This is a genomic window from Desemzia sp. FAM 23988 (genome assembly GCF_045528365.1).
Classification (GTDB): Bacteria; Bacillota; Bacilli; order Lactobacillales; family Carnobacteriaceae; genus Desemzia.
Map to the genome: position 1 here is coordinate 1 of NZ_JBGQQS010000009.1, position 57,671 is coordinate 57,671.

59 protein-coding genes, 1 pseudogene and 1 other annotated feature (1 of these 61 running past the window's edge) are annotated in these 57,671 nt (G+C 34.7%); of the genes and pseudogenes, 25 read left to right on the forward strand and 35 right to left on the reverse strand.

What is annotated here, in order from left to right; translation table 11 throughout:
* Positions 1–284: 284 nt before the first annotated feature.
* On the reverse strand, positions 285–1,169 hold the full coding sequence (locus ACEN4L_RS06580; protein ID WP_407096901.1) for a fumarylacetoacetate hydrolase family protein: 885 nt from the start codon (positions 1,167–1,169) through the stop codon (positions 285–287).
* Positions 1,170–1,233: 64 nt separating this feature from the next.
* A complete protein-coding gene (locus ACEN4L_RS06585; protein WP_407096900.1) occupies positions 1,234–2,211 on the reverse strand; it encodes an acyltransferase family protein in 978 nt (325 codons plus the stop codon).
* A gap of 245 nt (positions 2,212–2,456) precedes the next feature.
* On the opposite strand from ACEN4L_RS06585, the gene ald reads away from it, so the two are divergent.
* The 9 genes from ald to ACEN4L_RS06630 all read left to right on the forward strand — a co-directional run bounded on the left by ald (position 2,457) and on the right by ACEN4L_RS06630 (position 10,350).
* Positions 2,457–3,572 carry an alanine dehydrogenase gene (gene ald, locus ACEN4L_RS06590; RefSeq protein ID WP_407096899.1) on the forward strand — a complete coding sequence of 372 codons (1,116 nt, stop codon included), beginning with the start codon at positions 2,457–2,459 and terminating at the stop codon, positions 3,570–3,572.
* A gap of 34 nt (positions 3,573–3,606) precedes the next feature.
* Complete coding sequence (locus ACEN4L_RS06595; protein ID WP_407096898.1) at positions 3,607–3,837, forward strand: DUF2969 family protein; 231 nt, start codon at positions 3,607–3,609, stop codon at positions 3,835–3,837.
* A gap of 83 nt (positions 3,838–3,920) precedes the next feature.
* Entirely contained in the window at positions 3,921–4,883 is a 963-nt protein-coding gene (locus ACEN4L_RS06600) for a YihY/virulence factor BrkB family protein (protein ID WP_407096897.1), read from the forward strand.
* Positions 4,884–5,344: 461 nt separating this feature from the next.
* Positions 5,345–6,520 (forward strand): FtsW/RodA/SpoVE family cell cycle protein, encoded by a 1,176-nt coding sequence (locus tag ACEN4L_RS06605; RefSeq protein WP_407096896.1) that lies wholly within the window; start codon positions 5,345–5,347, stop codon positions 6,518–6,520.
* Between the two features lie 67 nt (positions 6,521–6,587).
* Positions 6,588–6,971 carry an arsenate reductase family protein gene (locus tag ACEN4L_RS06610; protein WP_407096895.1) on the forward strand — a complete coding sequence of 128 codons (384 nt, stop codon included), beginning with the start codon at positions 6,588–6,590 and terminating at the stop codon, positions 6,969–6,971.
* Positions 6,961–7,317 carry a glycine cleavage system protein H gene (locus tag ACEN4L_RS06615; protein WP_407096894.1) on the forward strand — a complete coding sequence of 119 codons (357 nt, stop codon included), beginning with the start codon at positions 6,961–6,963 and terminating at the stop codon, positions 7,315–7,317. The genes ACEN4L_RS06610 and ACEN4L_RS06615 overlap by 11 nt, the downstream gene beginning before the upstream one ends.
* Before the next feature lie 63 nt (positions 7,318–7,380).
* Positions 7,381–7,639 (forward strand) — a binding site (T-box leader).
* A gap of 82 nt (positions 7,640–7,721) precedes the next feature.
* On the forward strand, positions 7,722–8,753 hold the full coding sequence (locus ACEN4L_RS06620; RefSeq protein WP_407096893.1) for a methionine ABC transporter ATP-binding protein: 1,032 nt from the start codon (positions 7,722–7,724) through the stop codon (positions 8,751–8,753).
* Positions 8,746–9,450: a methionine ABC transporter permease gene (locus tag ACEN4L_RS06625; RefSeq protein WP_407096892.1), complete on the forward strand. Its 705-nt coding sequence runs from the start codon at positions 8,746–8,748 to the stop codon at positions 9,448–9,450. Before ACEN4L_RS06620 ends, ACEN4L_RS06625 begins: the two co-directional genes overlap by 8 nt.
* A gap of 63 nt (positions 9,451–9,513) precedes the next feature.
* Positions 9,514–10,350, forward strand: a complete 837-nt coding sequence (locus ACEN4L_RS06630; RefSeq protein WP_407096891.1) for a MetQ/NlpA family ABC transporter substrate-binding protein — start codon at positions 9,514–9,516, stop codon at positions 10,348–10,350.
* Between the two features lie 384 nt (positions 10,351–10,734).
* Here ACEN4L_RS06630 and ACEN4L_RS06635 read toward each other — a convergent pair whose 3' ends face one another.
* The 7 genes from ACEN4L_RS06635 to ACEN4L_RS06665 all read right to left on the reverse strand — a co-directional run bounded on the left by ACEN4L_RS06635 (position 10,735) and on the right by ACEN4L_RS06665 (position 19,662).
* Positions 10,735–12,513: an ABC transporter ATP-binding protein gene (locus ACEN4L_RS06635; RefSeq protein ID WP_407096890.1), complete on the reverse strand. Its 1,779-nt coding sequence runs from the start codon at positions 12,511–12,513 to the stop codon at positions 10,735–10,737.
* Positions 12,510–14,240 (reverse strand): ABC transporter ATP-binding protein, encoded by a 1,731-nt coding sequence (locus ACEN4L_RS06640; protein WP_407096889.1) that lies wholly within the window; start codon positions 14,238–14,240, stop codon positions 12,510–12,512. Before ACEN4L_RS06640 ends, ACEN4L_RS06635 begins: the two co-directional genes overlap by 4 nt.
* 218 nt (positions 14,241–14,458) lie before the next feature.
* Entirely contained in the window at positions 14,459–15,421 is a 963-nt protein-coding gene (gene nrdF, locus ACEN4L_RS06645) for a class 1b ribonucleoside-diphosphate reductase subunit beta (RefSeq protein ID WP_407096888.1), read from the reverse strand.
* Positions 15,422–15,941: 520 nt separating this feature from the next.
* Entirely contained in the window at positions 15,942–18,119 is a 2,178-nt protein-coding gene (gene nrdE / locus ACEN4L_RS06650) for a class 1b ribonucleoside-diphosphate reductase subunit alpha (RefSeq protein ID WP_407096887.1), read from the reverse strand.
* Positions 18,106–18,477, reverse strand: coding sequence for a ribonucleotide reductase stimulatory protein (locus ACEN4L_RS06655; protein WP_407096886.1), 372 nt, complete (start codon positions 18,475–18,477; stop codon positions 18,106–18,108). Before ACEN4L_RS06655 ends, nrdE begins: the two co-directional genes overlap by 14 nt.
* Complete coding sequence (gene nrdH, locus ACEN4L_RS06660) at positions 18,474–18,707, reverse strand: glutaredoxin-like protein NrdH (RefSeq protein ID WP_407096885.1); 234 nt, start codon at positions 18,705–18,707, stop codon at positions 18,474–18,476. The genes ACEN4L_RS06655 and nrdH overlap by 4 nt, the downstream gene beginning before the upstream one ends.
* Before the next feature lie 211 nt (positions 18,708–18,918).
* Positions 18,919–19,662, reverse strand: a complete 744-nt coding sequence (locus tag ACEN4L_RS06665; RefSeq protein ID WP_407096884.1) for a gamma-glutamyl-gamma-aminobutyrate hydrolase family protein — start codon at positions 19,660–19,662, stop codon at positions 18,919–18,921.
* Positions 19,663–19,947: 285 nt separating this feature from the next.
* On the opposite strand from ACEN4L_RS06665, the gene sufC reads away from it, so the two are divergent.
* The 5 genes from sufC to sufB are packed head-to-tail and all read left to right on the forward strand — an operon-like array spanning position 19,948 to position 25,091.
* Complete coding sequence (gene sufC / locus ACEN4L_RS06670) at positions 19,948–20,721, forward strand: Fe-S cluster assembly ATPase SufC (RefSeq protein WP_407096883.1); 774 nt, start codon at positions 19,948–19,950, stop codon at positions 20,719–20,721.
* Positions 20,722–20,732: 11 nt separating this feature from the next.
* On the forward strand, positions 20,733–22,010 hold the full coding sequence (gene sufD, locus ACEN4L_RS06675) for a Fe-S cluster assembly protein SufD (protein ID WP_407096882.1): 1,278 nt from the start codon (positions 20,733–20,735) through the stop codon (positions 22,008–22,010).
* Positions 22,010–23,248: a cysteine desulfurase gene (locus ACEN4L_RS06680; protein WP_407096881.1), complete on the forward strand. Its 1,239-nt coding sequence runs from the start codon at positions 22,010–22,012 to the stop codon at positions 23,246–23,248. Before sufD ends, ACEN4L_RS06680 begins: the two co-directional genes overlap by 1 nt.
* Positions 23,235–23,681 carry a Fe-S cluster assembly sulfur transfer protein SufU gene (gene sufU, locus ACEN4L_RS06685; RefSeq protein WP_407096880.1) on the forward strand — a complete coding sequence of 149 codons (447 nt, stop codon included), beginning with the start codon at positions 23,235–23,237 and terminating at the stop codon, positions 23,679–23,681. Before ACEN4L_RS06680 ends, sufU begins: the two co-directional genes overlap by 14 nt.
* A 15-nt stretch (positions 23,682–23,696) precedes the next feature.
* Positions 23,697–25,091: a Fe-S cluster assembly protein SufB gene (gene sufB / locus ACEN4L_RS06690; RefSeq protein ID WP_407096879.1), complete on the forward strand. Its 1,395-nt coding sequence runs from the start codon at positions 23,697–23,699 to the stop codon at positions 25,089–25,091.
* Positions 25,092–25,188: 97 nt separating this feature from the next.
* Here the strand turns inward: sufB and ACEN4L_RS06695 are convergent, their stop codons facing one another.
* The 9 genes from ACEN4L_RS06695 to ACEN4L_RS06735 form a co-directional block, all read right to left on the reverse strand.
* Positions 25,189–26,379 (reverse strand): site-specific integrase, encoded by a 1,191-nt coding sequence (locus tag ACEN4L_RS06695; RefSeq protein WP_071869091.1) that lies wholly within the window; start codon positions 26,377–26,379, stop codon positions 25,189–25,191.
* 73 nt (positions 26,380–26,452) lie between these two features.
* Positions 26,453–26,659, reverse strand: coding sequence for a hypothetical protein (locus tag ACEN4L_RS06700; protein ID WP_071869090.1), 207 nt, complete (start codon positions 26,657–26,659; stop codon positions 26,453–26,455).
* Positions 26,660–27,276: 617 nt separating this feature from the next.
* Positions 27,277–27,465 carry a helix-turn-helix domain-containing protein gene (locus tag ACEN4L_RS06705; RefSeq protein WP_071869089.1) on the reverse strand — a complete coding sequence of 63 codons (189 nt, stop codon included), beginning with the start codon at positions 27,463–27,465 and terminating at the stop codon, positions 27,277–27,279.
* 70 nt (positions 27,466–27,535) lie between these two features.
* A complete protein-coding gene (locus ACEN4L_RS06710; protein ID WP_071869088.1) occupies positions 27,536–27,937 on the reverse strand; it encodes a hypothetical protein in 402 nt (133 codons plus the stop codon).
* 18 nt (positions 27,938–27,955) lie between these two features.
* The gene (locus ACEN4L_RS06715) at positions 27,956–28,414 is read right to left on the reverse strand and encodes a hypothetical protein (RefSeq protein WP_071869087.1); all 459 of its coding nucleotides are present in this window, start codon (positions 28,412–28,414) and stop codon (positions 27,956–27,958) included.
* Positions 28,415–28,870: 456 nt separating this feature from the next.
* Entirely contained in the window at positions 28,871–29,455 is a 585-nt protein-coding gene (locus ACEN4L_RS06720; protein ID WP_142968840.1) for an accessory gene regulator B family protein, read from the reverse strand.
* Positions 29,456–29,458: 3 nt separating this feature from the next.
* On the reverse strand, positions 29,459–29,593 hold the full coding sequence (locus ACEN4L_RS06725; RefSeq protein WP_083571978.1) for an AgrD family cyclic lactone autoinducer peptide: 135 nt from the start codon (positions 29,591–29,593) through the stop codon (positions 29,459–29,461).
* Between the two features lie 101 nt (positions 29,594–29,694).
* Positions 29,695–30,972 (reverse strand): GHKL domain-containing protein, encoded by a 1,278-nt coding sequence (locus ACEN4L_RS06730; protein WP_164913551.1) that lies wholly within the window; start codon positions 30,970–30,972, stop codon positions 29,695–29,697.
* Position 30,973: 1 nt separating this feature from the next.
* Positions 30,974–31,705, reverse strand: coding sequence for a LytTR family DNA-binding domain-containing protein (locus ACEN4L_RS06735; protein ID WP_071860825.1), 732 nt, complete (start codon positions 31,703–31,705; stop codon positions 30,974–30,976).
* A gap of 452 nt (positions 31,706–32,157) precedes the next feature.
* Between ACEN4L_RS06735 and ACEN4L_RS06740 the strand changes: the two genes are divergently transcribed.
* The 10 genes and pseudogenes from ACEN4L_RS06740 to tnpA all read left to right on the forward strand — a co-directional run.
* The gene (locus ACEN4L_RS06740) at positions 32,158–32,289 is read left to right on the forward strand and encodes a subtilosin A family bacteriocin (RefSeq protein WP_002336256.1); all 132 of its coding nucleotides are present in this window, start codon (positions 32,158–32,160) and stop codon (positions 32,287–32,289) included.
* A 34-nt stretch (positions 32,290–32,323) separates the two neighbouring features.
* Positions 32,324–32,455, forward strand: a complete 132-nt coding sequence (locus ACEN4L_RS06745; RefSeq protein WP_002336257.1) for a subtilosin A family bacteriocin — start codon at positions 32,324–32,326, stop codon at positions 32,453–32,455.
* Positions 32,456–32,590: 135 nt separating this feature from the next.
* The gene (locus tag ACEN4L_RS06750) at positions 32,591–33,946 is read left to right on the forward strand and encodes a radical SAM/SPASM domain-containing protein (RefSeq protein ID WP_071869194.1); all 1,356 of its coding nucleotides are present in this window, start codon (positions 32,591–32,593) and stop codon (positions 33,944–33,946) included.
* Positions 33,947–34,882: a hypothetical protein gene (locus ACEN4L_RS06755; RefSeq protein WP_071869193.1), complete on the forward strand. Its 936-nt coding sequence runs from the start codon at positions 33,947–33,949 to the stop codon at positions 34,880–34,882. It abuts the gene before it with no gap.
* A complete protein-coding gene (locus ACEN4L_RS06760) occupies positions 34,875–35,732 on the forward strand; it encodes a hypothetical protein (RefSeq protein ID WP_071860828.1) in 858 nt (285 codons plus the stop codon). The genes ACEN4L_RS06755 and ACEN4L_RS06760 overlap by 8 nt, the downstream gene beginning before the upstream one ends.
* Positions 35,711–36,406 carry a hypothetical protein gene (locus ACEN4L_RS06765; protein ID WP_071869192.1) on the forward strand — a complete coding sequence of 232 codons (696 nt, stop codon included), beginning with the start codon at positions 35,711–35,713 and terminating at the stop codon, positions 36,404–36,406. The genes ACEN4L_RS06760 and ACEN4L_RS06765 overlap by 22 nt, the downstream gene beginning before the upstream one ends.
* Positions 36,399–36,548, forward strand: coding sequence for a YrhK family protein (locus tag ACEN4L_RS06770; protein ID WP_071860830.1), 150 nt, complete (start codon positions 36,399–36,401; stop codon positions 36,546–36,548). The genes ACEN4L_RS06765 and ACEN4L_RS06770 overlap by 8 nt, the downstream gene beginning before the upstream one ends.
* Complete coding sequence (locus tag ACEN4L_RS06775; RefSeq protein ID WP_071860831.1) at positions 36,541–37,254, forward strand: ATP-binding cassette domain-containing protein; 714 nt, start codon at positions 36,541–36,543, stop codon at positions 37,252–37,254. The genes ACEN4L_RS06770 and ACEN4L_RS06775 overlap by 8 nt, the downstream gene beginning before the upstream one ends.
* A complete protein-coding gene (locus ACEN4L_RS06780) occupies positions 37,255–38,358 on the forward strand; it encodes a hypothetical protein (protein WP_071869190.1) in 1,104 nt (367 codons plus the stop codon).
* 200 nt (positions 38,359–38,558) lie between these two features.
* Positions 38,559–38,895 (forward strand): annotated as a pseudogene (gene tnpA / locus ACEN4L_RS06785) (IS200/IS605 family transposase); the annotation flags it as partial.
* 605 nt (positions 38,896–39,500) lie between these two features.
* Here tnpA and ACEN4L_RS06790 read toward each other — a convergent pair.
* From ACEN4L_RS06790 to ACEN4L_RS06860, 15 genes are all read right to left on the reverse strand, one after another.
* Positions 39,501–39,818: a hypothetical protein gene (locus tag ACEN4L_RS06790; protein WP_071869189.1), complete on the reverse strand. Its 318-nt coding sequence runs from the start codon at positions 39,816–39,818 to the stop codon at positions 39,501–39,503.
* The gene (locus ACEN4L_RS06795; protein WP_128701592.1) at positions 39,806–41,962 is read right to left on the reverse strand and encodes a hypothetical protein; all 2,157 of its coding nucleotides are present in this window, start codon (positions 41,960–41,962) and stop codon (positions 39,806–39,808) included. The genes ACEN4L_RS06790 and ACEN4L_RS06795 overlap by 13 nt, the downstream gene beginning before the upstream one ends.
* A gap of 828 nt (positions 41,963–42,790) precedes the next feature.
* Positions 42,791–43,816: a lysozyme family protein gene (locus ACEN4L_RS06800; protein WP_071869187.1), complete on the reverse strand. Its 1,026-nt coding sequence runs from the start codon at positions 43,814–43,816 to the stop codon at positions 42,791–42,793.
* Positions 43,803–45,572, reverse strand: a complete 1,770-nt coding sequence (locus tag ACEN4L_RS06805; protein ID WP_128701593.1) for a CD3337/EF1877 family mobilome membrane protein — start codon at positions 45,570–45,572, stop codon at positions 43,803–43,805. Before ACEN4L_RS06805 ends, ACEN4L_RS06800 begins: the two co-directional genes overlap by 14 nt.
* Positions 45,573–45,584: 12 nt before the next feature.
* The gene (locus ACEN4L_RS06810; protein WP_128701594.1) at positions 45,585–48,107 is read right to left on the reverse strand and encodes an ATP-binding protein; all 2,523 of its coding nucleotides are present in this window, start codon (positions 48,105–48,107) and stop codon (positions 45,585–45,587) included.
* A 14-nt stretch (positions 48,108–48,121) separates the two neighbouring features.
* Complete coding sequence (locus ACEN4L_RS06815) at positions 48,122–48,811, reverse strand: TcpE family conjugal transfer membrane protein (RefSeq protein WP_071869184.1); 690 nt, start codon at positions 48,809–48,811, stop codon at positions 48,122–48,124.
* A 2-nt stretch (positions 48,812–48,813) separates the two neighbouring features.
* The gene (locus ACEN4L_RS06820) at positions 48,814–49,152 is read right to left on the reverse strand and encodes a TcpD family membrane protein (RefSeq protein WP_071869183.1); all 339 of its coding nucleotides are present in this window, start codon (positions 49,150–49,152) and stop codon (positions 48,814–48,816) included.
* Positions 49,153–50,172 (reverse strand): conjugal transfer protein, encoded by a 1,020-nt coding sequence (locus ACEN4L_RS06825; RefSeq protein WP_142968856.1) that lies wholly within the window; start codon positions 50,170–50,172, stop codon positions 49,153–49,155.
* A gap of 4 nt (positions 50,173–50,176) precedes the next feature.
* A complete protein-coding gene (locus ACEN4L_RS06830; protein WP_142968857.1) occupies positions 50,177–50,554 on the reverse strand; it encodes a hypothetical protein in 378 nt (125 codons plus the stop codon).
* Positions 50,551–51,036 carry an antirestriction protein ArdA gene (locus ACEN4L_RS06835; RefSeq protein ID WP_142968858.1) on the reverse strand — a complete coding sequence of 162 codons (486 nt, stop codon included), beginning with the start codon at positions 51,034–51,036 and terminating at the stop codon, positions 50,551–50,553. Before ACEN4L_RS06835 ends, ACEN4L_RS06830 begins: the two co-directional genes overlap by 4 nt.
* Positions 51,037–51,048: 12 nt before the next feature.
* Positions 51,049–52,350, reverse strand: a complete 1,302-nt coding sequence (locus ACEN4L_RS06840) for a replication initiation factor domain-containing protein (protein WP_142968859.1) — start codon at positions 52,348–52,350, stop codon at positions 51,049–51,051.
* Positions 52,351–52,724: 374 nt separating this feature from the next.
* Positions 52,725–54,161 carry an FtsK/SpoIIIE domain-containing protein gene (locus tag ACEN4L_RS06845; protein ID WP_195640355.1) on the reverse strand — a complete coding sequence of 479 codons (1,437 nt, stop codon included), beginning with the start codon at positions 54,159–54,161 and terminating at the stop codon, positions 52,725–52,727.
* Between the two features lie 20 nt (positions 54,162–54,181).
* Positions 54,182–54,580, reverse strand: a complete 399-nt coding sequence (locus tag ACEN4L_RS06850) for a DUF961 family protein (protein WP_195640354.1) — start codon at positions 54,578–54,580, stop codon at positions 54,182–54,184.
* A 15-nt stretch (positions 54,581–54,595) separates the two neighbouring features.
* Positions 54,596–54,916 carry a hypothetical protein gene (locus tag ACEN4L_RS06855; protein WP_195640357.1) on the reverse strand — a complete coding sequence of 107 codons (321 nt, stop codon included), beginning with the start codon at positions 54,914–54,916 and terminating at the stop codon, positions 54,596–54,598.
* A 57-nt stretch (positions 54,917–54,973) separates the two neighbouring features.
* Positions 54,974–55,642 carry a collagen binding domain-containing protein gene (locus tag ACEN4L_RS06860; protein WP_407123594.1) on the reverse strand — a complete coding sequence of 223 codons (669 nt, stop codon included), beginning with the start codon at positions 55,640–55,642 and terminating at the stop codon, positions 54,974–54,976.
* 98 nt (positions 55,643–55,740) lie between these two features.
* Between ACEN4L_RS06860 and ACEN4L_RS06865 the strand changes: the two genes are divergently transcribed.
* A protein-coding gene (locus ACEN4L_RS06865) for an IS3 family transposase (protein WP_113624675.1) occupies positions 55,741–56,867 on the forward strand; the annotation gives its coding sequence in 2 pieces (ribosomal slippage) (positions 55,741–55,969 and positions 55,969–56,867; 1,128 coding nt in all).
* On the opposite strand, the gene ACEN4L_RS06870 is transcribed toward ACEN4L_RS06865, so the two are convergent.
* Both ACEN4L_RS06870 and ACEN4L_RS06875 read right to left on the reverse strand, forming a co-directional pair.
* Positions 56,828–57,160, reverse strand: a complete 333-nt coding sequence (locus tag ACEN4L_RS06870; RefSeq protein ID WP_407123595.1) for a hypothetical protein — start codon at positions 57,158–57,160, stop codon at positions 56,828–56,830. The two genes, ACEN4L_RS06865 and ACEN4L_RS06870, sit on opposite strands and share 40 nt — an antisense overlap.
* Positions 57,161–57,163: 3 nt before the next feature.
* Positions 57,164–57,671, reverse strand: partial view of a SpaA isopeptide-forming pilin-related protein gene (locus ACEN4L_RS06875; protein ID WP_407123596.1) — the final stretch only. The gene runs 1,247 nt beyond the window's last position; only the last 508 of its 1,755 coding nucleotides appear in the window; its start codon lies beyond the right edge, outside the window — the gene reads right to left on this strand; the stop codon is at positions 57,164–57,166.

Genomic DNA, 57,671 nt, shown 5'->3' on the forward strand with positions numbered 1-57,671 from the left:
ATTTGTTGCAATGAAACTGGTACTATATCTTGTCTTTTCATCATCATTCCTCCAACTTGTTTACTATGAAATCAAGTATAGAGCGGAAAAGAAGATATTTGAAGATACCGTTTCATTTTGCGCTTACGTTTGTTTCTCAACTGACTTTGACAATACCTCTCTTCAGCTAAAGTTATTTAGATGATGGATTAGCCCTAAAAAAGCTGTCTTTAGTTCATTTTAGCGTTAAAATCACAAAAAAACCATCCATTCTTAAATTGGACGGCTTTTTAAAATTGAGCCAACTAGAAGAAGCTGTTGGTCAACGTTCCTAAACCACTGATGAGCACCTTGATCGTATCTCCTGAAGAAATCCAATTAGATTCGGGTAAACGACTGTTCCCTTCCAGGACACCTTCAGGGGTTCCAGTAAAAATGAGGTCTCCTGGTAAAAGAGTCATATATTGAGAAAGCAGACTCACGATTTCAGCGCAACTGAACAGCATATTTCGAGTATTGTTGTGTTGATATAACTCTCCGTTCAGCGTTAAGGAAATGTCTAAGTCATCAGGATCTACCTCATCTTTTGTGACAAGATAAGGGCCAACAGGCGCAAAGTAATCCAGCATTTTTCCTACTGATTGAGATTGGGAAGATTCTTGTAAATCTCGTGCCGATAAGTCGTTTCCAATGGAATAGCCTATGATATGCTTCAGAGCTGTTTCTGAAGAAATCATTTTTGCTTTCTTTCCGATCACTATGACCAGTTCCGCTCCAAAATCGTACTTCTCAGCAAAAGTAGGCAGAGGAATATTTTGATTGTGTGCTGCTAAACTATTCTTAAATTTTCCACCAAATGAAAGTACGGTCGGGACCGATTCAATTTGCTCGGAAGCATGCAGTAAATAGTTGTAATTGACCGTAATGATTTTGCCTGGTTGGGTGAAGATAGGCAAGAAATAGATATCTTCTTCATTGATGTAAACATTAGAAAGTTGTTTTTCCGATACTTTTTGCAGTAAATGTTTTAGTTGTGCTAACCCATTTTGTGGATCATTAAAAAGTGCATCCATAGAATCAATAGAAGGCTCATTTAGGACTTTAGCAGCTCTACGAACATCTAAAATACCTTGATTCGTTTTGATGCCTATCTTTTCAATATTTTGTTTTTTAAAATGAACGATTTTCATCGGATCACCTTCCTATTAAAAGAAGTATAAAAGAATCTGAGTTGAAATTCAAAAAGACTGCTTTTCACAAATGGAAAAGCAGTCTGAATTTCCCGCTAACATATTTCTGCTCTATAATGTAAAGTACCGAGCCTAATGCGCACGAAACAAGAGTGTCTAACGGAAATAACGATTCCGGCCATTCAAAGTAAGCAGACAAAAGCCAAAAATACAACATTTGGACAATAAAGATAGCGTATGATCTTTTACCCAGAAAAATGATACCTTGTTTGATAACATGCATTTTAAAAGTTGAGAGATACTTCGAACCTAAGTGAAAAATGAATACAGTGTAGAAAAAGGACAACGGATTTTGCCCTCTCCAAGAGGTCTCGAACGAATAAAAAGGCACCGAAATGTCAAAATAATGAACTACCAAAAGATACCAAATACTAAATGCAGCTCCTATTTTCATTAGTTTGTCTGCATAGGAACGATGACCATCAAAGACGTACCACACGCCCAAAGCGAGTGCAAAAAGGTATCGGAACACTAATAATCGATACAAGAAACTAGGCATATCGAAAGAATAGGAAAAGTATTCATACCCCAAGTTTCCGATAAAACTAAATATCAGCATGGTCAGCGGGGTGGTTTTTTTTGCCAACATATAAAGCAAAGGCAATACAAGGATGGCTTGAATCATAATAGAGATGTAATAGCCTCCATAACCTCCGCGTCCGATCAAGTAAAAGAAAAAGGAGTGTTCTTCAGGGCCAAAAACAGCCTGTAAAGCGTAAATAATGAGAGCTATCGGAAAGAGCCGATACAATTTTTTCAAAAGAAAAATGGGGCGATAAAATTCTGATAAAGACGTTAGAGCATGTCGATTATAAGATTGAGTTTGATTGTAGCCTGAAATAATTAAAAACAAAGGGACTGCTTGCAGTAAATAAAAAGGGCCGCCGATTTTTTGTAACGTTTCATCGTTGAAACTGTGAATCAAGACAACAAAAATGATTGCTATACCTTTCATCACGTCAATATTCTTATTGTACTTCATTTCTAAATATGTGCCTCCTGAATGATTCTTTGTTTATCATAACCAATTCCATTCTTGAAGTAAATTTTTTTTCATAAAAGCACAGCAAATCAACCATAAAAAAGCTCATCTTTTGGCTTTTTTGCTTATGAGCGGTATAATAGAAGAGTAAAGAAATTATCATGGGTAAGATTCATACAAATGCAGAAAGTAAGTAAGGCATTCAATGAGTTGCGGTGATTCAAAAAATTAGGAGGCTTTTTTTTATGAATATTGGAATACCAACAGAAATCAAGAATAGTGAAAAACGAGTATCTGTTTCTCCATCTGGAGTAAAGAGTTTGATATCAGCTGGACATACTGTGATCGTGGAAAAAGGAGCAGGAGAAACTGCTGGTTTTTATGATGAACAATATGTAGAGTCGGGAGCTAAAATCGTTTCTACTGCTGAAGAAGTTTGGTCGTCTGATATGGTGATTAAAGTAAAAGAACCACTACCGGAAGAATACGGTTACTTCCGTGAGGATTTGATTATATTCACTTATTTACATTTGGCAGCAAATAAACCACTAACGGATGCTCTTAAGGAGAGCGGTGTAACGGCAATCGGTTATGAAACAATGGTCGGAGCAGACGGCTCATTGCCATTATTAACGCCTATGAGTCAAATTGCTGGTAGAATGTCTATTCAAATTGGAGCACATTTCTTAGAGAACAGTAATGGCGGAAAAGGAATATTATTAGGCGGTACTCCGGGAGTACGCTCCGGAAAAGTGGTTATTATCGGAGGCGGAGTCTCTGGAACAAACGCTGCTAAAATTGCTGTTGGAATGGGAGCAAACGTAGTCGTTTTAGACAACAATCCTAAACGTTTAAGTGAGCTGGGTGAAATATTCGGCAACGCAGTACAAACAATTATGTCGAATGAGTACAATATTGAAGAAGAACTTAAAACGGCAGACCTTGTTATCGGAGCTGTATTGATTCCAGGAGCGAAAGCCCCGCAATTAGTTTCTGAAAAAATGGTCAAACAAATGTCAGCTGGATCAGTAATTGTAGATATCAGTGTTGACCAAGGTGGTATCATCGAAACAGCGGATACTGTTACGACTTTAGATAATCCTGTTTATGTGAAACACGATGTTCTTCACTATGCAGTAGCGAATATTCCAGGAAGCGTAGCGAAAACAGCTACTCAAGCATTGACAAACGTAACGATTCCATATGCTGTAACTATCGCAAATAAAGGTTTGTTGGAAGCTGCTAAAAGCAATTCAACGATATACACGGGTATCAATGTGATGCAAAATCAAGTGACTCACAAAGAAGTTGCCCATTCATTAGAAACAGACTATGTGGAAGCTAGTAAATTATTTCATTAATCTCAATGAATAGAGATCGAAGCGAGGATTAAAAATGGCCAAAAGAAATAAAAAAAGTGAAGTTATCATTCAAGAGACTTCAAATAATACAGAGAATTTTACTGAATTAGAGCTGTTCATCCATAAAGATAAAATTGGGATGATTCAACAGCCAAAAGGTGAGTCTATCACTACTGTTAATAAAAATGGTAATGAAGCGAAAGCTAAAGATATTGATGAAGCCATCAATAATTTGATTATGGATTATAACTTGCATTATATGTAGAATAGGACGCTCGTTCTTCTGTGAGGAACGAGTGGTGTATTTAGAAAAGTATTGTAATTCAACTACAAGGATGTGAACTTGTAATGGAGACTGTTAAGCAACTTCCGTTTAAACAAAGAATGATTCGGCTTTTTAAGGTAAGTAAAGATAATTGGGCTCGAGCAGATGTTACTTCTCAAGCAGGAGAGCTGGCCTACTTCGTATTATTTTCTCTTTTTCCTATTTTATTAGTGATTGCCAATATCATTCCCTTGTTTCCAATAGACGTCAATGCAGTGTTGTCTTACATGGAAACAGCTGTTCCGCCTGATATTTATAGTGTGATTGAGCCTATATTGATTGGGTATTTAAACAGCTCGAGTGGAGGAGTTATCTCGATCGGGTTGATCACGGCCCTCTGGTCAGCCAGTAAAGCGTTTAATTCATTGCAAAATTTATTGAATGAAGTTTATGGGGTCGAATCTAGAAAGAACTTTATTTTGGTACGATTGGTCTCATTATTGATCCAATTGGCTATTGTGTCAATCGTAGGAGTCATCGTTTTTATCTTTGTTTTTGGAGAGTTTATCGTTTCCTTTATTGAAGATCTTTTAAGTATTGATTTGGGAATCATCATGCAAATACTGCAGTTGCGCTGGTTGATATTACTGATCGTATTGGTTTCCTTGTTTATGGCAATTTACTTCTTAGTGCCGAATCACCATTTAGGCATTAAATATGCTGTTCCCGGTGCCATCTTTGCGACTGTCGGCTGGTTAGTATTGTCTCAAGGTTTTTCAATCTACTTACAGTTTGCAGGTGGAGATGCTGCGGCTAATGCAACATTCGGGGTATTCATTGTTCTGATGTTGTGGCTGTACCTCGCTGCAACCATACTTTTATTAGGTGGCTTAATCAATACTATTTATTACGAATACAAAAATGGTCACACAATACAAGAAGCTATTGAAAAAGAAGACGAAGAGAAACCTGAAACCAATGAAAAGAAAAAATTGCCAAAACAACGTAAAAAATTGGTCAAAGTAAAAGAAGTCGAAAAACAATAGAGCATGGAATTAGTCATTTAGTTCTCCGGACAGTACCCAATCGGCAAATGTTAGGTGCTTTTCCTAAAAATTGCCGGGTGGTACTGAGAGTGAGAACTGACTAATGCAACGCGTTTGATAGAGCGTGGAGCCAGCTTGGTCTGCGCAACACGTTTAAAAAGATGAATCTTAGAAGCAGGAATCAGTAGACCTGGACTTCTAAGATTTATTTTTTTGGGCAATTAAGGGTCATGAAATCGACTATTTTCTTAAAATAAATTTGCTGTACTTTATTTGCTTTAGCAGTTGAAAAGCGGAATGATTGAATCTTTAGTGACCGCCTCTCGGAAGTTTATGTCATTTTTACTAAGAAATGAGAAGAGTCCTTTTTTTTACAGCCTTTTTCTTATATAATGATTGAAGCTAAATGAACTAACAAATGAATAATTTATTTGATGTGCAAGGAGATTATTGAAAAAAACATGAGTGAGAAAAAAGAATCTAGAATTGACTATGGAATAGTGCTCTCGTTGTTGTTACTTGCTATTATCAGTATCGCTACAATGTTTTCAACCATTTCGCTGATTGGCGGAGGGGGAATGAGGGCGACGATCATGCATATCGCCTGGTATATTGTCGGTGCTGTTGCTATTATTGTGATTATGCAGTTCGATTCTGAGCAGCTGTGGAAAATTACTCCCTATGCTTATGGTATAGGATTGTTCCTGTTGGTCTTGGTCCTCTTTTTATATGATGAGCCTACCTTCTTAAGGACAGGAGCTAAGAGTTGGTTTAAATTAGGACCGCTGACTTTTCAGCCTTCTGAGGTAATGAAAATTGCTTTTATCTTAATGTTGGCCAGAACAGTAACGAAACACAATGCTGCTTTTGTGAATCATAAGACAGAATCTGATTTTATGCTATTAGGAAAAATCGCTTTAGTTTCTGCACCTCCTATGTTAATGGTTTTGCTGCAAAATGACTTAGGAACGACATTAGTTTTTATTGCTATCGTTATTGGAGTCATTTTAATGTCAGGAGTATCATGGAAAATACTGATTCCTTTATTTGGATCCATAGCCATTATAGGAGCCACACTTCTGTTACTAGTAGTGTACAATCGAGAATTTTTATACAATTTAGGCTTTAAAGATTACCAATTTTCGCGAATCGACTCATGGTTGGATCCTTACCATGATACTCAAGGAGCGGCTTATCAATTGCTGCAAAGCATCAAAGCGATTGGTTCTGGTAAAGTATTTGGAAAAGGCTTTGGTATTTCAGAAGTTTATGTGCCCGTTAGAGAATCCGATATGATTTTCTCTACGATTGGTGAAAACTTTGGATTTATTGGCGGCGCAGTATTGATTTTGATTTATTTTATGCTGGTTTATCAAATGATTCGCGTCTGCCTAGACACAAAAAATATTTTCTATACGTATATCTCAACCGGTGTTATCATGATGATCGTGTTCCATGTATTTGAGAATGTAGGGATGAGTATTGGACTATTACCTTTAACGGGTATTCCTTTGCCATTTATTTCTCAAGGGGGGTCAGCTTTACTTGGGAACATGATGGGGATTGGTTTGATTATGTCTATGCGGTACCATTACAAGAGTTATATGTTTTCTGAAGATGATGAAGAATTCAGATAAAGGGACTTTTACTTTGAAAAAATTAGCGTTATACTAAATAAAGACAAATGTATTTGGAGGAGATGGTATGTTGCAGTTTTATTGTATTCCAACTTGTTCAACGTGTAAGGCAGCCAAGAAATGGTTGCAGCAACACCAGGTTGAATTGGAGGAAATCAATTTAAAAACCAATCCTCCTGATAAAGAAACCTGGATCAAGATTCTTCAACAGTCTGACTTGCCCTTAAAGCGGTTCTTCAACACAAGCGGTACGGTGTATAAAGAGCGGGGATTGAAAAAGGTCATTCCTGACTTGACGGAACAAGAAGCGGCAGAGCTGTTGGCGAGTGAAGGGATGTTGGTCAAACGACCTTTGATTCTGGCAGACGGCAACAATCTGATCGGGTTTAAAGAAGAAGTGTATGAAGCAATTTGGCAAAAAGAAAGGGAGTCTGTGGTAAATGGCAAATGAAATGAAGTATAGTTCAAATGGACTATGGATAGCTAAAAACGGTGACCATTATCGAGTAGGATTATCTGAAAAAGGACAAGATGATATCGGAGAAATCATGTTCGCAGATGTGCCTAAAGATATCAAAGCTTTGAAAGCCGGTGATTCTTTATTAGGCGTTGAGGGAGCAAAAGCTGTTACAGAATTAGAATCTCCATTAAGCGGAGATGTTGTACAATTCAACGAACGTTTGTTAAACGCTCCAGAAGAATTAAATAAGGAAGATCAAAAAAGCAATTGGATCGTTGAGCTGACAAATATAGATACAAGTGAACTTGCAAAGTTGGAAGACAGTCTACAACTATAAGAAAACAAAAAGTCGTTGACAGACTACGCGGTGACTGATAAACTAACTTCAAGATTAATGGAATAGATTGCTATGAGAAGAAGAGTAAGTTCTAATGGACATTTTTTAGAGAGCTCCGGTTGCTGAAAAGGAGTAGTGGAAATGGAACTGAAGATGGTCTTTGAGCAGAATGAGTGAATGCTTTGCACAAGCTTGTTCCGGGAGCTCCCGATACAGAGTCACAGTATACGAGTCGCAATAGTCTCCGTACTGGTTAAGGTTCATTCAGTGATGGATGAATAAATTAAGGTGGTAACACGAAATGACAGCTTTCGTCCTTTATTTGAGTAAACAACTTGAATAGTGGACGAAAGTTTTTTATTTTATACATTATGAAAAGTTTGAGAGAATGGAGAGCAGCAAACATGATTAATTTATCCAACATAACGAAACGTTTTGACACGAAGCAAGGCCCTTTAACTGCAGTAGACAATGTCAATCTCTCCATTGATAAAGGAGAAATCTATGGCATCATCGGCTATTCCGGTGCAGGTAAGAGTACACTGGTCCGTATGTTCAATGGTCTTGAAAAGCCCACAGAAGGAGATGTTTCTTTAGGAGACAGCATCATTTCCAAATTGACCGGAAAAGATTTAAGACAAAAAAGACAGAAAATCGGGATGATCTTTCAGCATTTCAATCTGTTGTGGTCAAGAACAGTTTTGGAAAATGTGCTCTTGCCATTAGAAATAGCGAAAGTACCTAAGTATGAACAATTAGATAAAGCCAACGAATTGATTCGCCTAGTTGGATTGGAAGGACGGGAAAATGCTTATCCTGCCCAACTATCTGGTGGACAAAAACAGCGGGTCGGCATTGCCCGAGCATTAGCCAATGATCCGGAGTTGCTATTGTGTGATGAAGCAACTAGTGCATTGGACCCTCAAACCACAGATGAGGTATTGGACTTATTATTGGAAATCAATAAGCGTTTGAATTTGACGATCGTGATCATTACACATGAGATGCACGTAGTAAGAAAAATATGCAACAAAGTAGCAGTGATGGAAAATGGAAAAGTGGTTGAAGAGGGCAATGTGTTAGATGTCTTCAAGCGCCCGCAACAAGAAATCACCAAACGCTTTATTCGTCAAGATACGGATCCTGAAAGCGAAGATACTGACTTGGTTCTAAGCCAAGTATTTGCCGATTATCCTGATGGCAAATTGCTTCACTTGACCTTTAACGGTGAGAACTCCAAACAACCCGTTTTGTCTAAGTTGATTCGCAATCACTCAATCGAATTGAATGTCATTCAAGGAAGTATCCAACAAACGCAATCTGGTTCAATTGGTTCACTGTATGTTCAAGTGACTGGAGAACAAGTAGTGATCAGGGATGTTATCCACGATTTACATGACATGAATGTAGAAGTTGAGGTGATCGAACATGTTTAGATCTTTAGTGATCGGAGAAAGTCTTTTAGCGCAATACTTTGATTTTTCTGAAGTCAATTGGGAAAGAATCGGAGAAGCTACTCAAGAAACCTTATTGATGACCATTGGTTCTGTCATCGCCGTATTTATTTTAGGATTGGTTATCGGATTATTATTGTATGAAACAAATGGTAAAAAAAGTATGACCGTAACAATTCTGCATGGAGTTGTCAGTATTTTAGTAAATGTGTTCCGTTCTATTCCGTTTATTATATTAATCGTTTTATTGATTCCATTTACACAGCAAATTGTCGGAACAATGATAGGTCCAGTAGCAGCTTTGCCGGCCTTGATCATATCGTCAGCTCCTTTTTATGGACGGCTGGTTGAAACTGGATTTAGAGAAATTGATAAGGGGGTTATTGAAGCCGCAGAAGCTATGGGAGCCAATAAATGGCAAATTATTTATAAAATTTTGATTCCAGAAAGCATGCCTTCCATCATTGCTGGTATCACGACAACAGCGATTTCGCTAGTCGGCTATACAGCGATGGCTGGAGTTATTGGAGCAGGCGGTCTAGGTAACCTAGCTTATTTGGAAGGATTTCAAAGAAATCAACCGGCTGTAACCTTGGTAGCGACCGTCATTGTATTAGTAATGGTATTTGTGATTCAAGGTATTGGAGATCGCGTAGTAGATCGCGTAGACAAACGCTGAGTTTGAAAAAAGATTATTTGAATAGGGATTAAACTATAAAAAATTATTAGGGGGATTTAAGGTATGAAAAAATCAGTATTTATCAAATCATTAGCAACAGTAGGGGCGGCGTTATTATTAGCAGCTTGCGGAAATGGTGGGAACTCTGAAGAAGGGGCAAGCGAAGATACAACCATTCGTATTGGAGCGAGCAATACACCACATGCAGAAATATTAGAGTTCGCTGCACCTATTTTGGAAGAGGAAGGCTACACACTGGATATTACGACTTATAACGACTATGTAGTGCCTAATGTAGCATTAGAAGAAGGCGACTTGGATGCCAACTATTTCCAACATGTACCATTCTTCGAAGCAGCAGTAGCTGAAAATGATTACGACTTTGTCAACGCAGGCGGGATTCATTTGGAACCAATCGGCTTATTCTCTCAAGACTATGCTAGTTTAGAAGAGTTGCCAGACGGCGCGACAGTGCTTGTCAGCAGCAACCAACCTGACTGGGGTCGTATCATCGGAATTTTCCAAGAAGCTGGTCTAGTATCTGTAGATGAAGGAACAGATTTAACGACTGCGACATTTGACGATATTGTGGAAAATCCAAAAAATATTCAATTTGAATACGAAAACGATCCAGCTCTAATGCCTACACTTTACCAACAAGGTGAAGGCGATGTTGTAGCAATCAACTCGAACTTTGCAGTAGATCAAGGTTTAGATCCATTAGAAGACTCTATTGCATTGGAAAGCGAAAGCTCTCCATATGCTAATATCATTGCCGTGAGAAGCGAAGATGCTAAAAATCCTGGTATTTTAAAATTGATCGAAGTATTGAGATCTCAAGAAGTTCAAGATTATATTCTTGAAACATGGGATGGTGCAGTAGTTCCTGTAAGTGAATAATTTTTTCTGATAGAGCCACACCTTTTGTTGTTGAGAAGGTGTTGGTTCTATTTTTTTTGCTGATCGGAGGGTGATTGTGCGTGAGAATTTACTTGAGAGGGGCGCCTACTTATAAAATAAAGTAGATTAGGTGCTGAAATTTTAGTTATCAGGGTTCTAGCGCATAAAACAAAGTACATTACTCAGTGAAATGTGAGATAGAAGGGCTCTATCTCACAAAAGCCGCTGAAATCTGGAGCGAATTGTGATTTATAAGGGTTCTAGCGGATAAAGCAAAGCAAATTACTCAGTGAAATGTGAGATAGAATCCCACTATCTCATAACGTCAGAAAACACCCCCAAAACTGACAAACAGTTTGGGGGTGTTTAATAGTTAAAACTATCTTATTCAGAAATTGTTGCAGAAAATTGGCTATTGTACAAGTTTGCGTAAAAGCCGCCTTGTTCTAATAATGAATCATGTGTACCTTGTTCAATAATCGAACCTTGGTCCATGACTAGAATCAAATCAGCATTACGAATAGTAGACAAGCGGTGAGCGATAACAAAGCTCGTGCGTCCTTCCATAACTTTATCCATGGCTTCTTGGATCAGTTTCTCTAAACGAGTATCTACAGAACTGGTCGCTTCATCTAAAATCAAAATATCGGGATCAGCTAAAACTGTACGAGCAATCGTCATCAATTGTTTTTGGCCCAATGAAATATTGCTGGCTTCTTGATTGATTTCCATACCGTAACCATTTGGCAAAGTTTGGATGAAGTGATTGACGTTTGCGATGTCAGCTGCATGAATCACTTCATCATCGGTTGCTTCCAATTTTCCGAAACGAAGATTCTCCATGACAGTATCTTGGTATAACCAAGCATCTTGGAGTACCATACCGAAATGTTTTCGCAGGTCGGAACGAGTCAATTTCTTGATATCCACGCCATCGACTTTGATACTACCGCCGTCAACGTCATAGAAGCGCATCAACAAGTTGACTAAAGTAGTCTTACCAGCGCCTGTTGGACCAACGATAGCGACCATTTCACCAGGATTGACATGAACACTGATATCTGTCATCAAAGGATTTTTTTCATTGTAGCTGAATGAAATATGATCAAACTCAACGGTACCTTGTACTTTTTCTGGTAAAGTAGTCATCACCATACCTTGAACTTCTTCCGATTCATCTAAGAGTTCAAAAATACGGCCAGCTGCTGCTCCAGCACTTTGCATGATACCTGACAATTGCGAGATTGTCGTAATCGGCTGATTAACTTGCCATACATATTGAACGAAAGCTTGTAAGTTCCCGATAGACAAAGTACCGTTAAAAGCAAAGAAACTACCGATCATAGCCACTAATATATAAGCCAGATTAGAAACCAGTCCTACTATTGGAGCCATTAGAGAAGAAATAAAACTGGCTTTGAAACCATGCTCACGCAAGTTTAAGTTGCGTCTCTTGAACTCTTTGATAGAATCTTCTTCTTTTCCGTATAATTTGATTTCTGTAAAACCATTTAAGTTTTCTTGCGTAAAACCAAATAGATCTCCCAGAGCGTCTGCTTGGCCACGGAATGAACCTTGTGATTTAGCAATTACCACACGAGCGACTAAAATAGCGATAGGAATGGTCATAATAACAATCAATGCTAGAGAGAAATTAAGAGTCAACATCATTACAATGGCAAAAGCAATTCCCAACACACCATTCAATACTTGTATCAATGATTGCTGCAATGCATTGGTGATAGCATCTATATCACTGGTAACACGACTTAAAATATCTCCAATTTGATGTTTGTCAAAATAAGAAACCGGCATACGATTTATCTTAGAAGAAATATCGTTCCGTAAATCACGCATCCCTTTTTGAACTACATTTGTTAAGGTATATTGCGAAATGTATTGTGAACCGTGATAGAACATACCACGGATAAAATAGGCAATCAAAACTTTTGTTAAGTAAGGGTAATTCATCCCTGCACCTTCGACACCACGAACAATATCAGCAAGGTTAGCCGTAATTTCTGTAATGGCTAAACCGATAATGAAAGGTTCAAGGGCGCTTGAAATCGATAGTAAGACAGTTCCAAAGATAGAAATAAAGAACTGACCACGGTAATTTCTAAGATAAACCCATAACCGAGTAATTTGTTTTAGTCCTTTCATTGGTTTAATTCCTCCTCACTTAATTGAGATGATGCAATTTCACGATAAAGCGGGCTGTTTTGAAGCAGCTCTTTATGCGTTCCTTTTGCAGCGATTTCTCCTTCATCGAGTAAGATGATTTGGTCAGCATTCATAATGGAACTTACTCGTTGACCAACAATAATGGTAGTAGCGTTTTGCGTAACTTGGCTTAAACGATTTCTTAAAACAGCATCCGTTTTAAAATCTAGTGCTGAGAAACTATCATCAAATACATATATACTCGGTTTACGAATAATTGCCCGTGCAATAGACAGACGTTGTTTTTGGCCGCCAGATAAGTTGCTTCCACCTTCAGCTAAAACTGTTTCGTAATGATTTTTTAAGCGCTCGATGAACTCTTTGGATTGAGAGACATCTGAAGCTTCTTCAATTTCATTGTGAGTAGCATCCCAGTTACCATATTTCAAGTTCTCAGTGATGCTTCCTGTAAAGAGTAAAGCTTTTTGCGGTGTGAAACCAATTTTGCGTCGCAAAGCTTTCAGATTGTACTCACGAATATCAATGCCATCGACTAAAATACGTCCTTCAGTCACATCGTAAAAACGAGGAATCAACTGAACAATAGAAGATTTCCCACTTCCTGTTGACCCGATAAAAGCAATCGTTTCTCCAGGTTTAGATTCAAAACTAATATTTTTTAATACGGGTTTATCTGCATCAGGATAAGCAAAACCTACATTATCAAATGTAATGTAACCTTCTGTTTCCGTTACTTGAATACCGTTTTCGTTTGGATCGATAGAGCTTTGTTTTTCCAGGACTTCTCGTAAACGATTTGCGCTGACAGAAGCTCTTGGGTACATAATGAAAATATTTGCGAACATTAATAATGAAAATAATGCATGGAAAGCATATTCGATAAAAGCGACTAAAACCCCAACTTGAATATTTCCCGCAGCGATTTGACTGGCACCTAACCAGACAATCGCAATAATTACGATATTGATAATGAGAGAAAATCCAGGTTGAGTAATAGCCACTATCTTAAACAGTCGAGAAGAGACTTTACGGTAATCATTGTTGGTATCATTGAATCGTTTTTCTTGAAACTCTTCGCGGTTGAAGGCCCGTATGACTCGTAAACCGGTTAAGTTTTCTCTCAGTATACGGTTGATATTATCTAAGAGTGACTGTTGTTTTTTAGACAACGGTTGTGTAGCACGCGCAATGAATAGAATCAATAAAATAATAATCGGCATTGCTGGAAGTACCGCAATAGCTAAATCTGGGCTGGTCTGTACAATCATCATACCGCTCACGATGATCATCAAAGGGGTAACTACACCAAGACGTAAGATCATTTCAGTAAATTGCAGCAATACAAAGGCATCGGTTGTAATACGAGTCCCAAGAGAAGAAACCCCGATTTCATTGTATTCAGCGTGAGAATATTTCATCATACTGGTATAGGCATCATTTCGCATGTCCATAGTCATGGTATTAACAATTTTACTCGATGCATAAGAATTGACGATTCTTCCGATAAAACCGAAGATAGTCAGCAATAACATAAAAATAGCATATCGCCAAATTAAAGAGCGATCGCCTGGAATGATTGCATTATCAATCATTTGTGCCAACAAAGTAGGAAGGCCTAAATTGATTAAAATAAATCCTAAGGCTCCAATAATATTGATAACGAGTAATTTAGGGTATTTCCGAAGATACTGCCAAATAAATTTCATATATATAAACGCTCCTTATCTTAAAATTTTTAATAACAACCTTAACGTAACTAAACAAAAGAAACGGCCTAATGCAGGTGCACTAGGCTCAATGAGTTTATTTTATGTTTTTATCCTACTAAAAACAATTGCCTTCTTGCTAAAAGTGAATTTTTTTTATCTGAAGAGACTAAAACGTTAGTGAACTGGTGTGTAAAGTGGGGGATAATAAGGTGTTTTTAAACACTCCACTTCTCATAATCTTCGTCAGCCATTGATTCTACCATTCCAACCAAATACCCATTTCCAACTTGAGAGAAGAAGTCATGATTTGAAGTTCCAGTTGAGATTCCGTTCATAATAACCGGATCTACATCGTCCGCGGTATCTGGGAATAAAGGATCAAAACCTAAATTTTGCAATGCTTTATTGGCATTGTACCGCAAGAAAACTTTGACGCGCTCAGTCCAACCCATCTCGTCATACAGGTATTGAGTATAATTCACTTCATTTTGGTAAAGAGTAAACAACAATTCGTAAGTCCAGTTTTTTAACTGTTCTTGTTCGTCTTCTGGCAATTGATTGTAGGCAATTTGGAATTTATAGCCGATGTAAGTTCCGTGCACTGATTCATCGCGCAAAATCAATTTGATGATTTCTGCTACGTTTGGCAATTTGTTATTGCCTAAATAATGAAGCGGAGCAAAGAAACCTGAATAAAATAAGAAAGATTCCAGCAATACACTAGCTACTTTACGTTCTAAATCCGTTCCGTTTTGATAAACGTGGTTGATAATTTCAGCTTTCTTTTGAAGCATTTCATTTGTGTTGGTCCATTGGAAAATTTCATCAATCTCTGATTTAGTATTTAGCGTACTGAAGATAGCACTGTAACTTTTTGCATGCATAGATTCCATGAATTGAATATTGTTGTACACAGCTTCTTCATGCTGCGTACGAATCGAATCCTTTAGAGAAGCTACACCATCTTGAGATTGAAGAGTGTCCAGTAAAGTAAGGCCGCCAAACACCTTTCCCATCATATCTTGTTCGTCTTTTGGAAGATTGTACCAGTCGTTCAAATCGTTTGACACTGGGATACGTGTATCTGTCCAAAACTGTTCAACCAATTTTTCCCAAGTTAGTTTATCAATCATATCTTCAATCTTGTTCCAGTTTATCGCATGATATTGTTCAGTCATTGCATCAACTTCTCCTTACTTTCGAGTTTTCATAATGTAGTAGAGCTGCGGTCGCTAGACACTCGAGAAAAAGATAAATTCAATTGAGGATAAAAGGCATCCTCAGTTGAATTTCCTATTTTCTTGTCGTGTCTACCAAGCGACCTCCGCATCGTATAGTAGAGCTGCAATCGCTTGGCTCTTGGTAAAATCATTATCTTTTTTGAGGATAAAGTGCATCCTCTAAAAAGAGAATAGATTTTCCTGTCGAGCCAGACCAGCGATTTCCGCATCCTGTTCTAGTAGAGCTGCGGTCGCTAGACACTCGAGAAAAAGATAAATTCAATTGAGGATAAAAGGCATCCTCAGTTGAATTTCCTATTTTCTTGTCGTGTCTCCCAAGCGACCTCCGCATCGTATAGTAGAGCTGCGAGGCCTAGCAATTTTGCAAAAAAGATAAATTATGTTTGGGACTGAGAAACGCTCCAATCATAATTTCCAATTTTTGCGTCATTGCTCCCAAGGCCTCTCCGCATCCTGTTTAAATAGTACAGCTTTCGCATTGGTTGGAGCCTATTTCTTCTGAGTTTTCTGTGAAGGTTCTGACGTAGTAAATGGATTTGATGCCTTTTTTCCATGCATAGTGTCTTAAAATGTTTAAGTCACGCGTGGTTTGCTTGTTAGTACGTCCCATTTTCCATTCGTATAATCCAGCAGGAATTTCAGATCGCATAAAGAGTGTTAAACTCATTCCTTGGTCAATGTGTTTTTGAGCTGCTGCATAGACATCAATGACTTTACGCATATCAATATCGTAAGCAGAAGTGTAGTAAGACAACGTTTCATTTGATAGATAAGGAGCAGGGTAATAAGTTTTACCTGTTTTCTTCTCTTGACGTTCTTCAATCAAACGAGTGATTGGGTGCAGGCTGGAAGACGTTTCGTTTACATAACTGATCGAACCAGTCGGCGCTACAGCTAAACGGTTTTGGTGGTACAATCCGCCAGTCATAATAGAATCTTTTAAAACTTCCCAATCTGCGGCTGTTGGTACTTGCAAATCGTCAAATAAGTGTTGTACTTTTTCGCTTTCGAAGATGAAATCTGCTGCAGTGTATTTGTCGAAATATTCTCCACTAGCGTATTTAGACTTCTCGAAGTTGTGGAAAGTTTCCTTACGTTCCATAGCGATTTGATTGCTGGCTTTCAATGTATAATAGTTCAACAACATGAAGTAAGCATCTGTAAATTCAACCGATTCCGATGAACCGTAAGTGATTTGGTTCAATGCTAAATAAGTGTGTAGGCCCATCGCACCTAAACCGATTGTATGGTAGCGGTCATTTCCATTTTTGATCGAAGGAACAGCTGAAATGCTGGATTGATCCGTAACAGTTGTCAACGCACGCACCATTGCATTCACTGATTTGCCAAAATCTGGAGATTTCATCAAGTTTACGATATTGGTCGAACCTAGGTTACAACTAATGTCAGTTCCTAAAGTTTCATAGGATTGATCATTATTGATCAGTGAAGGTTCTTGTATTTGCAAGATTTCACTACATAAGTTACTCATCGTGATCGTTCCATAAACCGGATTTTCACGGTTTGCTGTATCAATGTTGATGATATAAGGATAACCAGACTCTTGTTGCAATTTAGAGATTTCATTTTCCAAGTCACGTGCACGGATTTTTGATTTCCGTACTTCTTCATTATTTACCAAATTATCGTACTCAGCAGTAATGTCTACATAGGCAAAAGGTCTGCCATAAATGCGTTCCACATCATACGGGCTGAACAAGTACATCTGCTCATCATGGGCACACAATTCGTAGAATTTATCCGGTACAGTCAAACCAAGAGAGAGTGTTTTAACACGGACCTTTTCATCGGCATTTTCTTTCTTAGTCGATAAGAAAGAAACAATGTCCGGATGGAAGACGTTCAAATATACTGCTCCAGCACCATTGCGTTGTCCTAACTGATTTGAATAGCTGAAGCTGTCTTCCAATAATTTCATAACTGGGACAACACCGCTAGAGGCATTTTCAATTTTCTTGATTGGATCTCCTGCAGCACGCAAGTTGGACAAGTTCACTCCAACTCCGCCACCGATACGCGACAATTGCAATGCACTGTTGACGGTACGGCCGATGCTGTTCATGTCATCTGTTGCTTGGATCAAGAAACAAGACACTAATTCACCACGACGTTTACGTCCAGCGTTTAAGAAGGTAGGAGTAGCCGGTTGATAACGTTGATTGATGATTTCATCCGCAATCGTCCAAGCCAATTCTGTGTCGCCCTCTGCTAAATACAAAGCGTTAAACACAATACGGTCTTCATAACGTTCTAAGAAACGTTTGCCATCATTCGTTTTTAAAGCATATTGTGTGTAGAATTTGTAAGCCGACATAAACGAACGGAAGCGGAATTTACGGTTGTACATTTCATTAAACAAGTCTTTAACGAATTGTCTGTCGTATTGGTTCAAAAATTCTTCTTCGATATAATCGTTAGTAATCAAGTAGTTTAATTTTTCATCTAAAGTATAGAAGAAAACCGTGTTGGGATTCACATATTCCAAGAAGTAAGCACGCACGGCTTCACGATCTTTGTGCAATGGGATAGATCCATTGACTGGTCGATTCAATTCATTGTTCAGTTTAAAATAAGTGACCTCATTGGGTTTTGTAGCTAATTTAGGCTTTTCCAAGGTCGTTCACCGCTTTCTTTAATTTTTTTACATCTTCGTCATTCCCTTGAAATTCAAAGGTATGTAATAATGGTACATCATATTCAGCTGCCAAATCTTTTGCTGTAAAGACAAACAATTGAGCAAAATTCAAGTTCCCGCCGCCCGCGATGCCCTTAAAGTACTGTTTGTTATCAGCAGTTTCAAGAAAATCATTCAGAATTTCGGTAGCTTCTTTTTCATAGGTCGGCGTAACGATCACAAAAGGTTCGTTAATACTGATAAATGGATTTGTCGGAGTCAATTCCAACAAATCCATATCTAATTTTTGAACAAATTTTCTCGTTTGGCCGGTTAAAGAAATAAAAACTATTTTCATGCTAATTGGTCCAATAAATCTGGGCGGAATCCATTAAATGCATCTTGTCCATCAGCTAAGATGACAGGTACAGAGCTGAAACCTAATTCTTTGACTTCTGCTAATGCTTCTTCAGACTCAAATATATCTTTTATTTCGTAAAGAACACCTTTATCATCTAAGTATTTTTTGGTAAAATTACATTGCATGCAATTTGGTTTTGAGTAAATTACGATAGTTTTATCAGCCATTTTTCATTCTCCTTTGAACTTTTCTCTTAGTAGTTTTTATTCTACACTCCTTCAAAGAGAGTTGCAATCGAAATACTATATTTTGATAAATTATCCTATTCACAAGCTTCTAAACACAATATGTAGTGTTTTGCAAGCTTTTTTATTTTTGTCCGAAACAGCAAAAAAAGACTTCCATAACGCATTTTTACGGAAGTCTTTGATTTTTTTTTTATAAAGCAGGCGCATTATTTTTTTTTACTCGACTTACAAACTCAGTAAAGAGTTGTTGCATTTTTTTATCGGTTTTAATCATCAACTCTGGATGCCACTGAACGGCTACGATACTAGTTTCAGGATCTTTAGCTTCAAAAGCTTCAATCAATCGGTCCTTGCTCCAAGCAACTGCTTCAAATGGATCTGCTAATTCTTTGATGGCTTGATGATGATAAGAATTGACAACATAAGTCGTTCCGTAAATTCTAGCTAAACGACTGTCGGGATCAATAGTCACCGTATGAGCTCCATTGTCATACATCGTTTGTTGAATATGTTGCACGGTCAAATCTGAGTAAGAGCTAGCCAGATCTTGATACAAAGAACCTCCGAAAGCCACATTTAAGATCTGCATCCCACGGCATACTGCTAAGATTGGTTTCTTTTGCTGAATGGCTTCATTGATCAAAGCTATTTCAAAAGTATCTCGAATAGGACTAGTTGTTCCTAAAGCAGGAATCGGTTCTTCACCATACAATAGAGGGGAAACATCTTGACCACCAGCTAATAATAATCCATCGATTCGCGAAATGTATTCTTTCGCATCTTCTGGGTTTCCAAGCGGGAGGACAGAAGGCAGACCGTAAGCGGTCGTTATTCCCTCTACAAAACCTTGAGGAGTATACGTAATCGGCAATCCATCAAAATTAGGCGATTGTGGGGTTAAAATATTTCCCGGAATTCCAATAATCGGTTTCATCAATACACTTCCTTTCCAAAAGCAAACCAATCCATTATGGTTAGCCCTTATTTTACATGAATTAGGATGAAAAAGGTAGTGCGACTATAATGTGGATGAGGAAAACTTGTTTAAATTACATTGTGCTTAATTTAACATGCTTGTGCGTTTGAAAGTTTTTTTATGTCTTTAATGTTGTTTTAACAATGTGTAAATATTGTTCGTTTTTGTATAAAGTAGTGAAAATATACGATTATTCTGTTATTATTAGCCTATTAAAGGAAGCAGAGAAAAGAGGGATTCTTCATGTCAGTTTTAGAAATCAAAGATTTGCATGTTTTTATAGAAGAAAAGGAAATTTTAAAAGGGGTCAATTTGGTCATTAAAACAGGTGAGATCCATGCCATTATGGGACCAAATGGGACAGGGAAATCCACCTTATCAGCAGCTATCATGGGACATCCAAGCTATACTGTCACAAAAGGCAAGATTTTATTAGATGGAGAAAATGTGCTGGAAATGGAAGTGGATGAACGCGCTCGAGCGGGATTATTTTTAGCAGTCCAATACCCAAGTGAGATTGCTGGGGTCACGAACGCTGAGTTCATGCGAGCAGCTATCAATGCCAGAAGAGCAGAAGACGACAAAATCGGCGTCATGTCATTTATTAAAAAATTGGATGAAAAAATGGCAGTATTAGATATGCCGGAAGAAATGGCTGAACGTTATCTGAACGAAGGATTTTCCGGCGGGGAGAAGAAGCGAAATGAGATTTTGCAATTGATGATGATTGAGCCTACTTTTGCTATTTTAGATGAAATCGATTCAGGATTAGATATCGATGCCCTGCAAGTGGTGTCTAAAGGGGTCAACGCGATGCGTGGAGAGAACTTTGGTTCATTGATTATTACGCATTACCAACGTTTATTGAATTATATCGTGCCAGATGTAGTGCACATCATGATGAACGGTAAAGTGGTCTTGACTGGTGGAGCCGAATTGGCCAGACGTTTAGAAAGTGAAGGGTACAAAGGGATCAGCGAAGATTTAGGATTAGAAGTAGAAACCACTGAAGGTTAGGAGGAAATGAGATGAAAGTTACGAGTTCTTTGAATCACTTTGAAGCTGTAAAACAATTTTCTCAAAAACACCAAGAACCAGAGTGGATGTTGGAATTAAGATTAGAAGCTTATGATCAGATTGACCAACTGGAGCTTCCGGTTATTGAGAGGGCTCATTATGAACGTTGGCCGCTAATGGAAGTACCGGCAAGTACATTTGAAGACGACGAATCTTTTTCAGGTATTGTTTTATCTGAAGACAGCGCGCAACGTGTGGTGCAATTCGGGAAGAATACAGTAGAAGAAACTTTGCCGCAAAAATTGATCGATCAAGGCGTAATCTTCACGGATTTGTTCACAGCTGTTAAAGAACATGGGGATTTAGTCAAAGAAGTCTATATGCAGTTAGCCGTCAAGTTCAATGAAGACAAATTGACAGCTTTCCACACAGCGTTTATGAACAGTGGACTTTTTCTATATGTTCCTAAAAACGTCATTGTGGAAGAACCATTTGAGGCTGTCTTTGTTCAAAACAGCCAACTGCAAGAATTATTTGCCAAACACATCTTGATTTATGCAGACGAGAACAGTGAATTCACGTATGTAGAGCGTTTCGAAACGATTGGTGAGGAAAAGGCTGCTGCTTCGATTATTGCGGAAGTAATCACCAAATCAGGGGCCAAAGTGAAGTATTCAGCAGTGGATCAGCTTGGAGAAAACACGGTCTCGTACTTTAACCGCAGAGGGCATTTATTGCAAGACTCAAGATTGGAGTGGGCGATAGGGGTGATGAACGGCGGAAATGTGATCGCAGATTTTGATACTGATCTGATGGGAGAAGGTTCCCACAGTGAGATCAAAGTGGTAGCCATCAGCATGCATCAGCAGGTTCAAGCGATCGACACTCGAGTCACCAATTTTGGTCGTCATAGTGTAGGGCATATTTTACAACATGGCGTTATCAAAGACCGCGCTACGCTGACTTTTAACGGAATCGGACACATCATTAAAGGCGCAAAAGGGGCTGATGCTCAACAAGAAAGTCGAGTGTTGATGCTGTCGGATAAAGCCCGTGGCGATGCTAATCCCATTTTATTGATTGATGAAAATGATGTAACGGCAGGTCATGCGGCCAGTGTTGGTAGGGTAGATCCAGAAGAAATGTACTATTTGATGAGTCGCGGGATTCCAAAAGCTGAAGCAGAACGATTGGTGATCCGTGGTTTCTTAGGTTCGGTGATTGCAGCCATTCCATTGAAGAGCATTCGTGAGGATTTGGTCAGTACCATTGAAGGGAAGCTGTTGTAATGAAGTTGAACAGTCACCAGTTAAAAAAAGATTTCCCGATACTAAAACAACAAATCAATGATGAACCGTTAGTTTACCTAGACAATGCAGCGACTACACAAAAGCCTGTTGTTGTATTGAATGCTTTGCAAACTTATTACGAAACCTCCAATGCTAATGTACATCGCGGTGTTCATACATTAGCGGAACAAGCCACTGCTCAATATGAAGCCGTGAGAGAAAAAGTGCGTGAATTTATCCATGCTGAGGAAACAGCGGAGATTATTTTTACTCGCGGCACGACCACCTCATTGAACTGGGTTGCCAGAAGTTATGGAGAAGCCAATGTTTCTAAAGGAGACGAGATCGTGTTGTCTTATATGGAACATCATTCCAACTTGATTCCATGGCAACAACTGGCCAAGAAAACAGGAGCGGTGTTGAAATTCATTCCGCTATTGGATTCTGGAGAAGTGGATATGTCAGCAGCGGAAGAGTTGATTGGAGAGCAAACTAAAATTGTTGCTATCAGCCATTGTTCTAATGTGCTGGGGAGTATCAATCCTATAGCAGAATTGGCGGAACTGATTCACAAAACTGGTGCCGTTTTAGTAGTGGATGGCGCTCAGGCCGTGCCGCACATGCCGGTAGATGTTCAAGCATTAGGTGCCGACTTTTACGCATTTAGCGGACACAAGATGTTGGGACCGACTGGTATAGGCATCTTATACGGAAAAAGACACTTATTGGAACAAATGGAACCTGTTGAATTTGGCGGGGAAATGATCGAACTGGTGGAAGAGGAGGACAGTACTTGGAAAGAACTGCCTTGGAAGTTTGAAGCGGGAACCCCTAATGTTGCAGGCGTGATTGGACTGGGAGCAGCTATCGATTACTTATCCATAATTGGGATGGAAAATATACACGCTATGGAGCAAGAATTGATTGCCTATTTGTGGACGAAGCTTGAAAAAATAGAAGGTTTGACAGTGTATGGTCCAACTGATCCAGCTTTGCGTACAGGAGTAGTGGCCTTTAATCTCGACGGTATCCATCCACACGATGTCGCTACTGCTTTAGATATGGAAGGAATAGCGGTTCGGGCTGGGACTCATTGCGCTCAACCGTTGATGCGTCAATTGAACGTGCATTCCACTGTTCGAGTGAGTTTTTATGTGTACAATACCACAGAAGATGTGGACAAATTTGTGGAAGCTATTCAAGCAGTAAAGGAGTTTTTCCAACATGGCATTATCTAAATTAGACCAGCTTTATCGACAAGTGATCCTTGATCATTCTCAATACCCGCATCACAAGGGGGGATTGGCAGAATCGACCCATCAAATTGAACTGACCAATCCAACTTGTGGAGATGTGATTCAATTGCATTTAAGAATCGAAGATAACCTGATTAAAGACATTTGTTTTTCTGGACACGGTTGTACCATCAGTCGTGCCAGTGCAAGTATGATGACGGATGTGATGATAGGGAAAACAGCAAAGGAAGCCTTTGAACTGACCCATCTGTTTTCAGAATTGGTCCAAGGCAAAGAAGTTTCCGATGTAGAAGCTTTAGGTGATGCGGCTTTATTGAACGGCGTAGCGAAATTTCCAGCACGTATCAAATGTGCCACCTTATCGTGGAAAGCACTGGAAAAAGCACTGGCTGCTGCGGAACAGGACCAGAATTAAAGGAGGCAAAAATGAATGATATCTGAATTACAATTTGAAGATTACAAATTTGGTTTCCATGATGATGTGGAGTCAGTTTATTCTACGGGAAAAGGCGTTTCAGAATCTGTGGTGAGGGAAATTTCTGCCCGCAAACAAGAGCCGCACTGGATGTTGGATTATCGATTGAAAGCCTACCAGCACTTTTTGAGTCGACCCATGCCTGAATGGGGAGCAGATTTATCTGAGATTCATTTTGATGAAATCACGTATTACCGCAAACCCAGTGATAAACCCGAGCGCAGTTGGGATGATGTGCCGGAGAAAATCAAGGAAACCTTTGAAAGAATCGGTATTCCGGAAGCCGAACGTAAATATCTGGCTGGAGCGGGAGCACAATATGAATCCGAAGTGGTTTACCACAACATGAAAGAAGAATATGAAAAACTAGGAATCGTTTTTTTAGACACCGATACAGCTTTGAAAGAATACCCTGAAATTTTTAAAGAACATTTTGGAACTGTCGTACCGCTAACCGATAACAAGCTGGCTGCACTGAATTCAGCCGTCTGGTCTGGCGGAACCTTCATTTATGTCCCGAAAGGCGTCCGCATTGATGTTCCTTTGCAAATGTATTTTCGGATTAATGATGAAGGCATGGGTCAATTTGAACGGACATTGATCGTGGTGGATGAAGGAGCTAGTGTACATTATGTCGAAGGCTGTACAGCACCAACTTTTTCGTCCAGCAGTCTGCACGCTGCAATTGTAGAGATCATCGTCAAGAAAGACGCCTATTGTCGCTATACGACGATCCAAAATTGGTCGGACAATGTGTATAACTTGGTGACGAAACGGGCGACAGCTGCTGAAGGAGCCACGATGGAATGGATCGATGGCAATCTTGGGGCGCGTACAACTATGAAGTACCCGAGCATCTTGTTGAATGGTCGAGGGGCAACGGGAACGATGCTGTCTATTGCGATGGCAGGAAAAGGTCAGAACCAAGATACCGGAGCTAAAATGATTCACAACGCACCCAATACATCTAGTTCTATAATTTCAAAGTCTATTGCTAAAGACGGCGGAGAAGTCAATTATCGCGGACAAGTGACCTTTGGAAAAAATTCTGGTGGATCCATCTCACATATCGAATGCGATACGATTATCATGGATGATTTATCGAAATCTGATACGATTCCTTTCAATGAAATTCATAATGGGAATGTTTCGTTGGAGCATGAAGCGAAAGTATCCAAAATCTCTGAAGAACAACTGTATTATTTGATGAGTCGCGGATTGACGGAGCAGCAAGCGACTGAAATGATTATTATGGGATTTGTAGAGCCATTTTCGAAGGAGTTACCGATGGAATACGCGGTGGAATTGAACCGGCTAATTGCTTATGAGATGGAAGGCAGTGTAGGTTAATTTTAATTTAAGCGCTAGAAATGTTGATTTATCAATGTTTCTGGTGCTTCTTTTTTTCGAAAAAGTAAACTAACTACAAAACTAACTACAACGGAGGTTAAAAGAGATATTTCTCTTTTTCAATAAATTTAGCAAATTGATCCGCACTGCGTTCCTCGCGTTCAGGATAGAAGTAGTTATAAACCTGACGAGTCATCTTAGAATCTTTATGGCCAACTCGATACATAATATCCTCTAGATTCATATCTGCCATTGCACAAAGAGAAACGTGCGTCTTCCTGAATTCATGAAGAGTAATCCGTTTTAGGTTGTACTTGGTTGCAATGACATCATACCAATCGTTTGCTTGACCAGGACGACAAAACATATTTTCTCTATTTGGAAACACAAGCTGGTGCTTACTTGTAGATTTAAATCCTAAAATAGTTAACTCTAACTGCTGTCTAGTTTTCCATTCCTGTAACATAGTCATAGTTTCTGAATCAATTGAAATGGTTCTTTTTCCAGCATTTGTTTTAGCACTTTGGCTAGCTACTTTAGTTATTTTAGTAGTAGGATCACTTTCGACTTCAGCTAGTGTTTTACTGATGATTAATTTATTCGTTTCAAAATTAATATCATTCCATTCAAGAGCAAGTATTTCTGATTTTCTAGCGCCTGTATAGGACAGGACACGAAAATAGGTTTCGATTTTCTTATTTCCATGTTTTTTGCATGAATCTAGAAAAAGCGCTAATTCTTTTGGTGTATAAACTGTCATTGTTTCAGTAGCGACTAAATGTTCATCAATTTCTTGACGTTTAATTGGCTCAGTTTTCCGCATAGGATTTTCAGTAATGAGTTCTTGTTGGATACCATATTGAAAAATTTGAGCAACCGCTCTCCGAAAATAGTAAGCCTGTTTATATCCATCTCTTATCCAGCGACGATTAACTTGAGTACAAAATCGAACAGAAATATCATTTATTTTTTTGTCTCCAAAATATTCAAGTGCATGATCTTCAATTGCTCTTCTAGTGATCATGATAGTAGACGGCTTTACTTTCAATCGATATTGCTCGATGAATTCTTCATACAACTCTTTAAAAGTGATATTGCCATTCATTTTAATTAGATTTCTGTCAAAATCTAATTGTAGTTGTCTGTAGACTTGTTGGGCATCTTTTTTTGTTTGAAAGCCACTTCTTGTAGTGCGGACTTCTTCACCAAACTCAGCCTTTCCAAGATAGCATTGGAATTTCCAGAGTTTTTTATTGTATTTTGTGTATTGCTTAAAAGAAACAGACATTAAAATCTTCCTTCCTAATTCATTATTTGGATTAGGATATTTTGTTTTTAGTAAGATTTTAATAATTGAGGCTTTAATCAGATGAATCATTTTTTAATTGATTGAAAATATTTTTAACATCTTCAAGATCATACAAATGTTGCCGACCAATCATAATTACTTCTAATCCATTTAGATGAAGTGTTTTTAAGGTGTCATAACCAATATGCAATTCCGTCATCAAAGTTTGTTGATTAATATATCTTCCAAGAATTAGTGATGTCCTATCAAGCTTAGTCATATGATCTTACCTTTCTTTACACAATAGACTGGTTACGATATTTATTTGCATATTTTCGTTGAAAAAAATAGCAATCATCCTTTCTTCATTAAGAGTGTATTTGCCTCAAGATGCTGCGAGCTAGAATTAAATACTATACTTTAATTATAATACGCTTAGCATCTTTTTCCTATACTAAGTGGGAAAAGGATAATTGTTTTAAGGAATGTTATCACTTATTCAAACGACTTAGGAAAGTCCACAGGAATTTCACCTCAACTCAAACTTGGAGAAGCTACCCAATGCCGTGAAGCGTTCAAGGTAGGAGTATCATTATAGTGAATACAAATCATGGCTTCTTCAAGTTCCTAAATGAAGAGTGTAAATCAAATAATAATCGCTCGTTTTTTCAAAGTCATTGCGGATTTGTTTACCTAGCTTATTGTAATCAAAAAGTATTTGAATAAGTTATTCAATTTTCAAAGAGCAGTTTTGGTTATATACTAATAAGAGGTTTATTGGATAAGAAAACACAACATTTAATTTGTTAAATATGGAAAAATGGCCGAGGTTGTACTCTCAGCCATTTTTTTGGTTTAATTCAAATTTGGGTTGTAAATAAATATTTGATATTCTTATTATTGAACTTCAAAATCCATTATCAACCTGATAAAGCGCTCTGATAACTCTTGATAGCAGTCTAAATCAATCCTGCCATCACGTGTAGCCTCTTTTAGTAATAAAGGTTGAAACTGTTGGTACAAATTTACCATTGATTCATGATCACCTTTCTGAGCTTTAATAGCTAAAGAAGTAAGAGTTTCCATATTCTATTCCTCCCTTAAAAAGTTTTATAAATTTTTTAAAGGAGGAGCTCGTATATAAATAAATCTGAGATTATCTTTTCATTAACTTCTTTAACTTTTCTAGCAACCTTTTCTTGTAAATAGAAATTGCCTGCTGTGATATTTCCTTTTCTTGTGCAAGTTCAGTATCACTTTTTTTTACAACATATTTTTCTAAGAGAAATCTCTTTTCTTTAGTATTAAGCTGTTTGATTGCTTTTATAAGCATTTCATCTTCAAAATACGTTTCAATGTTTATCAAGTCAAGTAATGGCATATTGATAATATTAAAATAGTTATCTGTGTAAGAAGAATCGAGTGTGATATCTTGAAAATCGGTAAGGAGTAATTTAGCAGAGTAGTTTCTCTTTTTTCTATAATAGTTGTTTGCATGATAGTGTATTCCTATATGAATGTATTTTTTTAGTTTGTTATCACTTGGAGTATTTGCCATGTGAACTACCTCCTATATCTATGTGACTTTTTCCGTATGTCGATACTGCCAAAAACCTCTATAAACTTTTTCAACAGGCAAGTTATTATCTTCTACCATTCTTGGTAAAATATTACTTACTAGATTTTTATAACCTAAATTGAAATGTAGATTTTTTGTGACTACAGAATAAATTTGTGAAGCATTCATTGGTATGCCAGAAGATTTCAAAATGTAGCAGATATCTTTAGAAATAATGTCATAGGGAATAGAAGAAAGCTTTATTTTTTGATCCTTAAATTTTGTGTAATCAATCTCTTTCTTTGGGATAATAGTAGTTTGAGAAAGTGCATGTCCTTCAGAAATAGTATTTTCTATTTCTTCTATTCGATTTAATCGTTTTTCAACGGCTTCATATAGACTGGCTACGGCTTTTCTTTCATGCATTAATTCAATCAGCAGCTTCATCAGGGTTCTTTTTTCTTCTAACAGATTCAAAATAATCACCTCTTTATTAATAAGAGGTTTTAAAGTTACAAAATTACAACAAAAACCGACCATCAATCTAATAAATTGATAGTCGGTTTTTGTTGCTTTATTAAATTAAAAGTGGGTAATAAAGATTATTTATGCCAACAGACTGTTTTCTGAATACAAAAAAGTAATTTATGAGGGAAAATAGAAAAAATTAGCCCAAATTGGTGAATCTACAAAATTTTTATTCGAAATTATTTCTCTATTGATAGATATTTTTGTGCAGGTAAAAGTGGCAGTTATTACGATAATAACTGCCGTTTTAGCAATTACTATCACTGGCTTATCAATTTTTATTTAATAAGGTAAGGAATGTAAATTTACTTATTGAATAACAATTTAAAAGCAGAGAAGAGACGCCAGTTCGAAAATACTTATTAGCAGCATGGCCCACTATGATCTCTATCTCATATTTTTAGTTCACAAAAATAGTTTAGATTTTCTATTTCGAAAAAATTTGCCAAGAGAAAGTGAGAGTGCATTAATAACAATGCTCCAGCTTAGCATAATAATTAACAATTTGAATTGAAAAATCACACAAAAAAGAAAAACAAATAAGTATTTGTAAAGTGATAATTTCAGTTTGTTTTTAAAGTAAACTAACTCTTCATTATCAAGTGGTTTATTTTTATTATCAATAGGATTGGATAAATAAATATAGATGTAAGATACACAAGCTAAAAATTTTAAAATATTAATTGATACAGTATCTGATTTGACTAATATTATCATCAATTGAATTAGCAATAGAGAGAAGAGAATACAAAAGTGATCATTTTTTAAATGTAGTCCTCCAGCATATCGTCTCAGGGTAAGGAAACAGATAGTAAAAAATATTGTTTCTAAAAGGAAATGATTAATTGTACCTAAAGTTAAAATAAGAAATGCGATAAAGAGATATTGAAAAAGCGTTTCTAATCCATAAATGTATATATCTACTTCATCCAAGTCTATAATTTTTTCTTTGACTAAAGTGTTCGCTATGATTCTAGTAAATTTTTGCATATTCTAAAATTTTCTTAATTTTTTTACATTTTTAGGAATTTTTTTTTGCCCAAAGATAAATGCACAAGTAAAGTTTACAGACAGTCCTGCACTAGCAAAACTTATTTTTTTTGTTAAATTGAGAATTTGTTTCTTCATAATTCCATATCTCCTTTATTTTTATTTTATTTATAAGTAGTTAGAAATATAGAGTTACTTTCTTACTACTGTATAATTTGTTTGAAAAAAGTTAAGAACTTTCAATTAAAGTCCCATAAAATTATTTTTACGCAATAATAATCATTTTCGATAAATTGCTCGTAAATACCACTATTTTCACGGACAGTTTTTTTTATGTTTTTTATTCCTATTCCTTCATTGGGAATTTCACTGTGATTAGTATCAATGGTATTTTTTATGTTAATAAACAAACTTTGATCAAAATATTTAATCTTTAGATCAATTTTTTTGAAACAAGATTTATCAATTTCTAAACAAGCATTAATAGCATTATCAAGTAAATTACCAAAAAGTACAATAATGATGTCATTTTCTAAATTTAATTCTTCAGGAATGAGACAATTTACTTGAGTAACTATACCATGATTTTTTGCAAAATATATTTTATGAGAAAGTAAATAATTCAATTCTTTATTTGGAGTGTAGACTTCAAGCGAGTTATTATCTAATTCTGAAATTTGCGATTGAATAGTTAATATGAAATTCATCGCATCTGTATATTTTTTATTTTCAATGTGACTTGCTAAGATAAGTACCGTGTTTTTGAAATCGTGCCTCATAGATTGAAGTTGCTCCTGTGAAGCAATAGCATTAGTAAGTTCCTTTTTCTGCTTAATTAAGTTAAATTCTAGTTTTTGATACTCTAAATCAGTTCTGTTTTCTTTCTTCATACGATTATACAGAATAAGAAAACCTAAATTGAGAAAAGAAATCTCAAATATCAGCAATAAAGTAAGAATCGTATTTTCGATAGGTATTTCTATTATAAAATATAAAAACATATAACAAGACAATACAAATAATGAGGTTAATGGAACAAGACAAACAATTAACTTTGAAGCTTTTCTTGTTCTAAAAAAATCTTTTTTTAATAGAATTATTGCACAGATAATTAAAACTGTCTTAGTAGCAAATGTTGGAATTGTTCCATCTATAACTAAGGGAATTTTATCTAAATCATAATTAAGTAATTGAGTTAGTTCCAGAGCTGTAATGCTCTCACTTAATAAAGTAATTAAGACATAAATACCCCCAAAATAGAATTTATCAATCATTGGTAATTTAATGTTATGAGTTAAAAAAGCTATAAAAAGTATATATGATATTAAATTAAGTAGTGTTAAAGTTGATTCACTCAAGGGAATGAAATGACTTATATTTATTCCTAAATTTGGTATGAAAACTCCGAAGAAGCCTATTATTAATTTATTCTTTTTACATTCTGCAAATCTTTTCATAAAAAAATAAAATAAGAATATATCAATGAGTGTCGAAGTCATTAACAAGAATATCGTCATATTAAAATTTCCTTTCCATATATCTAAGTATTTCAGTTCTTGCATACGATCTGAATTTTCTACTTATTGGAAGAATTTGATGATTTTGTAATTCGTGATTACTAAATTTCAATATAACATTTTCACCAGATAAACGTATTAAAGATTTCAGATTAATGATAAATGACGTATGAATTTGAACAAAAGAGTCATTCAGTTTTTTTAATAAATCGTTTGTTGACATGATAAATTCATCTGCACCATTTTCAGTATGAATTAAAACGTATCTCCCCTTTTTTTCAAAATAAATAATGTTTTTAAAAGGCACCAAAACTACTTCATTTCTTTTTTTATAATAAAATTCTTCTTCTTCTGAATCAAGTAAATCTGTTATTCTATCAATTGTTTTAAATAGCTTTTCTTTGGTTACAGGTTTTATTAAATAATCAAAAGTATTTACCTCAAAAACATCTTTCATATATTGTGTGTAATAAGTACAAAAAATAATAAAAGCATGTACATCAGTTGATCTTATAAGCTTTGCTAATTGTAAACCATTAATAGTTGGTATCTCGACGTCTAAAATGTAAATATCATAGTGACTATTGTTAAGATTGTTAATGAGTCGCTCTGATTGATTAAAAATATCACAATCTATTGTAAAACTATCGCTTGTATATTCTAATAGATAATTTTCAATAGAGCTAGTAACTATTGGAATGTCATCACATATTGCAATTTTTAAGGTCTTCATATTTGAGGCTCCAATCTTTAATTAGTTATGAACGGCATAAAGAAATCAAATATTGTACAATCAATTTTAACTCCTTCAATAGTAAAATCGTCTGATTTGTCATGATCAGCAAAGTAAATGTAACGATAAACAAAATTTGAAAATACCGTTGATCACTTTAAATAATTTTAACATGCTAGTTTTCATTTTGGAAATATAGATTACAATGCGAACAGGTTCTATGTATTAATTGTTTTAAAATTTTCTTATGTTATTTAAGACAGCTTGATTGTCGATTGTTACATGTCAATTTTTTTTTTGAAGAATTTGTTACATTGGTAACAAGTAGTAATGTATTTTACTAGCTCTTAAGAATTACCTGTTTAATGACTTTTCTTGAAGTTAAATTTATGTTTTATCCACAAAAAGTTATTTTATGGGTATCAAATTATATAGTATAGGAGGGGAGAATAATGGAAAAAGCAATGGTTGTAAATAACAAAAGCTGTTCAGTATGTGCTATTGGAGCAGCTTGCTTAGCGGATGGACCAGTTCCAGATTTTGAAATTGCAGGGGTATCTGCTATTTTCACAGCATTTGGTTAAAGTATTTAAAGTATTAAAAGGAGGTGAAAATGATATGGAAAAAGCCATGATTGTAAATAACAAAAGCTGTTCAGTATGTGCTATTGGAGCAGCTTGTTTAGCGGATGGACCAGTTCCAGATTTTGAAATTGCAGGGGTATCTGCTATTTTCACAGCATTTGGTTAGAAAATAATTAAGCAAATACATTACTACTTAACTATAAATAATAGTGTCATCATAATACGGAGTAATAGTATGATAAGCTCCGTATTATGTAATAGTTGGATTTAACTTGTAATTTAATAAGAGGAGGTGTCTCAAATGAACTATTTAGCAATTAATCCTAAGGTATCAATGTTTTTGACAAAAGATGCATACAATATAATCATCGAAAAAGAAGATTCCAACAAAAGGAAAATATATGATTATTTTTCTGTTAACAAAACAGGAAAACTTATTCTTGAAAGTATAAATGGAGTAGAAAAATTCGATACGATCATAGATATATTTATAAAAAAACATAATCTTATTGAAGATGATCGTCAATGGATTACTGAATTCATAATGGATATGATTCGTAAAGAAATTATACTTGTTGAAAAAAAGCCAAGCAAAACGCCTCACGTTCTAGTGATATTTGGAGAGACTAATTTAATATCTCCAATGCATGTAACTATCGAAATTACTGAAAAATGCAATCTTTATTGTGATCATTGCTACTTAAACGCATCATGCAATAAAACTACTTCAATAGACTATGAAAGTTTTGAGCCTTTAGTAAAAGAATTAAAAGAAAATAACGTTTTATCTATCGAGTTAACAGGTGGAGAAGTTTTCATGAATAAAGATGCTGATGCAATTTTGGAACTAGCATTTGCAGAGTTTGCTCAAGTTGCAGTTTTGACCAATGGAACAATTTTAAAAAAATCAAGTCTAGAAATTCTAAAAAGAAATAAAGATAAGTTAGTGGTTAGTATTTCTTTAGATAGTGTTTCGGAGGAAACACACGATTCTTTTAGAGGATTCAAAGGAGCTTTTAAGAGTACATGTAGAACTATAAAAAAATTGAGTGATGAAGGTATTCATGTAAGAGTTGCATCCTCGATTTTCGATAAAAATATGTGGGAAATTGATAAACTAGCAGAATTATCAAAGAGATTAGGTGCAGAAATCTTTGTTTATAATTTTATTGAAGATTTTGGTCGAGGAATAGAGTTCAACGAGTCTAATGCTATTGCATCTACAGAGAAGTATCGTAAATATTTAAATGATACAGTTCATAAATTTAAGGATATTATTCCTATAATTGAATCAGAATTCTTTTTAAAAGCATCATCAAACTGTGGTGCTGGGATCAATTCTTTTCTTATTGGTTCTAATGGGGATATCCGTCCTTGTGCAATATTCCCTAAAAACAAGATTTTTGGAAATATTTTTCAAGAAGAATTCTCAAATATTTTTAGCAAAGACATTTACAGCCAGTTAAGTAAAATAAAACCACCTAGTACAGAGAATGGATGTTCAGTAGATTGTCCAAAATATTTATCATGCTTAGGTTGCTACATGAAAGGATTAGAAAATAATTTTGATAAACAACCTAATGAATTTTGTACTTGGATAAAACACAATGATCTTGCTGAATTTATGGAAGTATATAAGGAAGGTCGTGCTGTCTAAATGAAATGTATATCTAAGTATTTTTTTAGGCATCTTCCCAATGAAGCTACTAAAAGAACAATTCTTTTGGTACAGAAAGAAATTATATCGAAAATTAATCATATTGAACTTGAATTAGGTATAGTGGTTAAAATGTTTGTAGTAGGATCAATTTCCAGCTCATTCGTTGAACTGGTTAGTATTCAATCAGTTGATGAGTTAACAGAAACTCAGTATAGAGAAATCATTACAAAAATAGGAGTATTAGAAAAAAAACAATTTAACTCATTAGGTTCAATTGATATCTCCAGTTTGGAAATTGAGGATATTGGTTTAAAAAGAAAAATTAAAAATAATACTGACAAAACTTTTATAATTTTAAATAATCAATTTAAGAATTGGAATGACTATAAGTTCATCCCAAACAAAGAAATTTTGTTAGGTAAATTTGAATTGAATGGTGAACCACGAAATACGAATGTATCATTTATTGGTAATTATTTTAATATTGAATCTCTAAATTCATATGAAGAGCTTGCAAAATTGAAATTATATGAACAATTATGGGAAAGCAACAGAGGGTTACTTAATATCAGAGAGAAGGGGTACTGTTATTCGACAGTAGCGAAATTTCATGAAAGATTAAGTATTTTTATAATAGGATCAGTGGCGGAGTATAGTATTGAAAAAAGCGAATTCGTTAGAAAAAGTATCCAAAGCGCGAAGTTTTCAAGCGATAGTTTGAGGAAAGCAAAACAGAGATTGAAAAAAAACCTTCTAATTTCTTCTAGTATAAATCAATCTTGCTACACTCTGTTTCCTTTCTGGATTTTCAATAAAGAAGTAGTTATAGAAGATATAATCAACGTTATTGATAAATTAAATGTGGATGATCTACAATGTAAATTTTTATCTAGTGAATTTGTATGTACAAAGATTGGGGTAAATAATGAATAAAGAATATATCTATATGGAATTTAGTTTTCCTATCAATGTTTCAGTAGATCATATATATATATATCCAAAATTTGAAATGTTACCAGGTTATTTACATTTGCTTGAACACATGATTATACGAAATAGTAAAGTGGAGTTAGAAAAGTATGAACTTAAAAATAATATTTATAACGCATTAACTGATAAAAAGAAGATGAACTTTGTATTTATTCACAGTGATTTTGAAGAAATTCCTATTAGTTTTTCAGCAGATACCTTTTTTCAAGAAGAAGATTTTAATACAGAAAAAAAGATTATTATAGAGGAAAGAAAGTTATATCCTGATAATTATCCATCTGTCGATAAGATTTTGGGAACAGAAGATCAAATTGAAGAATTTAAGTTGAGAATTTTACAGAACATTTTAATAAACAATGAATTTTCTTTTATACACTTTAATTATGCCTCTCATAATCAAAAAATAAATGAGAAGAGAAAAGAGTACGTACCTATTTCTATGAATTCGATTTTTAATTCTGTAATTTCTAAAAGCAAAGGATATATTATTTTAAAAGAATCCTTTGTTGCAAAGTTAATTATCTATTTTTTAAGAATATTAGAATTCACTGTTATTGGGCTTAAGTTTAATGTTAACAAGGAAAATAAAAGAATAGAAATATCATATTACGAAAATACAGATTTACCCAAACTACTAACCCAAAAATCTCAGATATTAAAACGTTATAAAATATTTCTAAATGAGTTTAGGTTTCATAATCAAGAAATGATTTATCTAATAGAAAATTTTGAATGCGTAATTGAATTTGAAAAGTACTGGGAGGAATTGACTTGGGAAAAGCTTCTATATTAAAAAAGAAAGCTGTCTTTCTTTTTATAGTTAACCTAGTTATGTTGCTTATTGTATGGGGATTAAGAATTTATGGAATAAAGCCACCTAATGTATCAAACTATCTAGTTTGTTTGGTTTATTTCATTATTTTGATGTTAGAGTTAGAGTTCAGTAATATGCTGATTTTTTTTAAAGAGCAATCGTTTTCCACACCTAATTTTCTTAGTAATTTAATTAGTACTATAAATATTGGAATCTTTCTCATGACTCTGCTCCTTTTATGCAATCGTTTATTCAACAATTCTTTTATAGGGATTTTAGATAGTAAAGTTTGGTTATTGAATATTTCTCTATTCTTAGTTAGTATATTATTAGTGATAAAAAAGCAAATCATAAATTTAAAAGATAAGAAGAAAGTGTTATTTATTTTTATAGGAATGGGATTATTCATCTTTCAGCTTACTGTTTTAGACGTCTTTTCTATTTTAGTGATTTTTTTTACTACAAGCATAATAGATAGATTTAATCTGAATGCTAATTATCGAACAATCACGTTGTATTTGTTAGTTATTCCTATGATTACATTATTATTAGTAGCCTTAAAGTCTCAAAATATTGTCGTTTGGTTTATAGTTGGAATGTTGATGATAGTATCTATTACAATTAGAAAGTTAGGAGGAGCTATTTATGGATAGAAAGTTATTAAGAATACTTATTGCTATTTGTTTTTTAGTAGGTGGTATTGTATTTTTGGTTAAGCAAGAATACATTTACGCCATAGTATTTTTTGTGGTGGCAGTTGTATATTTATTGAACAGAGGCAAACGAAATGAGTGAGAATGAACCACTATTGTTTATAAGCAATCTCAAATCTTGGTATGAGAAAGAAAAATTTATAATAGATATTGAGGAACTAACAATTTTTAAGCACAGTATAGTTGGATTAGTTGGGAGAAATGGTGCAGGGAAAACTACACTTATTAATACGTTGAGTAGTGTAACTGATCAATATAGTGTAACTAAAATTAAATGGTTGAACAAACCAATATCTTTTGAAAAATTAGAATTCAAGAAAAATCGATTTACTGTTTTTACAGAAAATAATGGATTTATGAATTGGAATTTTGATCAATACATTCGGTTGCTATGTAAGTTATATAACGTAGTATTTGATAATGAAAAATTATTGTATTTAACTGAGGGCTTTCATTTTACCTCATATAGAAATGTTCTGATTAAAGATTTATCCACAGGTAATAAAAAAAAGGTATTTCTTATTTCAGGACTATTTCTTAGGCGGCCTCTATTAATTTTGGATGAGCCTCTGGATGGTCTTGATTTTGATTCTACAGAATTTCTTTATAAAGAACTCATGGAATATAAAAAATATGGCTCAATTTTTATGAGTTCGCATATTATTGAAAGTATAACAAGAGTATGTAATGAAATTATGGTACTGAAAAACGGAAAGATAAATAGTTTCAAATTGCAACAGGACTTAGTTTCTGATCAATTACTTAAAAAAATAATGGGAGAACTTTAAATGATAACTATTACTTTTAGAGATTTGCTTAATTTAAAGAAGCTAACATTCACCTTAATTTCTTTATTAGCCGCTTGGTATTTTTCTTATAATTTTACTATTCATTTTAATCTGCCCATTATTTTTTTTAGTGTTTTTATTGTTACATTTCTCTCATCTATGCAGACATATTTTTCATACTTTATCAAAGGAAGGATCATTGACTATTATCAACTACCAATACCAATAAATCATTTTTATGTAATTTTTCTAACAAGTGTTTTCTTTGTAAATTTACTTGAAAGATTGTTAATATTGGGAGTCATATTTTATAGTCAATTTATTAGTAATTTTCCAGCATTTATATACTGTTTGGTTTATTCAATGTATGTTATATTGATTAGCTTCTTTACATTTGATCTTATGCAGAAAGATAGTCTAATTTTTTATAAAAAAGCTTCTAAAATGATAACATATCTAATTGCTATGACTATTCCGATTTTGATAGATAGTCTCATACTACTATTCTTATTATTACTAGTTGCCGTGGTTAAATTAGTAAAAATAAAACATTTAGTCTATATTTCTGAACAATTAAGAAGCAGATCAAGCCTTGTTAAAAATAATTATTTTACCAATTCTTTAGTTATGGATGGTGCTTTTTTTATCAACTTGATTTTTGGGATGGTTTTCATTGCATATCTATTAATGCAAAATACTAATGTTCATGTTATTGTACCATTAATTTTTACTATAATTTCTATTAATTCACCCATTGCAACATTAATATCGTCGGATAGAGGAATGTTAAAACAAATTAAGTCATTGCCAAATTCTAGATATATTTATATGATGTATTTCAGACTACTGCTTGTCTATTTTTCTTCGATGAATGTTTTCATTTTTCTTATACTAATTTATTTGAATATTATAACTGCAAATTTGTTTACCGTTTTTTTTATAGCAGTATTAATACTATTCGAATCAATATTTTCAACCATATTGGAGATACGTTTTCCTATAAAAAAATGGCATTTAAAAAAAGATATATGGAAAAATCCAAGAAAATATATTTTAGCTGCTATAGTTTATTTATTTACGTTTCTCTTTAGCTTTTTATTTTAGCTCCGATTCTCGAATCTCTTTGCAGAGATAGAGGATAGGAGCTATTTTATTAATGACTTTAGTCGGTTTCAATCGCTAAAGTCATTGGAACAAAAAAAACACGTGTACTGCGCGTGGAAGAAGTAGCTTTAGCGATAAAACTCCTTTCGATATACTAGATAAAGGCTACCAACCATTATAAAATCGAAAGGAATTTTTTTATGTCAAATGACGATAAAAGTTTAGCACATACTCGATGGAATTGTAAGTATCATATTGTGTTTACACCAAAATACAGACGGAAAGTCATTATGGAAAGTTAAGACAAGATATTGGGAAAATATTGATAAAACTGTGTGAAATGAAAGAGGTAGAGATTATCGAAGCCCATGCAATGCCAGATCATATTCATATGTTAGTAAGAATCCCACCTAAACATAGTCTATCATGTTTTATGGGCTATTTAAAAGGGAGGAGTGCTGTAATTATCCATGAGCGTCATGTGAATCTGAAATATAATTATGGAATCGATTGTTTTGGACCAAAGGATATTATGTGAGTATAGCGATCCATTTAGCAAATAAAGACTAGAAAAAATAGAGAGATAGCGGTTGGCGGTCTCTTAAAAAAGCTACCTTGAACGGAGCAGCAAGTAGTGAGCCCTTCTAGGGCTATTAAAAAGCCAATTTTTTCTGTTGGATAGTAACCATTCATTTTAAAAATTTGTTAGGGTGACAGTAGAAATAATTACTTTCTATTTAAAATATTCTCAAGAATTGATGGAAACAATTGGAGGAAAGAGTTTTCAACAAGTTATATGGGTTGGTGGAGGGACACGTAATAAAGAATAACTACAGAACCAGGCAATATCTTGATACACCAATTGTATCATTAACCCGTAAGCAAAGTCTTTCTTTAGGAGCAGCAATGATTGTTTGAGTGAGACTGAATTAGCTTAAATAACTCAAGGATTGTATAGTCTTTTTGTAAAATTTTCTGAAAGAGTATATCAAAAAAGATGAATATTTTGGTGCATAATACTGTATATGATAAATATAAAAAAAGTATACGCTAATAGTCTTAACCTTTTCCATCAAAATAAAAGGCTTGCTACAAATTTATAGCAAGCTTCTTTTTTTACAAATGGGGAAAGAAATCAAAATTTATTTTTTCTTTAATTGGATAAACTCCTCAAAATTTTGTTCAGATTGAGATATCTCTGAATTTAATTGCATAATGATATCTTCAGCCACTTCATTAAATAGATCTTTTGTAGTATCAGATAGTTGGAATTGTAATAATTTTTCATATGTTAGTATATAGTCAAAAATTGCATTAAAAAAAGCTTGTAAGTCAGTTGTTTCTGTTTCTGATAGTATTATCCTTGGTAGTTCAGAACATTGTTCAAATGATAATGATATTTCTTTAGGATCAGCAGTGGTATTTCTATTGATGATTGTTTTAATAGTTAGTAATTCCATATATTTTTTCTCCTTAAAAACATAATCTCATTTCCCTCAAGGTGTTCAATTGCTAGAGGTTCCCATGATACAATCTCACTAGCATTTTTAAAATTTATTAATTGATTAGAATACATATTTCCAGTCATATAATATCCCTTTTGATCAGGGTATCTACAGTAAATACTTTGACTAGGTAATGTTGAAATTGCAATATTCGCATTATGTGTTGAGACTATTAAAGTTTTTCCGATATCTCTAAGTCTTTTTAGCGCAGGAATAACGTAACTGGCAATATATTTGTTACCAAGCCCCCGCTCCATCTCATCAAATAAATAACAATCATATTCTGTATTTTCTAGTATTGCTACAATAGAAAGAATAGATTTTTCACCTTCTGAAGGATTATAGGGTGTTGAAGAATTTTTTGTTTCTAATGTCATCCCTGGATAAGGTTTATGATCTGGATATTGTTTAGAAGGCTCAGGATAAACCCTGATAACTTGATTTACAAATTGTTCACCAGTATATTTTTCGTTGGATTTAAAATAATTATTTATACTAGTAAAAGAATCCGAAAGTGAGAAATTTCGTAATTTCTTCATTAGTTCTCTGTTTTGAACAATAGTACTTTTATTAAACGGAGAGTCTAAAAAAACTTCATCTGATAATACCATCACTTTAGTTGTTAAATATACTGTCCCTTTACCAGGCAAATAGCCTAATTTGTATTTTTCATCACTTTGTATACTATCTAACAGTTGGTTAATTTCTATGTTCCATTTATATCTTTCTAGACGTTTTGCTACTAAACTGGAAAATCCAATATTGTTAGGTTTAGATTTAGCGCCAGTTTTTTTATCTACGCTGCCCTTAATTGTCGTTAAAAAATCTGAAATACTAGAATTAACAAAACTGTTTTTAAAGTCTTTTTCAGATTCTGAATAAATATGCTGTTTTAAATTGATTAGTTCCGTTGAGAGACGGTCTTTGTCAGCATAGTCGCGTTTTTCTGACTTATTCAATTGTTCTACTTTATTGATTTTTGATAATTTTGAATTTAATTGTCTTTTGATTTCTGAAAATTCAACTCCAGATGAAGAGAAAGTGCTGGCAGTTTTTCTTAATAAGTTCTTATTTTTACCATTAGATTTTTTTTTGCTACATTCAATATATGTTTTAATAAAATTGGATATCTTTCGTTCTTTGTAATTCGATATTTTGTCAAATAGAATAGCAATATCTGCAGAAGTTTCTTCATCAATGATCGTACGCTCAATTTTATTGTTTAGAATGTCTGTATATTTTTCTTTGTATTCAGCCCCCTTATGAAAAATAAATTTTTTCCCGGATTCTTCGTAGTAAGGAATTAGTTCTTGCTCTATTAGTTTCGTTTTCCCCGAACCTTTTTCTCCAAAAATAATATTAATATCATTAAAAATTGAGATTTCTCCTCCATCAAAATAAATAGTTTCACTATGAGCATTGTCTAGTAAAGTTTTAATTAAAAGAGTTCCATCTTTAGCTAATTCTACAAATTTTTTAAATGTTTCGATTTTGAATTTTATTTCAGGTAAATTACTGGAAGAGTAAGTAGACCAGTCTTTAACGTCACTTCCAATTATAGCTAATTCTTTATGAGCATTAATAATTCCCATTGTTGCCAATTTTCCAGGTTCTAAAATTACGACGTAATCACTTAGTTTTTCTTCTAATCGACTTTTAAAACTAAAATCAATGGAGCGTTCTTTATCTTTATCTAGAAAATGGGGGATAACGATAATGTCATCTGAATTAAACTGCTTTACTCTATCAAAGAAGTCATTTTCTGATAAAGTAAACGTATCATAGTTTCTATTTGAATCATTGTCGAATGTTTTATAAAATGCTTCCTTGCATGATGGATCGCAAATCAAAACAATATGGCTTTGGTTCTTTTCACTTATTACATCAAGTTCTATTCCAGGGAAAATTACAAGTTCTTCATCTAACTTTTGTATTTTATCAAATTCGTGTAAGTCAAATTTATTATGGTTCGTAATGGCACACATACAAACCTCATTTTCATGCATTTTTTTAATAAAGTTTTCAGGAGAGATATTTCTTTTAGACCCATCTCCTTTTTTACATCTTTGAGTGTGTAGATGAAGGTCGATTTTTAACAAATTTATCACATCCTTAGTCAGTCAAATAAAGTAGATATTACAGTGAATAATTCTAAGCCTATCATGTGTACTTAATAACAAAGAAACCTATATTAAACAATACATAACAATTATAGTATAACATTTTTTATGTTACTTTGAACGTTTAAATGTGGTAGTATTTTAACAAGCAAATATAAATCCTTGCTTGTTAGATTGATTTTTCGGTTGGATAGTTTTTTTAGCAGTTAATAGACTGTAATCAAATGCTTAATACGTTGTTTTTGATTCTATTCAAAGCAAAATATAAAGATTTTTTCTGTATCTAGCATGGTGTTGAGTTTTGTAATATGCTCATTTAATTCAATATTAAAAATATTATTTTATATCATTATTTTCTTAGTGAGGTGAATTGTTTGAGTGATAGATCTTAGACAAACTCTGCAATTAATGTAGCTACTACATACTCTTTTTTTAGATAATTCTTAAAATTATTCAATTATTAATTCATAGGTTAAAACAGATTCTACATGCTCAAGATTTAATATATTTTAAGAAAAATCTTTATTCATCAAAATAAATTGTTGAAAGATAGTTGTATGTTAAAAAAGTACTATACAGATGATCTGAGATATACATTTTTTATTTTTGTAAGTAAAAGAAATGAATTGTGTCTAGGTCAAAAGTCTTAAATTTACTAAAATTTGGAAGGATCAGTTAAATAAAATGCAGTCAAATCAAAGTTTAAATTTCCTTAATTTGACTGTATTTTTAATTTTGATTGGTTTTGTCCCATGCTCTTCTTTTTTTGAAGATCGTATTTAAATCAGTAACATAGAATTTGATTGATTAAGGCGTCCCACATCCAATAATATAAGGACTGTCTTTTTCATAACTACGTTTAGCAATTTTGTCTCCTGAATTCCCTTCAATTGTGTAAACAACTTCATTTTCTACTTTCTCAACAATTCCTACATGGTCGCTAACAGAATCACCATCCCAGTCAAAAAAGATGATATTACCACTTTTAGGCAAATTTCCTTTCCCCAACCATTGATTTTTAGCTTTAAAATTTTCAATACCTGTTGGGCAATAAGCGAACCGTTCCATTTTAACCCCAGCTTTTTCAGCATTATAAGAAACAAAAATAGCGCACCATTCAACACGTCCATTGAAGCCGTACCAACGCCAATATTTTTCCCCACCATCATGAGGTCCTTCATCTAATTCTTTAAGTGCTGCTTTTACAATAGTTGAATTCCCTTGACTATTATTGTTGGAAGTAGAAGTGATGTATTGTTTAACAATTTGAGCATAAAACATATTGCCATACGCATAACGATAATCATATCCTAAGTTGACAGCTATAGGATTAGTGTAAGTGACTGTTTTTCCACCTGCTTGATTTTTTGAGAATTGAATCGCACGATCCAGAGAGTAGCTTTTACCTGAATGACTTAGAAAGCCACCGCCAAAATTATAGGCTTGTACAATATTTAAAACATCGTAATCACGATGCACTTTCCACATATCTGCAAAATATTTTACGCCAACCTCAATGGATTCGTTTGGATCTTGAATTGAATTTGGTGGCTTTCCTTGGCTTTCGGAACATTGCATAACATCAGGATATTTTTCTGAATTACCTCCAGTTTCTGCCATAATAATTCCTAATAAGTAAGGAACTGCTTCTGGAATTTCATTTTTGGTAGCTTCTTTTATCACCTTATCTTTCCAACGAAGCACTGCTTCTGGAAGATTTTGTCCTTCTTCGGAGGCTGTGTGTGTAGTAGAAGAACTACTGCCAGCAATGAGCATAAAAAAAATGAAAAAGAAGCCCAAAAAAAGCAATGGAAATAACTTACGCATTTTCATAGGCTTGTTCCTCACTAAATTCCGACGTAGTATAGGTTTCTTGTCTAAGATGACTGATTTCTTTTTCCAGTAGCTGGGCTTCTTGTTCTGTAACTAGAGAAGGGAGGTGTGGCTCTGTTTCTAATGAGTCGTCCTTTACATTGCTTGTTTCAATGACTGATTCAACAGGTGTTTCTGCTTCTTCTGTTAAAGTATTTGGACTCACCAAATGATCATCAACCTCTTCTGTAGGTAATACGGTTTCAGTGAGTAATGGATCTGTATTTGAGACAGAACCAGAAGTGTTCTCAACAGGATAGTTAAATGATTCTTCTGGGTCGTTTACATCAAAAGTATCGGTAGGGAGTGGTTCTTCCTTGGACTCCGTTGGTTGTTCATCAAAAGGCATTGCTGTTTGATGAAGAGAAGTTTCTTCCTCCCCAGCTTGCACTAATAAATTATCCTGTAGTTCATTTTGACGATAAGCGTGATCTAGCTCTATTCCTGATCGAAGATAATCATTTTCTGCGGTTTGTGTTTTATAGTCTTGTTCAGCATAGCGATTTTGCTGATCTTCTTTTTGTGCTCGTTGTTGTTGTCTTTCTTGAATGGTTTGTTTGGGATTGAAAGAAAAGTCTTTTAACTCTGCTTTACCTTTCGTCAATGAACGAACAATCTGACCTTTATTCTTCCAGATAAACAGCCCTAACAAAACTTTGACAAACAGTCCTACAATCATGGTGACAATGTTTGTGACAACAAAAAAAGTATCTAACAAATTTAAAATAGAGAACAAGAGACCAAAACCGAATCCAATCCCTATTTTTGAAGCAAACAGTGTTCCTAGTAACATGAAGCTATTTTTTAGCAGATGGTGCATGTTTGGAATCAAAGCTAAAAAAAGTAGTGAAGGAAAGAGAAAGAGGATGCCATAAATTAATAGCTGGATTAAAATATTTGCAACTCCGATAATTAGTACAGCCGTTCCAATCACGATTAGCATAATAAATGTATTTAATAAAACAGCAACTTTTTCGGTCATACGATCTGAGGTGAGATAAGAATTTTTTTTGGAGTCTTTTTTTATTTTATCAGCAATCTCATCGGTCTTTTTTTGGTCAAATGTTTCACCACTTTTAACAAGATAGGATTCAAATTGCTCTTTTGATACATCTGTTTTTCCAAAGTTGAGTAAAGCATAAGGTTTAATAACAAATTCATCAAAAATGAGATTTCGGATATTACTTGTTCCGTCTAGTTGTTGATTTGATCCAAGTAAATTTTCTGAGATATTGCCAGTGTTTTTCGTGAGACTGCCACTTGTTAAATCAACTAATTGTCCTTGTACATTTTGAGAGAGGGTATTCACTTCTTGAACTTTGTTGGCACCATCGACAAAAAAGGTCATACTGCCAACGTATATTAAGGTGAAAATACCAAAACGGATTAATGCCTTGCTGATTCCTTTTTCAAAAAAATCTTTCACTGAAATGACAATTACAAACGTAAAAAGGAGAATTCCTACAACACTGAATAACTTGTTGTAGATAGCACCAGTAGTGGAGAATAAATCAGGTAACACGCCTTCTAGTAAATTTAAACTAAAGAGTTTATCTATCACGTAATCTAATGCTAGAACAAGGTATTTGATTAATCCAAAGGCAATATTGAGCAACGCATTTAGCACACTTTGCAAATTTTCATTGATGCTAAACCAGCCGCCTTTTTCAAAAAAGGATTGGAAACTGTCAATATCAAATAAATCTTTTAGTAACATAGCAGCTCCTTTCTAAGCGCTAAAGGTTGTTTCCACATCTGCACTCGTATTTTTTTTGACCGTTTGTAGCATTTGATGGATTTCTTCATAAGGACAATAGACAAGCATTTTCCCAACACGACCACGTAAGTCTAAATAAAGACAATGGTATTTGGGTAAGTTTTTTAACCAGTCTATATTTTCACTGGTTATTTCTAATCCTAAATGGCGAAGAATCTCTTCACGTTCATCTTTGTCATCATAAGCAAAAATTCGTCCAAAATTTCCTGTGTCATCTTCTTCTGCTGTATCTTTAACAGATTGAGTGACGATGATAAGAGTATTATTGAAACTTCGACCAACTCTGCGCATGGACTTGATAATCGCACGTCCGTTTTTAGAAGAATTAAAAATCCAACTTTCATCAAATAGAACAACAGTGCTTTCTTCTCGATCACGTAAACCAAATAGTTCACAGAATTTTCCTATAGACATCATCAACATGACCGACTTTCTCTGTGTAGCACTGTAGTCACTGCTAAGTGTTTCTGCACGAGGCATTTCTAAACCTAAGACTTCTAGGACAGTGACTTTATTAGTGAGATTCAGTCCTTCATTTTCACCATAACTAAAGGCTAATTCTAAGATGGAACCCTGTACCGATTTCTTGATTAAGCTGGCTGTATCTCGAACCTCTTCCTGTGTACTTTCTAGCATGAAGTCAACTACATGAAGTAATCCTATCCGTTCGCCTTGATCTCTTCTTTTTAATACTGTTTCTATTCCTTCTAACATTGCCAATCTTGATTTTTTCTCTCTAGCACTAGTAAAATCATAAAGCTCTTCAAATAAATCTTGAGCCATATCTTTTGCAGCTACTCGATTAGGAATAAAGCAGAAGGGATCAAGAACACCCTTGTTACTGGTTTTATTTGGATCAAGTCGTACTTGGTGGAAATGCTGTTGAATGAAAGCGCAAGTGTCAGGATATTTTTCTTGATAAAGTGGATTATTGATAACCTCCATAATCCAATCAAAGAACTCAGATTTAGGGTCAACGTACAAACCTTTTCCATTCATTAAAACTGAAAGGAAGAAAATAAACTTTGCCAAGTAGGATTTCCCATTTCCAGTGGGCCCAGTGATGGCAATGTGCGGACTATTGGCTTTTTTATCGGTGATATCATTTTGGTTCCCAATAGCTGGATTAAAGAAAACAGGTTTTCGACTAGTTTTTGCAATTTCTTTTGGTGTTAGGTTTCGAGTATTTTTCAATTCCGAGACCATACCGATAGGAATCCCTACGTTATCACCAATCCGATTTTCAACACCCAATAACATTTCACTGATGCCTTCAACTGTAGTGTAATGAAGCCAATTTTTTTCTTGTCCCGGTTTGTTACCAGCTAAAAATTGATGGAAGAGAAAGACTTGATCGGCTAACCCTTTTACAATTTCTACATTTCGAGATTGGCATAAAGAAATGACGGTACGAATCCGACTGCGACATTCTTCTGGTGTTTGTCCAAAGACACCAAAAAGCCCCAGCCATTTAATGACAGGGACTCTTAAATCTATTTTATTATTTAGGTCGGTTAAAGCGTAACGATTAAAGCGGCTGGATTTCATTTCAGCATCGCCCATAGAGACTGTTTCTTTTGCGCTGTTTTTTAATCTTTTGGCTGCACGAGAAGACTTTCCTTTTAATCCTCTACCACCTTTTAAGGGTTCAAAATGCCCTTTGAGTCGAAACTCCACTGGAAAGGGGAGGCTTTGCACTACTTCTGCTACATGATTGAATGCCAAATTAGGGGCAAATTTATGAATAGGAAGCAGTGCAATGTAGCTAGATCCTTCGGGGCTTCTTAGCTTTAGTAAGCCTTGTTCTTCTGTAGGATCAAGAATGGTATCTGTTAATGAATAGTTGCTATTTTCCACAAAATCAAGATCAAAAGAAGTCTTCATTCCACGTACATAAGGATAACGGCAGGCTTGTAGCACCTCTTGTTCAGTAAGTCTACGCCCATTAATCGTTCCAACGAGTTGAAAGATTTCTGACTCTATTGAACGGTATCGTTTTAAAAAATCTTCATCAACAGTTAGGTGATAGTGGTTCAGGGATAATAGTTTTCCTGCGTAATAGTCAACGACTTCCATCGCTTTTCCTTTTATGGTTGTTGCAGAAGATAAGCTAGAAAGTTTAACCCCAATATAAAATTTTTCCGTTGTAAGGACTCGAAGTTGATTTTCTAATTCGGAAAGTGTTCGATCAACTAGATTATCGCCCATTGATTTTGCTTGTTCATCAAAATTTTCGGAGAAAGCTGCTAGTCGTTCGCTAAGATTATAAGAATGCGGATTTAGAAATAGTTCAAAGTCTTCAAAGCGGCGTAAGCTTTGCAAAAATTGATTCCATTTTTGTTTGTGTTTTTCTTGAATTTCTTTATTTTGACCAATAACATAGTCGCTAGGGCAAGTGAAGTATGCCCAAACTTCATTATCTGTAGTAAGCAATAAATTATGATAAACCTTATGAAATGGCTGCTTAAACTTCATTTTTTTCCACCTTCCTATAATAATCTAGTGATTCGCTTACGAATGGATTGCTTGATTAATGACTGATATTGTTCTTTTAATTTAGGGATTTTTGACATTGGAATAACCCCATCTGTAAATTGTCGAAAGAGTGTCTTTTTCATTAATAACACTTCGTCATCTGTTTCAAATAATTCATAGAAACCTTCTTCTTTAGCATTTAGTGATTCAAATTCATGGATTAGTTCTGGAACAACACTATCTTTTATTTCTTGCTTCAATTGGTCAATATCTAAGGTATTCATTTTTTCTTCTCCTTCTTTTTTTAGGAAAAGCTGTTCAATAGTGCAGCGGTCATAAATTACTTTTTCTTGTTTAAATGAGTGAAGTTGTTCATGATAGAGCAATTTATGCCCAAATACAAAGGTAAGAAGATAGACAAAATAATCTTTCAAAAAAATATCTGCTCGCTTTCCGTCTGGTTCAACTCGGTTAAATAGCTGTACTAAACCATAAGGGATAGCTAGAGAAACCATGACGACTAATTGATTTATCCCAAAAAGCATCAAGAGAGCACTAAACACAACCGCAAAACTGATTGTTGCGACAGTGAAGTCCTGTGCATAGACGACAAAAGGTAAGTGGACGTTTTTGGCGATTTCTCGAATCATATAGGGAGCATTGAAGGGTTCTCTATAGTCTAATATCTGCTTTTCTTTATTCATGACTATAATCCAAAGTAGCTTTTTAGATTAGAAAGTGAATTAAGAACACTTGTAGGATCTTTAATAACTGCGTAAATAATACCGCCAAAAAAGAGGATCGCAAAACCTTGAATCCATTTTGAATTCAGAAATTCTTTGATAACTAAATAGACAACAACAACTCCAAAAATTGGCGCAATCCAGTCGTTCAAGATATAATTACTAGCTTCTTTGGCATTAGCATCCGCATAGGCTACAGGAGATAGTGAGAAAAAGAATAAGAGGCTGCTGAATATGGTTGTTAATTTTACGGTCAATAGTTGTCTTTGGTGAGGTGATTGTGTGCTCTTCTTTTGTTTCATTTAAATTCCTCCTAAATAATGATGGATTGTTTCAATAAAGTATGTGTTCTCTCGCTGCTTCAACAACAAAGTCATAGTTTCTTTGTGTCCTATTTTTGTTTCGCCATCAATAACATCAAAGGTAACAAAAGCAAAAAGTTGTTTGTCTTTGAAGAAGGGATCAATTTGGCTGTTGCTTATCTGATAATTACCTGTTAGGATTTCTGGTTCTTTCATCATAAATGCCATATCTTCCAATGAAGCAGATACATATTTATCGAGGAATGACTGAATGAAACTGATAACCGCTTTTTCTTCTTTATTATCGACTTGTTGATACTGAGAAATATCTAGCATTTGTAATTGTCCATTTTGTGAAGTTAGTGAAGGTTCAATAGTAAAATAAGGATACGCAGTCACTTTAAAGGAGTGATTTTTTAATTGTGTAAAAGGGATGTTTAACAACACACGATTTTCAGTTTTCTCGTAATCAATATATTTTTCTTTGACAACTACTTCTTTATCACCTTCCTTTTTCTTTACATCTCGTTCTTTTGTAACTGGAGCAGTGATTTCATAGGAAATACGGTACTGAGCCACTAATTGTCCATTTTCATTGACTAGATCATAAAAATCAGAAGAGAGCAATTTTCGTTCAGTGCCTGTATTGTTTTCTTCTTCGAGTGTTATCGTAAAATAGGTCTCTTGGAGTGAAGTATGGCGTTTTTCAAATGACTGCTGTTCAGCAGGGATATTAATGTAAGCTGTGATAAAAGGTTGTAGAAACTGTTTGTATAATTCTGATGTAACAGGTGTGTTTGTATTTTTTGCTAATTTTTTCTGAATTGTTTCAGTTAAAGCAGCTTGTTCTTTACGAATCAGACCTTGCATTTGGGCCGATTTAATAAAGGCAAAGGGACCACTGCTGATTAAAAAAAGCGTTAGGATTAAAAAGAAGGTACGAGTCGCTCGGATACTAGTCGCTTTTTCTTCTTTTGGCAAAGCAGGGGCGTGATTCTTTTTCTCTTTGATAAATTTCATTGAATTACTCCTTTTCGATTATTAAAAAAGAGAACCCCTTTAATAAATAAAGGAGTTCCTTTGCAGAAAGCTGAGTACCATAAATTTTTAAACGACTAGGCTGAGAATTGAATAGGTAGGTGACTTTATAAAAATCATAGAAGTAACCTAGATAAACACCAGAATTGCTATAACGTTCTAAGCCTTCAATATAGAGACTGGTATGCTTTGAAAGAATTCGCTCAAAACAAACCTCTCTTTTAGGAATAAAAACCAAATTCTCTCGTTGAGTCATTTTTTTAACAGTCAAAAATTGTCGTGCTTGTCGTTCTGGTATTTCTCCCTCTAGACAAATGAAACCATAGCTGCCTTGAAGGATTTCTTTTAGCTTTTGCTGATTCATGACAATACCTCAATAATAGTATTGTCATTTGCTTGATAGAGGCGTCCATCTTGGCGTAAATCTTCACCAATTCCCTCATAGTCAACATTCCACTTGATTAAATCAGGAACACCAGATAAATAGCCAAGATCATCCACTAATTGTTCTGCATAATCTTTATAGGAGTAACAGTCAGAGTAGACTTGAATTTCATCAATTTGTTCAAATGCATCTAAGGTATCGTTGAAAAATCCGTATTCAACAAGCTCCCCTAAATAGTGGATTGCTGGGTGTCCAGTATGCTCATCCAGTTGTTCTGCAATTTCATTCATTTCATTAAAATTTTCATAGTGAGAAAGGGTAAATGGTGCCATGTAGTCTGTTATTAAATGTTCCTGTCCATCATCTAATTCAATTTTTTCTTTGACTTCTTCCCAAACAATCGGTAGTTCAAACCATCTCCCTTTATGAGTATGAAGATTTTCGATATATAATTCAATCATTTTTTTCACCTCTCAATTAAATAGAAATTGCGCTAACAGTTGCTCGACTTCTTCTTGTGTAACAGTTACAGAAGAGGAAGTAGTTGTTTGAGTTTCTTCTTGTATCAATAATCCTTTTATTGTCGTTGTAAGCTTAGCCAGCTCTTCTTGATCTTTTTCTTTTAGCTCTGCCTGCTGAATTCTAGACATTAACTCATTTTTGCCAAATGTTTGATCCATAATCCAAATTTTCTTTAGCGTAGGAGCAAGATAGTTTGAGAGCCAGCGTAACGCTTTATCATAATTTGGTTTTTCACCTTTCATGGTTAATCGTAATTCTTGCATACTTTCAATGACCATACGCCAATTTTGACTGTAATGAGTGCGCAGTCCATTTGAGTCGCAATCATATACTTTGATAGCAGTATCAATTAATTCTTTAACGATCCATTCAATTGTTTCTCCTGTAGAAAGTAAATACTCAACAAAGAGATAGGCTTTTTCGTCAGCTAAACGGATTTCATAACGATTTTTAATCCCATATTTTTGTCGAGCCATTTCAACAGATATCGCTTCTTTTTTTGCTAATTCGTAATCCTTTTGATAGAAATTTAAATAGAAAGGGGATTGTCTGGAACCAAAATAAAGAGAGAGTCCTTTATTAATTAGTTGCCCATTTTTAACCACAATGCCTCCAGTAAAATCAAAATTGCGAAAGGTAGTATCAACTAAGCCTTGTTCGACTTTTTCTTTCAGTTCAAATAAATCGTAATTGGGATAGAGAAGAGAAAGGTGTTCATCCAAAGCTAAATCAATTCGAGTAATCTTAGTATCAATCACTAAACCCTCACCAAAAACATCCGATTGATACAATCGCCAAAAGAATGTGGTCCATGTCTCTTCCTGTTCCTCAAGGATTAATTCAAATTCTCGACAACCTTGACCACGAAGTTCAATCATCACGCCCATATCTAGATTTTCTGGATTAGTGAAAACAAAAATATCACTAAAACAGTACGTTTCAGTGTAATGATTGAAACCATAGTTTTTATAAATAAAGGCATCTGAATTCATTCGAAGTATTTTTTCTATTACTTTGAAGGGAGAGTTGATTTTAAAGCGAATCCGAAGAAAATCAATTTTGGCTTCCATTGGTAAAATACCACCTTCCAAATGGAATGTTTTTCGTATCTTTTTGATGCATTCTTTTGTGACTGTACGTTTTCCCGTTTCAATCATAGAAAGATAAGACTTACTCCAATTGAGCTTGTCTGCAAATTGTTGTTGTGTTAAATTTAATCTTTTTCGTAAAATTCTAATTTCTTGGTTATTCATTGTTCACCTGCCTGTTGTTTACAAACTCAAATAAAGTTGTTTACATTTTTTATTAGAAAAAAATACTGATATAGTAAGGTGTTTTGGGAATAATTCGTTTGTTTTTTTTAAAAGTTACCCCCATGTTATTAAGCGGGGGTAACAGGTCAGAGCGAGCGATGCTCGCCCTGACCACGCACAGTCATAGGCAGGAAACCTGCCTACTCTTTTTCGTTTTACCGCCACACACTAAAGCGTATGGCTTTCACAAGGAAACCTTGTTCATAACGAAGCAGTTAGTATCAGCTCATTCCATCCGCTGAAGCAATGCAAAAAGGGCAACGAAAGACAAAACTTTTTCTTTCCCTTTTTTCACTGATATAGTGGGGTTTATCTCACTCTAATTTTTTCTGTGAAAGTCTAAAAGCCGAATGTGCTTCATTAATTTCCTCAGAAGTCATTTCCTGTAAAAGATCTTTTATATTTAAAGTTTGCATAGAACCAATTTGTTGGAGAGCTGCTAGGAAGTCATATTTTCTAGGAACAAGAGGGGCATAGAATTCACGAGGAACTCCTGAACCACTATCGCAGTAGCCTCTGCCTTTAATTCGTTTATTGATGAAAGCTTTTCCTTTTTGATCCGATCCAAAAGTCATATAATACCCTTGTTCTGATAGCTTTCCTAAGCTAATACGAAATAAAAGATTATCACGTACACCACCACCAAAGTTATCTGCATCGGGACGTTGGGTTGCTAATATTAGAAAAACACCTGCTTGTCGTGCTTTTAGAACAAGTTCTTTTACATAACCTAGAATTTTGTCTTGTTCTTTATAGGTTAACGTACCAAAAAAGGCGGCCCACTCATCAACGATAATAAAATAGGGAGGAATACCATAAAATGAAAAGTTTCTCCCAGTTGTATAGTTAGGGAGAGCCTTCATGTAAACATAACGCCGATTCATTTCTTCTACAGCATTTTTCAGACACTTAGTAATCCAACTGGTTCCGTAGAATACATGATTTTTAAATAAATGCAGACTTTCTAAATCTTTTAAATCTGCTTCTTTTGGATCACAAATATCTACCGTTCCAACTTGGATAAGCGCATGAATTAAAGTAAGGAGAAAGTAGGACTTGCCACCGCCTGTACCGCCAGTTACTAACATATGAGGCACTTCGGCATAGTCCCATACAACGCCATCCATGAGTTTGACTTGTCCATTTGTTACGATGCAATCTTCAATTCCAATCCTCTTACTGATAACATCAATCATCAATAAATAGGTAGTGAAACCCATTTCTTTTTGTTCCTCAATGAAGTCAGCAATATACATTTCTTCAAAAGTCTTAGCAATTTTTTGAAAGCGATCATGCCATTTCATTCCATCTGTGGGAACTGTCAAATAAAGAATTTCTCTAGTATTGCGGTAATAGACTTTTGGAAAAACCATTTTTTCAGTCGTACGTTCTTTTGATTTACGTTCCTTTTTCTCATACAATCCATTACTTTTCAAGAGACGAGCTAACATTTGCCGCTGGTAGACTCGATAGAAGAATCGACCTTTTAAAAAGGAAAATCTGCGAACCATGAACAGAAGAAACAAAGACAAGAAGAGTATTAAAAAAAGCCCTCCAATGGGAACTAAGAGGGCATACCAATCAATAATTTGTCGTTGTTGCATAGTCAGGATTAATGGATAGATAAAAAGGTAGCTATAGTAACCAGCAAATAATAGAAAAGGAAACCAAGCTAGTAGAAGGTAGGTGCGATAAATAGATAGATGCAGAGGGCGAATTCTAAGCCCACAGTATTGAAAGAATGTGTTCATAGTTAGTTGACTCCATTCAATTAGTTTTTAGAGTTTTGGTCTCCTTTGGCTTGCTTTATAATAACTGGTTCTACTTTTTTTAGTGATTCTGCTCGAATTTTGAAGGCTTGTTCTGACTGAATTGAATCATTATAGCCAGTATAAGAAGAAAGCCAAGCAAGTGCAGTTACTTCTCCTGTAAGCTCTACTTCATCATCATAAGAGAAAGGTGTAGTATCAACAGTTTCAGGGACAGTGATATCAAGTTGGTCATTTTTGGCTTCGGAATAGACAGTGATCCGTTGTTCACGAACAAAATCTGTTCGGTTGCCTTCTGTATCGGTTTCATAAATTTTTTGGCTATTCAAATAGAATAATTTCCCAAACGTTCTTTGTGTATCAAAGTCTTTTACAATATTGTCCTCAAATTTTAAACTCATAATTTTTCTCCTTTTCTAGTTCAGTATTAGCAGCTGTTTAGCAAAAATTTGTAATTCAAGTGAGCGACTTGCTGTTCCAATATTATTTCTTTTGGCACTAGGCACAAGTGTAACTTCACGCAGTTCTACTTCTTTACGACCTTCAAAACGTAGTGAGTTTCGTAAATTGGGAACGATGATTTCAAAGTCAGGATGAAGAGCAGAAGAGGCTGTGAAAATGCGACAAGGCACCCGTTTTCCTTCTACATAAATTTCTCGTTCTTCTTTAACCGTTGCTTTGATTTTACTTCCTAACTGGTTGTCCTTTAAGACAATGCTTATGACACGATTGGACATCTTTTTTCCTTCTTTCTTTTTTATTAAAAAAGGAGACATACAAATGCCTCCAGTTTTCTAGTTGTTTTTGTTGTGTTGTTTCTTCTTGTTGTAGAAGTAATAACCAGCAACACTAGCTAATAGTGCACTACCTAAAATGACCCCAGCGATAGAAATGCCCTCACCAGTTTGTGGCAAGTTTCCTATTACAGAGGTTTCTTTTTTACTTGGAATCACCTCGTTCGTCATGGTACATTTGACAATCTCACCATCTTCTAGTATTTCAAACTTAATCGGTGTTTCGTCTATTTGATAGCCTATAGGGGCTTCAAATTCTTGGAAATAATAGACTCCTCGTGGTAAGTTTTCAAAACTAAAATGACCTTGACTATCTGTTTTTCCTTCAATGATGATTTTTTTATCTTTATCAAGAATACGAACGCCTGTATTTAGAAGCTCTTTTCCATTTGATACGTCCGTTTTGGTTAGTTCAGCAATGCCTTTAACTAAATGATTTTTGATTTCTAGTAGCAGAAGTGGTTCTTGGTCTGCTTGAGGTTCCTCAGTTGTGGTGGTTTTATTAGTTAATGGTTTGTTTATATTTTCTTCTTGTTTCTCTTCATTCAGGATTTCGCCAAGTAAATTTCCTTTACTGTCATAGGCTTGAATTCCCTTTAAAGTGGAGACGATTTGATAGGTCTCAGAAGATAGAACATACTGTTCAGAGGCTGGTTGCTTTTCTTTCAAATAGAATGTTCCTACAGGGTGGTGTTAGTATTAAATCTTAGACAACTTTTCGTAGAGACAAAAATAAATTAAACTTAGCTACGAGAGGATGATTTTTTATGACCCGATATGAAGAAAATTTTAAACAGATGATTGTTGAACTGAATCAAACTGGACGTTCCGTTCGAGGGTTGGCGAAAGAATATGGCTTATCTGAAGCGACGATTTACAAATGGAAGAATTTATATTTGCCTAATCAGTCCACAGGACTGACTGGAAAAGAAGTGGCTGAACTAAAAAAAGAAAATGCTCGTTTGAAAGAGGAACTTGAAATCTTAAAAAAAGCCGCAGCCATATTCTCTCGGAAAACCTAAATTCGCTTATTCAGTTTATTGAAAAATGGTGTAAGGACTACACTGTTTCTTTGTTATGTCGGTTATTAGAAATCCCTAGAAGTGTCTACTATTTTTATAAAAACAAGCCATTGACAGCTACAGAAATCAGAAATAATACGTTGAAAGAGACTATTTCGACAGTTTTTTTTACGAATAAACAGCGCTATGGTGCCACTAAAATTCATCAAGTTTTATTAAAAGATGGCATTTCAGTATCTCTTAAACATGTCCAAAAGCTAATGAAGCAATTAAATTTAAGATCGATTGTAGTAAAAAAATTTAGACCTCAAAGGTTAAATAAAGCGATTATTTCAAAAGAGAACATATTAAATCAGGACTTTTCTACTAAAACTATTTGTGAGAAATGGGCGGCTGACATTACATACATTCCTACTAAGAAAAATGGCTGGTGTTACTTGTCTTCCATCATGGATCTACACACGAAAAAAATTATTAGTTATACATTTTCAAAAAGAATGACGGTGGATTGTGTCATTCAAACGTTGAATAAAGCAAAACTAAAGTATCACATTCCGGAAGGAATGATTCTACACACTGACTTGGGCAGTCAATATACAGCAACAGAAGTAGAAAAATGGCTTGAAACCAACAAAATAAGGCATTCCTATAGTAGAAAGGGAACACCTTATGATAACGCAGGAATCGAATCTTTCCACGCCTCATTGAAAAAGGAAGAAGTTTACACGACTAGCTACTCAAATTTTGAAGAAGCAAATCGTGCACTATTTAGCTATATTGAGGGATTTTATAACCGGAATCGACTTCATAGTTCGATTCACTATCTAACCCCTCAGGAGTTTGAAGATTTGGCAAAAGAAAAAATGACATAACCGTCTCTACTAAAATGTGTCCAAGATATTGACTCAAATCCAGGGATATCCATAAATATAGAAAGAGATTGTACATCTACAGTAACTGTTTGAATCACTTCTTTTTTTTCATTTTCTAGAGTGAAAATAGCGCCTTTTCCATTACCTGTAAAGGTAAAATCATAACCATTTTTTTCTTTTAGAGTGGCTTCTTCATTCACTTTTTTCAGTGAGAATTGATTGAAGTGAAGCTTATTTAAAAGTGGTGTAGACTCATCCTCTGAGTTTTCTTTGGGAGCATAAATATCAATCACTTTTTATGATTCGTGGTCTGCTGCTGTAAACTCAAATTCATGATGGCTAGTATCAATATCATGATTTTCACCAGCAGCTAATTCTTGAATATAATATTTCCCATCCATCAATTGTTGAGTAGGGAACGTAAGCTCACCATCTTTTACTGTTCCAAATCCTAGTAGAGAATCCACTGGGAGCATTGTTTTATCTGTCATTGTAAATTCTTGATTGGTGAATAGACCGAATATTTTGTCATTGGCTTTGATCTCTTCGATAACCGGTCTATTTTCTATCCACTCCTGAATCTGCTCTTCATTCTTATGAAGAGTGATCTTTAGTTGCTGGAAGTCGTTTTTTGCTTCAATAGATTGAGATACGAGTTCAACGTTTTGTCCCTCATAGGTAAATTCAAAAGGAAGCGGGGGTGTATTCATCAAGTAACCAGCAGGCGCAGCTGTTTCAATGGCTTCATATTTTCCTAGATATAGTTTTGGCATGTTAATTAGTTCACCATTTTTATCTGTTTGA

Excerpts from the sequence above, each read along its gene's own strand:
- ACEN4L_RS06585 (WP_407096900.1), bottom strand. The coding sequence starts at position 2,211 with ATGAAGTACAATAAGAATATTGACGTGATGAAAGGTATAGCAATCATT.
- ACEN4L_RS06630 (WP_407096891.1), top strand. The coding sequence starts at position 9,514 with ATGAAAAAATCAGTATTTATCAAATCATTAGCAACAGTAGGGGCGGCG.
- ACEN4L_RS06640 (WP_407096889.1), bottom strand. The coding sequence starts at position 14,240 with ATGAAATTTATTTGGCAGTATCTTCGGAAATACCCTAAATTACTCGTT.
- ACEN4L_RS06580 (WP_407096901.1), bottom strand. The coding sequence starts at position 1,169 with ATGAAAATCGTTCATTTTAAAAAACAAAATATTGAAAAGATAGGCATC.
- nrdH (WP_407096885.1), bottom strand. The coding sequence starts at position 18,707 with ATGGCTGATAAAACTATCGTAATTTACTCAAAACCAAATTGCATGCAA.
- ald (WP_407096899.1), top strand. The coding sequence starts at position 2,457 with ATGAATATTGGAATACCAACAGAAATCAAGAATAGTGAAAAACGAGTA.
- ACEN4L_RS06740 (WP_002336256.1), top strand. The coding sequence starts at position 32,158 with ATGGAAAAAGCAATGGTTGTAAATAACAAAAGCTGTTCAGTATGTGCT.
- ACEN4L_RS06775 (WP_071860831.1), top strand. The coding sequence starts at position 36,541 with ATGAGTGAGAATGAACCACTATTGTTTATAAGCAATCTCAAATCTTGG.
- ACEN4L_RS06605 (WP_407096896.1), top strand. The coding sequence starts at position 5,345 with ATGAGTGAGAAAAAAGAATCTAGAATTGACTATGGAATAGTGCTCTCG.
- ACEN4L_RS06800 (WP_071869187.1), bottom strand. The coding sequence starts at position 43,816 with ATGAAAATGCGTAAGTTATTTCCATTGCTTTTTTTGGGCTTCTTTTTC.
- ACEN4L_RS06780 (WP_071869190.1), top strand. The coding sequence starts at position 37,255 with ATGATAACTATTACTTTTAGAGATTTGCTTAATTTAAAGAAGCTAACA.
- ACEN4L_RS06755 (WP_071869193.1), top strand. The coding sequence starts at position 33,947 with ATGAAATGTATATCTAAGTATTTTTTTAGGCATCTTCCCAATGAAGCT.
- sufC (WP_407096883.1), top strand. The coding sequence starts at position 19,948 with ATGTCAGTTTTAGAAATCAAAGATTTGCATGTTTTTATAGAAGAAAAG.
- ACEN4L_RS06840 (WP_142968859.1), bottom strand. The coding sequence starts at position 52,350 with ATGAATAACCAAGAAATTAGAATTTTACGAAAAAGATTAAATTTAACA.
- ACEN4L_RS06615 (WP_407096894.1), top strand. The coding sequence starts at position 6,961 with ATGGCAAATGAAATGAAGTATAGTTCAAATGGACTATGGATAGCTAAA.
- ACEN4L_RS06600 (WP_407096897.1), top strand. The coding sequence starts at position 3,921 with ATGGAGACTGTTAAGCAACTTCCGTTTAAACAAAGAATGATTCGGCTT.
- ACEN4L_RS06655 (WP_407096886.1), bottom strand. The coding sequence starts at position 18,477 with ATGAAAATAGTTTTTATTTCTTTAACCGGCCAAACGAGAAAATTTGTT.
- ACEN4L_RS06815 (WP_071869184.1), bottom strand. The coding sequence starts at position 48,811 with ATGAATAAAGAAAAGCAGATATTAGACTATAGAGAACCCTTCAATGCT.
- nrdF (WP_407096888.1), bottom strand. The coding sequence starts at position 15,421 with ATGACTGAACAATATCATGCGATAAACTGGAACAAGATTGAAGATATG.
- ACEN4L_RS06820 (WP_071869183.1), bottom strand. The coding sequence starts at position 49,152 with ATGAAACAAAAGAAGAGCACACAATCACCTCACCAAAGACAACTATTG.
- ACEN4L_RS06750 (WP_071869194.1), top strand. The coding sequence starts at position 32,591 with ATGAACTATTTAGCAATTAATCCTAAGGTATCAATGTTTTTGACAAAA.
- ACEN4L_RS06710 (WP_071869088.1), bottom strand. The coding sequence starts at position 27,937 with ATGGCAAATACTCCAAGTGATAACAAACTAAAAAAATACATTCATATA.
- ACEN4L_RS06845 (WP_195640355.1), bottom strand. The coding sequence starts at position 54,161 with ATGAACACATTCTTTCAATACTGTGGGCTTAGAATTCGCCCTCTGCAT.
- ACEN4L_RS06705 (WP_071869089.1), bottom strand. The coding sequence starts at position 27,465 with ATGGAAACTCTTACTTCTTTAGCTATTAAAGCTCAGAAAGGTGATCAT.
- ACEN4L_RS06805 (WP_128701593.1), bottom strand. The coding sequence starts at position 45,572 with ATGTTACTAAAAGATTTATTTGATATTGACAGTTTCCAATCCTTTTTT.
- ACEN4L_RS06695 (WP_071869091.1), bottom strand. The coding sequence starts at position 26,379 with ATGTCTGTTTCTTTTAAGCAATACACAAAATACAATAAAAAACTCTGG.
- ACEN4L_RS06595 (WP_407096898.1), top strand. The coding sequence starts at position 3,607 with ATGGCCAAAAGAAATAAAAAAAGTGAAGTTATCATTCAAGAGACTTCA.
- ACEN4L_RS06855 (WP_195640357.1), bottom strand. The coding sequence starts at position 54,916 with ATGTCCAATCGTGTCATAAGCATTGTCTTAAAGGACAACCAGTTAGGA.
- ACEN4L_RS06745 (WP_002336257.1), top strand. The coding sequence starts at position 32,324 with ATGGAAAAAGCCATGATTGTAAATAACAAAAGCTGTTCAGTATGTGCT.
- ACEN4L_RS06770 (WP_071860830.1), top strand. The coding sequence starts at position 36,399 with ATGGATAGAAAGTTATTAAGAATACTTATTGCTATTTGTTTTTTAGTA.
- ACEN4L_RS06725 (WP_083571978.1), bottom strand. The coding sequence starts at position 29,593 with ATGAAGAAACAAATTCTCAATTTAACAAAAAAAATAAGTTTTGCTAGT.
- ACEN4L_RS06825 (WP_142968856.1), bottom strand. The coding sequence starts at position 50,172 with ATGAAATTTATCAAAGAGAAAAAGAATCACGCCCCTGCTTTGCCAAAA.
- ACEN4L_RS06625 (WP_407096892.1), top strand. The coding sequence starts at position 8,746 with ATGTTTAGATCTTTAGTGATCGGAGAAAGTCTTTTAGCGCAATACTTT.
- ACEN4L_RS06665 (WP_407096884.1), bottom strand. The coding sequence starts at position 19,662 with ATGAAACCGATTATTGGAATTCCGGGAAATATTTTAACCCCACAATCG.
- ACEN4L_RS06635 (WP_407096890.1), bottom strand. The coding sequence starts at position 12,513 with ATGAAAGGACTAAAACAAATTACTCGGTTATGGGTTTATCTTAGAAAT.
- ACEN4L_RS06680 (WP_407096881.1), top strand. The coding sequence starts at position 22,010 with ATGAAGTTGAACAGTCACCAGTTAAAAAAAGATTTCCCGATACTAAAA.
- sufU (WP_407096880.1), top strand. The coding sequence starts at position 23,235 with ATGGCATTATCTAAATTAGACCAGCTTTATCGACAAGTGATCCTTGAT.
- ACEN4L_RS06735 (WP_071860825.1), bottom strand. The coding sequence starts at position 31,705 with ATGAAGACCTTAAAAATTGCAATATGTGATGACATTCCAATAGTTACT.
- ACEN4L_RS06850 (WP_195640354.1), bottom strand. The coding sequence starts at position 54,580 with ATGAGTTTAAAATTTGAGGACAATATTGTAAAAGACTTTGATACACAA.
- ACEN4L_RS06720 (WP_142968840.1), bottom strand. The coding sequence starts at position 29,455 with ATGCAAAAATTTACTAGAATCATAGCGAACACTTTAGTCAAAGAAAAA.
- ACEN4L_RS06610 (WP_407096895.1), top strand. The coding sequence starts at position 6,588 with ATGTTGCAGTTTTATTGTATTCCAACTTGTTCAACGTGTAAGGCAGCC.
- ACEN4L_RS06760 (WP_071860828.1), top strand. The coding sequence starts at position 34,875 with ATGAATAAAGAATATATCTATATGGAATTTAGTTTTCCTATCAATGTT.
- ACEN4L_RS06830 (WP_142968857.1), bottom strand. The coding sequence starts at position 50,554 with ATGAATCAGCAAAAGCTAAAAGAAATCCTTCAAGGCAGCTATGGTTTC.
- ACEN4L_RS06620 (WP_407096893.1), top strand. The coding sequence starts at position 7,722 with ATGATTAATTTATCCAACATAACGAAACGTTTTGACACGAAGCAAGGC.
- ACEN4L_RS06810 (WP_128701594.1), bottom strand. The coding sequence starts at position 48,107 with ATGAAGTTTAAGCAGCCATTTCATAAGGTTTATCATAATTTATTGCTT.
- sufD (WP_407096882.1), top strand. The coding sequence starts at position 20,733 with ATGAAAGTTACGAGTTCTTTGAATCACTTTGAAGCTGTAAAACAATTT.
- sufB (WP_407096879.1), top strand. The coding sequence starts at position 23,697 with ATGATATCTGAATTACAATTTGAAGATTACAAATTTGGTTTCCATGAT.
- ACEN4L_RS06790 (WP_071869189.1), bottom strand. The coding sequence starts at position 39,818 with ATGGAATTACTAACTATTAAAACAATCATCAATAGAAATACCACTGCT.
- ACEN4L_RS06835 (WP_142968858.1), bottom strand. The coding sequence starts at position 51,036 with ATGATTGAATTATATATCGAAAATCTTCATACTCATAAAGGGAGATGG.
- ACEN4L_RS06730 (WP_164913551.1), bottom strand. The coding sequence starts at position 30,972 with ATGACGATATTCTTGTTAATGACTTCGACACTCATTGATATATTCTTA.
- ACEN4L_RS06700 (WP_071869090.1), bottom strand. The coding sequence starts at position 26,659 with ATGACTAAGCTTGATAGGACATCACTAATTCTTGGAAGATATATTAAT.